A 42,717-nucleotide genomic window follows, 5' to 3' on the forward strand; every position below is an offset into this window, starting at 1 on the left:
GGTCTGTGTCTGGGGGGGGGGTTCGTTGGGGGGCTGGGGGGGGGGGGGGGGGGGCCCCGGGCCCTGGGGAGCCCGGGGCACCACCGGCTCATCGGGTTCAGCCGATCGCGCAGGATGCGCCGTTGAACCAGAAGGCGGACGGGTTGGCGTCGCTGCTGGACCAGGTGGCCCGGAAGCCCCACTGGACGCTGCCGCCCTGCGGGACGGTGGCGTCGTAGGACACGTTCCGGGCGTTGACGCTCGGGCCGCTCTGCGACACCGAGGCGTTCCAGCTGTTGGTGACGGCGTTGTCGCCGGGGAAGGTGAAGCCGAGGGTCCAGCCGTTGACCTGGCCGAGGCTGTTGTTGACGACGGTGACGTTGCCGACCATGACGCCGGACCACTCGCTCTTGTTGTAGACGACCCGGCAGGCCGCGCCGGTCGGGTGCATCTGGACGACCGTGATGCCGTAGACGGGCACGGTCTGGGTGGTCGGGCTGCCGCTCTGGGCGGTGCCGATCGAGTGGGCGTTCTTGAGGTAGGAGTGGACGGTCGGGGTGGCGGAGGAGGGGGTGAACCCGGTGTAGGAGAGGTTCACCGTGGCGTCGTTGTTCGGGTCCTTGTTGATCAGCATGACGTCCACGTCGCCGTTGGCGCGGCGGACGGCGTGCGCGGTGAGCAGCGAGGACGAGCTGGCGGCCTTGACGAGCGTGTCGCCGGGCGCGCCCAGCCTGCTGATCATCTGGATGCCGTAGTAGACGGGGAAGGGCGAGTTGACGGCCGGCTCGCAGGGGGAGCCGCTGGAGACCATGCCGCCGTCGTTGTAGTCGGTGGCGCCCTCGACGGTGGTCACCTTGGTGCAGTCGGTGCCGTTGCGCAGGTCCCACCAGTCGACGTTGAACGCGCCGTTCTCCAGCCAGGTGAGGTAGTCGTCCGGGGCGAACAGTCCGTTGGGGGAGGTGTCCAGGTAGGCCTGGGCGTTCGCCTCGGTCACCGCGATGCCGACGTTCGGGGCGTTGGATCCGGCGTACTGGTTGATCAGCGAGCGTACGGCGCCGGTGATGTTGGCGTCCTGGGCCTGCGGCTTGGTGAGCAGGTCGGCGGGGCTGGTGCTGGTGGGGTAGGCGTGCACGATGGCGAAGTCGATCTTCGAGCCGGCGATCGACAGGACGGTGTGGTTCCAGTCCATGGTGTCGCCCGGGCCGACGATGCCGTCCGGCCAGTAGCCGGGGGTGGTCAGCACGGCGCCGATCTTGATGCTCGGGTCGGCCGCCTTCATCGCCGAGATGTACTGGACCAGGTTGATCGCGTAGGTCGTGGCGCTCTTGCTGCTGTGGGTGTCGTACTCCCAGCCGTTGCCGTTGCTGTACTCCCCGTTGCCGTAGACCTCGTTGCCGACCTCCCAGTACTTGACGCCGTAGCCCTTGGTGACGTTGGCGTACCGGACCCAGTCGGCGGCCTCCTGCGGGGTGCCCGAGCCGTAGTTGGCGGTGATGATCGGTTGCGCTCCGGCGGCGCGCACGGTGCCCATGAAGGCGTCGAAGCCGGTGTTCGGGGCGACGTACGCGCCGCCCTCGGCGGTGCCGGTCTGCCAGTGGTAGACGTCGGAGTGGCTGCCGCCGGGGTAGCGGACGGTGTTGATGCCGGCCGTGCTGAGCAGGCCGGGGGTGGCGGCGGCGTTCATGTTGGCGTCGTAGACCGGGATGTTCACGCCGACGCCGGTGACGGGAACGGTGGCGAGCTGCAGGGCCGCGTCGACCGACACCGACACGGAGTTCGCGGCTGCCGCGGACGGCGCCACGGCGGCGATCGCGCCGGTGACCGCGAGCGACAGGGTCGCCGCGACAGCTATGACGCGTTCACGACAGAGGTGGATGGATGATTTCACTGCGTCCCTCCAGGGGTGGGGGTGCGTGGTGTTCGGGTGGGGGATCGAACTCCCGCGTTCTGGACGGTGGGGCCCGGCGGCTGCTCGGGGTCGGGCCCGGACGCGAAGCGTGTTCCGTTCGGGATGCGGGCCGGCGCGGTGGGCCGCGCGCGGTCGCCGGGCGCATCGTCAACTCCTCTCGGGCGAAAGTTCGGTGAGGCGGAGAAGGACGGCGGACGGGGCCGTCGGCAGGGTCAGGGTGAGTTCGGCGGTGTCCGGGTGCCAGACCGTGGCGGCCCGGCTGGACGGCGGGTAGAGAACCTCGACGCGGACCTCGGCGCCGGCCAGGTGGGGCAGGTCGAGGTCCCGGACGGTCTCCCCGCCGGAGCGGCGCCAGGCGGTGACGTAGGTGGTGGCCGGGGTGTGCAGCGCCAGGGCGGTCCACGGGTCCTCCCAGCCCGGGAGCCCGAGCGGCCAGGCGGGCAGCGCCTCGGGGAGGTCGGCCCGGATGGACTTGTACACGGCCACCGCCTCGTGCACCAAGTCCCGCTGCTCCGGGGACAGTTCGGCAAGCCGACCGGAGAGGTGGATGCGGCCGAGGAGCGCGCAGACCATGGTGAGGGCGACTTCCTCGGGGGAGTCATCGGGCAGCGGGTATGCCCAGACGGCGCCCTGCTCGGGCGTGACGGCGGTGGGGGCCGCCGCCGCGATGGGCGGGTAGCGCAGCAGGTCCTGCTGGTCGCTGGTGGACTGGAGCTGGAGGCGGGAGAGCAGGGCGTGGTCCATCCGCATGCCGCCGGACGCGCAGTTCTCGATCACCAGCTCCGGGTACCGGTCCAGGATGCCGTCCAGCCAGTCGAGTTGGGCCCGGTTGTGGCCGAGCAGCCCCGCCGCGGGGGCCTCTCCCGGCCGGCCGCTGGTACCGGAACCCGGATCGGTGTTGTGGTCGAGCTTGAGGTAGCCGATGCCCCAGTCCCCGACCAGGCGGTCCACCACGGCGTCCAGGTGGGCGCGGGCGGCGTGGTGGCGCAGGTCCAGGTGGTACCGGCCGCCGCCCTCCTCCACCCGCCGGCCGTCGCGGCGGAAGTACGCCTCCTCCGGCAGGGAACCGGCGACCGGGCTGTGCACCCCGACCGCCTCCGGTTCCAGCCACAGGCCGGGAACCATGCCGCACTCCCGGATGCGGTCCAGGACCTCATGGATCCCCTTCGGCCCGGGGAAGCGGGACGCCGACGGCTCCCAGGCTCCGACCGAGCTCCACCAGTCGTCGCCGTCGTCGTACCAGCCGGCGTCGATGACGAAGTACTCTGCACCCGCCTCGGCGGCGGCGTCGACCAGCGGCAGCAGCTTGGCCGTGGTCGGGTCGCCCATCAGGCAGTTCATGTAGTCGTTGAAGATCACCGGCAGCCGGCGGTGGTCGAGGTGCGGCCGGCGGGTGGCGCGGCGGTAGCGGGTGAGGGCGGCGAAGGCGCCGTCTGGCCCGCCGTCCGCACAGAACGCCAGGGCCACCGGCACCGTACGGAACTCGGCGCCCGGCTCCAGCGGGTGGCGCCAGCCGTGGTCGGCGTCGTCGGGGCCGTACAGCGCCGCGTACGCGGTGTCGTCGCGCACGCCGCACTCCCAGCGCCAGCCGCCGCCGTTGTGCTCGATCTGCCAGAGCCAGGTGCGGCCGGTCGCACGGTCCGTCAGAGCGCCCATCGGCAGCTGCCCGCAACTGGACCACACGCCCTGACCGGCCACGACGTGAGTGCTGCGGCCGGCGGTGGTGTGGAAACGGCCTCCGCGATCGGGCGAGGACACCCGCAGCGGTCGGCGCTGCCACCGGCACTCGGCGAACCACTCGTTCTCCGCCCACAGCAGGTCGGCGTCGTCCAGCGCCGCCGGGTCGCCCCCGGTCAGGCAGCCCGCCACGAGCGAGCCGACCGACTCCAGGTGCAGCGTCCGCGGCCCGTCGTTGCGCAGCAGCACCTCGCTGCGCAGCACCGGCAGGCCGTCCGGGGACCGGTAGACCGCCTCGGCCGTCAGGCCGGTCTCCGGCTCGTGGAGCTCGACGGTGAGCACGTGCCAGTCGCCGTCCCGGGCCGCCCGGTGGGAGCGGTGGCGTAGCCGTCCGCCGAGGACGGTGTTGATCAGGTGCCGGCCCGACCAGTGCCGGCCGAGGCCGGCGGTCGTCACCTCGACCAGTGGCAGCGGTGCGCCCGGGCGCGGCGTGCCGTTCCGCTCGCCGGGCGCGCCGATGCGGACCAGGCGGGGCGCGCCCTGCTCGCCCAGGGCGATCTCCATCTCCAGGGCGTCGTGGCCCCAGCGGATCGTCTCGTGCGGGTCGGTCATGGTGCCTTCCTCGGTGGGGAGCCGCGGCGGGAGGTCAGTGTGCGCGCAGGACCGCGCAGCCGCCGGGCGGCAGTTCGCTCAGCGGACCGTCCGTGAGCAGGTCGTGGCCCGGCCGGGGCAGTGCTACGGCCTCGGCGCGGTGGTTGAGCAGCACGTGCCAGCCGCGCCCGTCCGGGGCGTGCCGGGTGACGGCCTCGACCCCGGGCGCCAGGCCCGGCAGCTCGGGAACGGCACCGGCCTGCGCGAGGAGCCGGTCGACCAGGGCGGCGTAGCCGGCGTCGTCGAGGCGGGTGGACAGGTACCAGCCGTGGCCGGAGCCGAAGGCGTGGCGCGTGAGCGCCGGGCTGCCGGCGAGCATGCCGTGGGTGTAGGCGGCGAGCGCCTCGGCGCCCTCGGTGCGCAGGGACTCGCTCCAGGAGGTTGCCGTCGAGCCGTCGGAGAGCGCGATCCGCTCGTCCTGCGGCAACGGGCGGTACTCCTCGACCCGGATGCCGAGCGCCTCGCGCAGCGGTGCGGCCGGGTAACCGCCGAGCCGGGAGTGGAGGCGCTCGTCGACCATGCCGCTGACGTGCTGGACGAGCAGGGTGCCGCCGTCCGCGACGTAGCGGCGCAGGTTCTCGGCGCCCGCGTCGGTGAGCAGGAACAGGGCGGGGGCGATGACCAGCCGGTAGCGGCCCAGGTCGTGCTCGGGGTGGGCGAAGTCGACCGTCCGGCCGGCGTCCCAGAGCGCCCGGTGGGCGCGGCGCAGCGCGCCGAGGTAGTCGAGCTCGGAGGACGGGAGCCCGTCGACCCCCATCGCCCACCAGGCGTCGGAGTCGTGCAGCACGGCGACCTCGGCCCGGACGGTGGAGCCGGCGAGCTCGCCGAGCCGGGCGACGGCCTCGCCGGTGGCCGTGACCTCGCGGAAGGTGCGGCTGTCCGGCCCGGCGTGCGGGACCATCGCCGAGTGCCACTGCTCGGCCCCCGCCCGGGACTGGCGCCACTGGAAGAACAGCGCGCCCTCCGAGCCGCGGGCGATGTGGGCGAGCGAGTGGCGCAGGATGTCGCCCGGCTCCTTGGCGAGCACCCGGTCGTTGGTGTACACGGTGTTGGTGCCCTGTTCCATCAGCAGCCAGGGGGAGCCGCCCGCGAAGGACCGGGCCCTGTCGGCGTCGAAGGCGGCCTGCGCGGCGGCGTCGACGCCCGGTGCGCCGGGGTAGTGGTCGATGGAGACCAGGTCGACCTCGCGGCCGAAGGCCCACAGGTCCAGGTTCTGGTAGCCGGGCAGCATGAGGTTGGTGGTCACCGGGCGGTCGCTGTAAGCGCGGATCGCGTCGCGCTGCTCGCGGTAGGCGGCGAGGGTTTCGTCGGACCAGAAGCGGCTGAAGTCCAGTGCCTGGCCGGGGTTGCGGTGCCACTGGGTGGCCCGGGGCGGGAGGATCTGCTCCCAGGAGGTGTAGTGCTGGCTCCAGAAGGACGTTCCCCAGGCCTCGTTGAGGGCGTCGAGGGAGCCGTGCCGGGTGCGCAGCCAGACCCGGAAGGCGGCGGCGGTGTGGTCGCAGGGGCAGAGGGTGACGTACTCGTTGTGCACGTGCCACAGGGCGAGCGCCGGGTGGTCGCCGTAGCGTTCGGCGAGGGCGGCGGCGATGCGGCGGGCGGCCCGGCGGTAGGCGGGGGCGGTGAGGCAGTAGGTGTCCCGGCTGCCGTGGGTCAGGCGGGCGCCGTCGGGGCGGACCGGCAGGGCGTCGGGGTGGGCCAGGGTGAACCAGGGCGGTGGGGAGGCGGTGGGGGTCGCCAGGTCGACGGCGACGCCGGCCGTGTGCAGGCGGTCGAGGTGGGCGTCGAGCCACTCGAAGTCGTACCGGCCCTCCTCGGGTTCCAGCAGGGCCCAGGAGAAGACGCCGACGGTGGCGAGGTTGACACGCGCCCGGCGCATCAGCTCGCCGTCCTCCTTCCAGACCTCGGCGTCCCACTGCTCGGGGTTGTAGTCCCCGCCGTAGGCGAGGCCGCCGAGGCGGTCCGTGAGCCGGCCGATGTCCATCTGGGAACCGTCCTTCCGGGAGTCGCGGGAGTTCCGGGAGTGGGATCAACTGCGGTGCGGTGCCGGGGCGGTGCTCTCGCGGACGACCAGTTCCGGTGGCATCAGGAGGAGTTGGTCCTGCGGCTCCTCGCCCGCGGCGGTCGCGGCGATCCTCGCCATGACCTGGTCGACGGCGACCTGGCCGAGGTCCTTCTTCGGGCTGGTCACGGAGGTGAGTCGGGGGGAGTGCTGCTCGGCCATCGGGTCGGGACAGATGGCGATGACCGAGGCGTCCTCCGGCACGGTCCGCCCGCTGGCGCGCAGCAGGCTGAGCAGTGGACCGATCGCGGCCTCGTTCTGCACCACGAACCCGGTGGTGTCCGGGCGGTCGGCGAGGATGCGGGCCAGGGTGCCGGCGGTGCTCTCGTAGGTGCCCTCGCAGGGCCGGTGGAGGAAGCGCAGCTCGCGCCGCTCGGCGCGGGCGCGGAAGCCGTTGAGGGTGCGTTCGGCGTACCCGGCGTGGCGCCGGTAGACGCCGCTGCTGTAGCCGATGAAGGCGATGTCGCGGTGGCCGAGGTCGGCCAGGTGGTCGGCGCACAGGGCGCCCGCGGTGGCGAAGTCGTGGTCGACGCAGGAGAGTCCGGCGGGGTCGTCGGGCAGGCCGATGAGCGCGGCCGGGATGTCCTCGGCGCGCAGGACCGGGACGCGGTCGTCGTCCAGCCGGACGTCCATCAGGATCACGCCGTCGGCGAGGCCGGTGGCGGCGACCCGGCGGACCCCTTCGGGCCCTTCGTCGTTGGTGAGCAGCAGGACGTCGTAGCCGTGTTCGCGGGCGGCCACGGTGACGGCGATGGCGATCTCCATCATGGTGGGCACGTGCACCTCGGGGTGGAGCGGTACCACCAGGGCGATGATGTGCGAGCGCTTGCCGGCCAGGGCCCGGGCGCCCGCGTGAGGGTGGTAGCCGAGGTCGGTGATGGCCTGCTCGATGCGGGTCCTGGTCCCGTCGGAGATCGGGCGCTTGCCGCTGAGGGCGTAGCTGACCGTGCTGGACGAGACGCCGGCGTGCCTGGCCACATCGGCGAGTGTCACCATCGCTCTGCTTCCTTACGTGTCGGACGGGATCAGCCCTTGATCGCGCCGGTGAGGACGCCGGTGCGCAGGTGCTTCTGGACGAACGGGTAGACGATCACCAGTGGTACCAGGGTGAGGACCACGACCGCCATCTGCAGCGACAGCGGTGCGGTCTGCACCTGGGTGTTGCCGAAGCCGGAGTTGACGGAACCGGGCAGACCGTTGGCCCGGTTGACGTAGGTGAGCAGCACGTACTGCAGCGGCCACTTCTGGCTGTCCGTCGGCATGTAGAGCATGACGTTGAAGAAGGAGTTCCAGTAGCCCACGGCGTAGAACAGCGCGGTGACGGCGGTGACGGCGCGTGAGGTGGGCAGGACGACGGACCACAGGATCCGCCAGTCCCCGGCGCCGTCCATCCGGGCCGCGTCGATCAGTTCGGACGAGGTCTCCTGGTAGAAGGCGCGCAGCACCAGGATGTTGAAGACGGAGACGGCGCTCGGCAGGATCAGGGCCCACCACTGGTCGTAGCCGCCGAGGCCGGTGACCACCAGGAAGCTCGGGATCAGGCCGCCACTGACGAACATCGTGATGATCAGCAGCAGCAGGACGAAGCGGTGCCCGAGGGAGCGGGGCCGGGAGAGGCCGTAGGCGCAGAGGACGGACACGGCCATGGACACCGCGGTGCCGACCACGGTGATGCCGAGGCTCACCATCAGTGCGGTGACGACCGTCGGGTCGCTGAGCATCTCGCGGTACGTGTCGGTGGTCAGGCCGTCCGGCCAGATCACCAGGCCGCCGGCCCGGTTGATGGCGCCGGGGGTGGAGAAGCTGGTCAGGACGATGATCCAGAGCGGGACCAGGATGACGGCGAGCGTTCCGCCGAGCGTGAGCCCCTTGGCGGCCCGGCCGGCGGCGGTGGGCGGCTCCTCCCACGGCGGGCGGGCGGAGCGGGCCCGGCGCCGGGCGGCCACGGCCGCCCGGCGGCGCTTCTCGCGGCGGGAACCGATGGTGAGTGCGTTTGCGTTCGTCATTTGCGATACAGCCCGTCCTCGCCGAAGGCGTGCGCCAGCCGGTTGGCACCCCAGATGAGCAGCAGGGAGACCACGCTCTTGAAGAGCCCGGCCGCCGCGCCGTAGCTGTAGCCGCCGGTGGAGATGCCGTAGTAGAAGGAGAAGGTGTCCAGGACGTCCGCGGCCTCGTGGCCGACGGCGTCGCGCTGGATCAGGAACTGCTCGAAGCCGACGGACAGCGCGTTGCCGAGCCGCAGGACCAGCATCAGCACGAGCACCCCGCGCAGGCCGGGCAGGGTGATGTGCCACATCCGCCGGAACCGCCCCGCGCCGTCCGCCGCCGCGGCCTCGTACAGTTCGCTGTTGATCGCGCTCAGCGCCGCGAGGAAGACGATGATCCCCCAGCCCGCCTCCTTCCAGACCGCCTGGGAGGTGACCAGCAGCGCGAAGGTGTGCGGGTTGGTCATGATGTCCCAGGTGCCGATGTCGTGCTGGCGCAGGAACTGGTTGAGCACGCCGGCGCCGCCCAGCATCTGCTGGAAGATCGTGATCGCCAGCACCCACGAGAAGAAGTGCGGCAGGTAGACGACGGACTGGAAGAAGTTGCGGATCCGCTCGCTCGTCACCGAGTTGAGCAGCAGGGCCAGGGCGATCGGGACGGGGAAGAACAGGACCAGCTGGACGAAGCTCAGGTACAGCGTGTTCTTCAGCGCGGCCCAGAACGCCGGGTCGCCGAACAGCTGCTGGAACTGGTCGAAGCCCACCCATTCGCTGTGCCAGACCCCGACCAGCGGGTCGTACTCCTGGAAGGCGGTGACGGTGCCGAACAGCGGCACGTAGTTGAACACCAGGAGCAGGACGACCGCGGGCACCGTCATCAGCAGGAGCGACCTGTCGCGCCGCAGCCTGATCCGCCAGTTGAGCCGCGCGTGGCCGGCCGGGCGCTTCGGCGCTGCGGTGCTCACTGGCCGGTGCCGTACTTGTCGAGGACGTTGTCGGTCATCCACTGCTTGAGCCGCCCGCCGGGTCCGGACCGCCAGCTCGCGACGGCGTCCTGCACGTCGGAGACCTTCTTCTTGCCGTGGTAGCAGTCCTTGAGGGTGTCGTTGACGTTCGGCGCGGCCGCGGCGGTGGCGAGCGCCTGGGGCATGCTGAAGTTCATGCCCCAGAAGGGCGGCTTGGTGAGGTACTCGACGTTGGCGGCCGCCCAGCTCGTGTAGTCCTTGGTGACCTGCTCGCCGCCCGGGTTGCTGATCACGGAGGCGGGGGCGGCCAGGAACGGGAAGGTCGTCGCCTGGACGTCCTTCTTGCCCTCGTCGGTGAAGGTCGGCACGCCGTTGACCCGGGTGTGGTGGACGCCCTCGACGCCGTAGGTGACCAGGGTGTACTCGGCCGTGCCGTAGGGGGCGGCGAGATAGTTCGCGACGGCGAGCAGTTCCTCGATCTGCGCGGGCTTCAGGTCGGCGTTGAGGTAGCTGATCATGCTGGCGCCGGCGCCCATGTAGGCCACCGGAGTGCTCCTGCCGTCGGCGGCGATGGCGTTGAACGCGCCGCGCCGGTAGTTCGGGTCCGCGGCGACGCCGGACTGGTGGTCGGACAGGTTCCAGGCGCCCAGTCCGCCGCCCCCGATGAGCGTCTTCCCGCTGTAGAAGCGGGTGGACCCGTTGGCGACGTCACCGGCGAGCGCGTCCGGGTGCATGTAGCCCGAGTTGGCCAGACGGTAGTGCCAGTCGACGGCCTCCAGGAACTCCTGGGTCTCGAACATGTGGACCAGCTTGCCGTTGTCGATCCGCCAGTTCATCGGAACGTTCCAGGCCGTCTGGAGGTAGACCCACACGTCGTCGAAGGCCCACACGCCCCGCTTGGCGTCGGTCAGTTCCTTGCCGAGGTTCATCAGGTCGTCGGCGGACTTCACCTGGTCGGCGGTGATGCCCCGGGCTTCGAGCACGTCCCGGCGGTAGAAGGTGGCTCCGGGCATGCCGAAGCTGCTGGAGAAGCAGGGTATCCCGTAGAGCTTGTCGCCCCAGACCCCGTTCTGCCAGGCGCCGGTGGGGAGGGCGGCCAGGTTGGGGTACTTCTTGACGTTGTCACCGGACAGGTACGGGGTCAGGTCCGCGAGCTGGCTGCCGACCAGTCCGCCGGTGTTGAAGTTGGAGTTCCACCAGGAGGGCAGGTTGATCCAGTCCGGCAGCTTCTCGGCGGCGGTCATCGTCGGGACGATGGTGCTGTAGTTGATCCCGTCCGCGGGCTTCATGGTCAGCTCGACCCCGAGCGCCTTGTTCAGCGCCTGGTAGAAGGAGTTGCCGACCGGAGGGGCGGTGCCCCACAGCGGGGTGATCGCCGTGTAGCTGCCGCCCTTGCCCGGAACGCCGGAGACGCTGGTGGGCGGGGAGGCCGGGTACGAGAGGTAGCCCGGGTCGGTCGCGGCGTCGGACCGTCCCTGCGCGGGGGCTATGTCCGGCTTGACCGCGTTGGCGTTCGGCACGTAGGCCGGCAGAGCCGCCTTCAGGCCTTCCTTGGTGTTCGCCCCGGCCTTCTTGGTCGAGCCGCCGCCGCAGGCGGACAGCAGGGGCGCCATCGCGGCGGCTCCCGCGACCGTGGCGGCGGTACTCAGAAAGCTCCTGCGGTTCATCCCGGATCTCATGGTGGGGTGGCCCCTCTCCGTCGAAGCGCGGTGGAAGCACCGAAGCGTCGAAGCGCTTGGATGTTTCGGCGAGACTAACGACGCGTTACCGGTTGAGCAAGAGTCTGAACAAATCCAAAGTCGTTTGTGTCCTGGGGAGTTGACACATCTGTGGGAGCGTGCCAGCGTCGAAGCGCTTCGACCGACCACGACCGGGCTCAGCCCGTCCGAGGGGTGTTCCACGTGAGTTCCGTGCCCGCGTCCGCAGCCGGCCTGCCCGACTTCCGCAATCCCACGCTGCCCCTGCGCAAGCGTGTCGACGACCTGCTCGACCGGCTCACGCTCGACGAACGGCTCGCGATGCTGCACCAGTACGCGCCAGCCGTCCCGCGCCTGGGCGTCGCCCCGTTCCGTACCGGCAGCGAGGGGCTGCACGGCGTCTCCTGGCTCGGCGTGGCGACGGTCTTCCCGCAGGCCGTCGGCCTCGGCGCCAGCTGGGACGAGGACCTGGTGCGCGAGGTCGCCGAGGCGGTCTCGACCGAGCTGCGGGCCTTCCACTACCACCGCCCGCCGGCGGTCGGCTCCCCCGAGCGCGGGGCCAACTCCCTCCAGGCCTGGGCCCCGGTGCTCAACCTGCTGCGCGACCCGCGCTGGGGGCGCAACGAGGAGGGCTACTCCGAGGACCCGGTGCACACCGCGCGGGTCGGCGAGGCGTTCTGCCGCGGCCTCGCCGGCGACCACCCGACCTACCTGCGGGCCGCCCCGGTGCTCAAGCACTTCCTCGCCTACAACAACGAGGACGACCGCTGCACCACCTCCTCCGGGCTGCGCCCGCGCGTCCTCCAGGAGTACGACCTCGCCGCCTTCCGCCCCGTCGTCGCCTCCGGCGCCGCTACCGGCGCGATGGCCGCCTACAACCTGGTCAACGGCCGCCCCTGCCACGTGAGTCCGCTGATCGAGGCGGAGCTGCGCCGCTGGGCGAAGCCGACCGGCCACGAGCTGTTCGTGGTCAGCGACGCCGAGGCCCCCTCCAACCTGGTCGACCCGGAGCACTACTTCGACGACCACGCCGAGTCCCACGCCGCCGCGCTCAAGGCCGGCATCGACAACTTCACCGACCACGGCGAGGACAGCGGGACTCCCGTCGGCCGACTGCGCGAGGCGCTGGAACGAGGCCTGGTCGACGAGGCCGACGTGGACCGCGCCGTCCGCCGTCAACTCGAAGTGCGCTTCCGCCTCGGCGAGTTCGACCCCGAGCTGGACCCCTACACGGGCATCGGCCCCGAAGTCGTCAACAGCCCTGAGCACCGCGCCCTGGCCCGGAGGGCCGCGGCCGGGTCGACCGTCCTGCTCAAGAACGACGGCCTGCTGCCGCTCGACCCGGCCAGCGCGCGCCGGATCGCCGTGATCGGCCCGCTCTCCGACACCCTCTTCGAGGACTGGTACAGCGGCACCCTGCCGTACCAGGTGGGCATCGCCACCGGACTGGCCGAGGCCCTCGGCGCCCACGGCGGCGAGGTCGTCACGGTGGAGGGCTCCGACCGCATCACCCTGCGCTCGCGCACCACCGGTGAACTGCTGGGCAAGTCCGCCTTCGACGTGACCGACTGGGGCGGCGGCTCCTCCACCCTGCGCTACGCCGACACCGGCCGCTACCTGAGCCTCCACGACGACGACGGCCTGGCCGCGGGCCAGGACGTCATCAAGAGCTGGTTCGTCAAGGAGACCTTCCGGATCGAACCGGACGGCCCCGACACCGTGCTGCTGCGCTCGGTGTTCAGCGGTCGCTACGCCGCCGTGGATCCGACCGACGGCCGGGTGGCCGTCACCGCCGAGAGCGCGGAGGACGCCGAACGCTGGCAGCGCGAGCTGGTCCGCGACGGCGCCGCCGAGGCCCGGGCGGCCGCCGCGACGGCGGACGTCGCCGTCGTCGTCCTCGGCAACCACCCGCTGATCAACGGCCGCGAGACCGAGGACCGCGCCGACATCGACCTGCCCGAGGGGCAGGAGGAACTGCTGCGCGCCGTCGCGGCCGTCCGCCCGGGCACCGCCCTGGTCGTGATGAGCAGCTACCCGTACGCCCTCGACTGGGCCGACGCGCACCTGCCCGCCGTGGTGTGGACCTCCCACGGCGGGCAGGAAACAGGGAACGCGCTCGCCGACGTCCTGCTCGGCGCGGCCGAGCCCGCCGGCCGCCTGGCGCAGACCTGGTACCGGGGCGACGACCCGCTGCCCGCCCCGCTCGACTACGACATCATCAAGGCCGGCTGGACGTACCAGTACCACCGCTCCGCCCCGCTCTACTCCTTCGGTCACGGGCTGTCCTACACCGACTTCACGTACCGCGACCTGCGGCTGTCGCAGCCGTCGATCGCCCGGGACGGCTCGGTCGAGGCCACCGTGACCCTGGAGAACAGCGGAACGCGGCCCGGCAGCGAGGTGGTACAGGTCTACGTCCGCGCCCTGGAGGCCCGCTACGAGGCGCCCCGGCTGCGCCTCGCCGACTTCCGCAAGGTCCGGCTGGAACCGGGCGAGAGCCGCGAGCTGGTCTTCGGGCTGTCGGCCGAGCAACTCGCCCACTGGTCCGTCGCCACCGGCGGCTTCACCGTCGAGCCCGGCGGCTACGAGGTGGTCGTCGCCCGCAGCGCCGACCACCCCGTGCTCACCGCGCCGCTCACCGTGACCGGGGCGCCCGCCGCACCGCGAGCGGGCGTCGAACACCGCATCCCGGCCGTCGACTTCGACGACTACGAGGACGTCACGATCGTCGACGCCACCCGCTCCGACGGCGATGCCGTCACACCCACCGATCCCGCGCAGCCCGCGTCGCTCCTCTTCCGCGAGGTCGACCTCTCCGGCGCCCGCACCATCGAGGTCGAGACCGCCCGGGAGGGCGTCGGCACCGGTGGGGCGCGGCTCGAAGTCCGGTCGGGCGACCGGGTGGTGGCCGAGATCGAGGTGCCCGTGACCGGCGACCGGTACGCCTGGACCAGCACCACCGCCGGACTCGCCGTCCCGCTCCACGGGGTGCACGACCTGAGGCTGACCCTGCACGGCGACTTCCGGCTCGCCGCCTTCCGCCTCGGCACGTCCGACTGACGTCTGCCGCCCCACGGACCGGCGGTCCGCCCACGGGGGGCGGACCGCCGCTCATCCTGCCCGGCTCACGCGGCTCACCCGGCCCACCGGCCGCGGGCCGCTCCCGCGGCCGCGTCCCGTCCGATCCCGCAGCCACCCACCGCCCGGAGGCGGCCCGCATGTCCCTGCTCACGCCCCACCACCTCACCTCGAACTCGCAGCACCCGGAGGAAGCCCCCGTGCCGCTCACCGACTTCGGAGCCGACGAACTCGGCGACTACCAGCCCGAGTCGACCATCCCGCAGGACTTCGACGAGTTCTGGCAGCGCACCCTCGCCGAGGCCCGCTCGCACGGCGGGGCGGTCAAGGCCGAACGCGTCACCGCGCAGCACGGGCTGCGCACCGTCGAGGTCGACCACGTACGGTTCCCCGGCTGGAACGGCGAACCGGTGGCGGCCTGGCTGCTGCGTCCGCGCGGCGCGGCGGGCCCGCTGCCGGTCGTCGTCACCTACATCGGCTACTCCGGCGGCCGGGGACTGCCCACCGAGCACCTGTTCTGGTCCGCCGCGGGCTACGCCCAGCTCGTCGTGGACAGCCGGGGACAGGGCCACGACACCCCGGACCCGGTCACGAGCGCCGGAACCCAGTGGGCCGAGGGCTTCATGACCCGCGGCATCGACTCGCGGGAGAACTACTACTACCGGCGGCTGATGACCGACTGCGTGCGCGCCGTGGACGCCGTCGGGGAACTGCCCGGTCTCGACACCGACCGGATCGTCGTGGCCGGGGGCAGCCAGGGCGGCGGACTGGCCCTCGCCGTCGCCGGGCTCACCGGGGACCGGGTGGCCGCGGTGATGCCCGACGTCCCGTTCCTGTGCCACTACCGCGAGGGCGCGCAGATCTCCCTGGACGGGCCGTACCAGGAACTCGTCAAGTACCTGCGCTGGCACAGCCGGCACCGAGTGCGGCCGACCTTCGCGACCCTCGACTACTTCGACGGCGTCAACTTCGCCCAGCGGGCCACCGCACCGGCCCTGTTCAGCGTCGGGCTGATGGACCCGGTCTGCCCGCCCCGGACGGTCTACGCGGCCTTCAACCACTACGCGGGCGAGGACCGCACCATGACCGTCTGGCCGTTCGCCGACCACGCCGGCGGCTGCGGCTCCAACCCGCCCGTCCAGCTGTCCTGGCTGCGCGAGCGCGGGCTGGCGCCGCAGCCGTGACCGTAGCGCCCGACCACCGAGCCACCCCGTGAGGCATGACGCATGAGCGAACGCAGTGAGCGAACCACCAGCCGGCGCGCGTGGGCGAGTGCCCCTGCCGAGCGAAGCGAGGCGGGAGCATGAGCACCTCGGCCTTCCCGGAACTGCCCCCCGGCTTCCGGTTCGGCGCCGGCACCGCCGCCTACCAGATCGAGGGCGCCCACGACGAGGACGGCCGGGGCCCGTCCATCTGGGACACCTTCAGCCACACCCCGGGCCGCACCCGCGGCGGGGCCACCGGCGACACCGCCTGTGACCACTACCACCGCTACCGCGAGGACCTCGCCCTGCTCCGCGGGCTCGGCGTCGACGGCTACCGCTTCTCGATCTCCTGGCCGCGACTGCTGCCGCGGGGGACCGGCGAGATCAACGCGAAGGGCCTGGACTTCTACGACCGGCTGATCGACGAGCTGCTGGCCGCCGGGATCGCGCCCGCCGCCACGCTCTACCACTGGGACCTGCCGCAGGCCCTGGAGGACCGCGGCGGCTGGCGGGTGCGGGACACGGCCGAGGCCTTCGCCGAGTACGCGAACGTCGCCGCCGACCGGTACGGGGACCGGGTCGAGCGCTGGACCACCCTCAACGAGCCGTTCTGCTCCGCCTTCGTCGGCTACGCCGAGGGCCGGCACGCGCCCGGCGCCCGCGAGGGCCGTGGCGCCCTGGCGGCCGCCCACCACCTGCTGGTCGGCCACGGCCTGGCCGTGCGGGAGCTGCGCGCCGCCGGTGCCCGCCAGGTGGGCATCACCCTCAACCTCGACCGCCTGCACGCTGCCTCCGACCGGCCCGAGGACCTCGCCGCGCTGCGCCGGGCCGAGGTGCTGCACAACGAGGTCTGGACCGAGCCGCTGTTCGCCGGACGCTACCCCGAGCACGAGGCCGAGACCTGGGAGGGCCTGGCCGACGGCCCCTGGCGCCGGCCGGGAGACCTGCGACTGATCGGGCCGCCGCTCGACTTCGTCGGCATCAACTTCTACCGGCCGATCACCGTCGAGGCCGCCCCGCACCGCGCGGAGGACCGCGAACTGCGCACCGCCGTGGACATCGGCGTCGCCGAACCGAATCCGTACGGCACCCGGCTCACCACCATGGGCTGGCCCGTCGTCCCGTCCGCGTTCACCGAACTGCTCCGCGACCTCGACGCCCGCTACCCGCGGCTCCCGCCGGTCTGGATCACCGAGAACGGCTCCGCCGAGGCCGACAGCGTCACCCCGGACGGCCTGGTCCACGACGGGGAACGGATCGACTACCTGGCCGGCCACCTCGCCGCCGTCGCCGACGCCGTCGCGGCCGGTGTCGACGTGCGCGGCTACTACGTCTGGTCCCTGCTGGACAACTTCGAGTGGGCCCGCGGCTACGAACAGCGCTTCGGCCTGGTCCGCGTCGACTTCGACACCCTGACCCGAACCCCCAAGGACAGCTACCACTGGTACCGGGGCCTGATCACCGCGCACCGTGCGCGGACGGAGGAATCTGCCCGATGAAGTTCACCGACGGCTACTGGCTGATGCGCCCGGGTGTCACCGCGCGCTACGCCACCGAGGTCGCCGACGTCCGCACCGGCGAGGACCGGATGACCCTCTACGCGCCCGTCAGACACGTGCGCGGCCGCGGTGACACGCTCAACAGCCCACTGCTGACCGTCGAGTGCTGGTCCCCGGCCGAGGGGGTGATCGGGGTGCGCGCCACCCACCACGCCGGCGCGGTGCGGCGCGGACCGGAGTTCGCACTGCCCGGAGCGGCCCGGGGCAGCGGAAAGGTGCGCCGGGACGGCGAGGTGGTGGAACTGGCCTCCGGCGAGCTGACGCTGCGGGTGGACACGTCCGAGCCCTGGCAACTGGAGTTCACCGCCGGCGGCCGCGTGCTCACCACGGTGGGCGAGCGCGGCACCGGTTTCGTCACCGACGCCGACGGCCGTCACCACATGCTCGGACAGCTCGCCCTCGGCGTCGGCGAACTGGTCTACGGCCTGGGCGAGCGGTTCACCCCGTTCGTCCGCAACGGCCAGGTGGTCGACGTCTGGCAGGCGGACGGCGGCACCAGCAGCGAACAGGCGTACAAGAACGTCCCGTTCCACCTGACCAACCGGGGCTACGGCGTCTTCGTCAACCACCCCGGCAAGGTCAGCTACGAGATCGGCTCCGAAGCCGTCGGCCAGGTGCAGTTCAGCGTCGAGGACCAGTCGCTGGAGTACTTCGTCGTCCACGGCCCCACCCCCAAGCAGGTCCTGGAGCGCTACACGGCGCTCACCGGCCGCCCCGCGCTCCCCCCGGCGTGGGCCCTCGGCCTGTGGCTGACCACGTCCTTCACCACCGACTACGACGAGGCCACCGTCAACCGCTTCGTCGGCGGGATGGCCGAGCGCGGCATCCCGCTCAGCGTCTTCCACCTGGACTGCTTCTGGATGCGCGAGTACCAGTGGTGCGACTTCGTGTGGGACCCGCACACCTTCCCGGACCCGGCCGGCATGCTGGCCCGGCTCAAGGAGCAGGGCCTGCGCATCTCCGCCTGGATCAACCCGTACATCGCGCAGAAGTCGGAGCTGTTCGACGAGGGCGTGCGGGAGGGCCACCTGGTGCGCCGCCCGGACGGCAGCGTCTGGCAGTGGGACCTCTGGCAGCCCGGCATGGCCCTGGTTGACTTCACCGACCCGGCCGCCCGAGCCTGGTACACCGACAAGCTGCGCGCCCTGCTGGACATCGGGGTGGACTGCTTCAAGACCGACTTCGGCGAGCGCATCCCCACCGACGTGGTCTGGCACGACGGCTCCGACCCGGAGCGGATGCACAACTACTACGCCCAGTTGTACAACCGGACGGTGTTCGAACTGCTCCGGGAGGTGAGGGGCGAGGGGGAGGCCCTGCTGTTCGCCCGCTCCGCCACGGCGGGCGGCCAGCAGTACCCGGTGCACTGGGGCGGCGACTGCGAATCGCACTTCAACGCCATGGCGGAGTCGCTGCGCGGCGGGCTGTCCCTCGGCCTGTCCGGCTTCGGCTTCTGGAGCCACGACATCGGCGGCTTCGAGGGCACCCCGACACCCGCGGTCTTCAAGCGCTGGACGCAGTTCGGTCTGCTCTCCTCGCACAGCCGGCTGCACGGCAGCAAGTCCTACCGGGTGCCGTGGGAGTTCGGAGAGGAGGCCGTCGAGGTCACCCGCGAGTTCACCCTCCTCAAGCACCGCCTCGCGCCCTACCTCCAGAGCGCGGCCCAGCAGGCGCACGCCACCGGCCTCCCGGTGATGCGCGCGATGGTGCTGGAGTTCCCGGACGACCCGGCCGCCGCCGCACTCGACCGGCAGTACCTGCTCGGCGACGACCTGCTCGTCGCCCCGGTCTTCACGGAGGACGGCACGGTCGAGTACTACGTGCCGGAGGGCGCCTGGACCAACTTCCTGACCGGCGACCAGGTCACCGGGCCGCGCTGGGTGCGCGAACAGCACGGCTTCCACACCCTGCCGCTGCTCGCCCGCCCCGACTCCGTCATCCCGCTCGGCGCGGACGACCAGCGCCCGGTCTCCGCCTGGGCGGAGGGCGTCGAACTGCGTGTCCACGCCTTCGCCGACGGCGCCGAGCGCACCGTCGTGATCCCGCGCTCCGACGGCCCCGGCGAGACCGCCCGCTTCCACGTGCGCCGCACCGGCGACCGCCTCCGGGTGGCCACCGACAGCCCGCACCCGTGGCAGCTGCGCACCGGCGGTCCGGACGGCGCCCTGCACGTCAGCCCGGCCGGCACCCTGGAGGCCGAGCTGCCCTACCGGGCCTGACGCCGGCCCCCGAAGGCGGGGCCCCGCGCCGCGTGGACGCCCGGGGTCCCGCCCTTCCCCCGGAGCCCGGAGCTGCCCGCGCAGAGCCGCACCGAACGCCACCTCATGCCCGCCGCACTCGACGCACTGCTGCGCGGCTCCGCCGGCGTGGGATGCCGCCTCGACCACGAGCTGACCGACGGCTGGTTCAACAGCGCCCACCGCGTCCTGCTGGACGACGGCCGCCCGTGGTCAGGCTCGCCCTGCTGCCCGGGGCGCCGGTGCTCCGGTTGTACCCACGACCACCAGAAGAACGGGGAACCACCTTGTCCTACAGCATCCGCGCGGGCGGTCTGGAACGGCACACCGCCGCGGAGTTCCTCCGCATCGAGCCCTGGGGGCCGGACGCCGTCCGGGTGCGGGCCTCCCCGGGGACCGTCGACCCCGCCGCCCCCGGCGCGCTGGAGGCCCCCTCGCCCAGCCCGCACGCCGAACCGTCCGTCTCGGACACCGGCTGCGCCCGCCTGGTCAACGGCCGGATCGCCGTCGAGGCCTCGGCGGACGGCCGACTGGGGTTCCGCCACGCCGCCTCGGGGCGCGAACTCCTCGCCGAGCGCAGTCCGCACGCGCACCACGCCGGCTCCCGCGTCCATGCGGCGGGCGGCCGGACCGAACAGTCCTTCGAGGCCTACGACGGTGAACGGCTGCACGGCCTGGGGCAGCACCTGCACGGTCGCCTGGACCAGAAGGGATGCGTGATCGACCTCGTCCAGGCCAACACCGTGGCCGCCGTCCCCTTCCTGCACTCCTCGCGCGGCTACGGACTGCTCTGGAACAACCCCGCCACGGGCCGCGTCGAACTGGGCGCCGACGCCACCCGGTGGACCGCCGACGCCGGCGGGCGCATCGACTACTGGATCACCGCCGGCGACACCCCGGCCCAGGTCCTGGACTCCTACACCCGGGCCACCGGGCGCCCGCCCCTGCTCCCCGAGTGGGCCTCCGGCTTCTGGCAGTCCCGGCTGCGCTACCGCACCCAGGACGAACTCCTTGCGGTGGCACGGGAGTACGGAGAACGCGGACTGCCGCTGTCCGTCATCGTCTGCGACTTCTTCCACTGGCCCAGGATGGGCGACTGGCGCTTCGAGGAGAGCGAGTGGCCCGATCCCGCCGCCATGGCCGAGGAGCTGTCGGACCTCGGGGTGAAGCTCGCCGTCTCGGTGTGGCCCACCGTCGAGCCCGGCAGTGACGCGTACGACGGGATGCGCTCGGCCGGGCACCTGGTACGGGACGCGGACGGCGGCCTGCTGACCTTCCCGTGGCCGTCCCGGTTCGGCGGGGACGCGCTGGTCCGCCCGATGGCGTACTACGACGCCACCCACCCCGGCGCCCGCGCCGCGCTGTGGCAGCGGCTGAACGACAACTACCGCTCGCCGGGCGTGGCGTGCTTCTGGCTGGACGCCTGCGAGCCCGACCTGCCCCCGGGACTCGCCGAGCGCGCCGTGTACGCGGCCGGGCCCGCAGCCGAGGCCGCGAACCTCTACCCGCTGGAGCACGTCCGGGGGGTGGCGGAGGGCCTGCGCGCGGCGGGCGAGGACCGGCCGCTGTCGCTGGTCCGCTCCGTGTGGGCGGGCAGTCAGCGGTACGGGGCCCTGCTGTGGTCCGGCGACATCCCCACCACCTTCGACTCGCTCGGGCGCCAGATCAGGGCCGGGCTGAACGTCGCGATGAGCGGCATCCCCTGGTGGAACACCGACATCGGCGGCTTCTTCGGCGGCGACCCGGACGACCCCGCCTACCGTGAACTGCTGGTCCGGTGGTTCCAGTACGGCACCTTCAGCCCCGTGATGCGGCTGCACGGGGACCGGGAGCCCAACCACCCCGCCTTCTCCACGGACATGACCGGCGGCCCGAACGAGGTCTGGTCGTACGGGGAGGAGGCGTACCGCATCCTGCGCGACCACCTGCTGCTGCGCGAGCGCCTGCGGCCGTACCTGGGGAGGCTGTCCGAGGACGCCCACCGCACCGGCGCCCCGCCGATGCGTCCGCTGTTCTTCGGCTTCCCCGGGGACGAGCGCGCCTGGGAGGTGGACGACCAGTTCCTGCTCGGCCCCGATCTGCTGGTGGCACCGGTGTACGAGGCGGGCGCCCGGGCCCGCCGGGTGTACCTGCCGTCCGGCGCCCGCTGGCTCGACCCGGTCACCGGACGCGTGCTGGAGGGAGGCAGCACCCTCGACGCGGACGCCCCGCTGGAACGCCTCCCGGTCTTCGTGCGGGAAGGGGCCGAGGTCGCGGACCTCTTCGGCTGACTCCCCGCACGACCGGCGCGACCGGCCGGTCGCGCCGGGTGGTTCGTGGGCGCGTCCGTCAGCGGAGCGGCGAGAGGACGAAGGAGAACTCCGCCCCTTCGGCCCGCAGCTGGTACCGGGGCAGCGGGCCCGGCCCGCAGGAGGCGGTGCCGATGCCGTGCAGGGCGTGGTCGAGGTTGACCCACACGGCGTCGCCGGGCGTGAGGTCGGTGAGGTGGGCCGCCGCGTCGAGCCGCTCGGTGGTCCAGCGGCGGGCGGTGAAGGAGAAGGCCGGGTCGCCCTCGATGCGCAGGCCGCCGATCTCCGCCCAGCGGACGTCGGCCCGTGCGCCGTTCTCCTGCGGGCGCACGTAGGGCGTCTGCAGCCCGTCGACCGTGGACTCGTAGCGGCCGAGTCTGGCGGAGGCCTTGGTGTCCGGGTACCCCTCGTGGGGGCCGGCGCCGAACCACCGCACCTCGTCCGCCGCGGCGAGCGCGAGCCGCACGCCGAGGCGGGGCAGCGGCACCGGCCATTCGCCGTCGGGCCGCACCGACACGGTCAGCCGCAGGCGGTCGCCGTCGCTCGTCCAGCGGTAGCCCGTGTCGAGGCCGAACCCCCGGGCGGCCGGGGCCACTCGGGTCCGTACGGTGAGCGCGTCCTCACCGAGTTCCACCGCGTCCAGCCGGTGCCGCATGCGGTGCAGACCGACGTCTCGCCACAGTGCGGCGGTGCGGGTGCCGGTCAGCCAGTCGGTTCCCTCGTCGTTGTCGGTGGGCGCCCGCCACACGTCCAGCCGCAGGCCGCTGACCTCGACGGCGCCGATGGCCTTGAGCGCACCGGTACGGGGGTCGAACCGGCCCGGGCCGAGGGTGATCGCGCCGTCGGCCGCGACGGGGCCGAAGGCGGGGAGGAGGACCGGCCGCGGCCGTTCGGCCACCGGGAACTGGCCCCACGCCACCTCGTGCCCCTCGGGGGCCCACGCGGTGTCGGCCGCCAGCACCGCCCGGACCGTCCACTGGGCCTCACCGGTCCCGTGGCCGGCGGGCGGCGGCGGCAGCTTCAACCCTGCCGATTCGGCGGGCGCGAGCTCCGGCACGAGCAGTGGGCCGGTCTCGACCGTTTCGCCGTCCACCTGGTACGACCACTCGAAGGCCAGTGCGGCGAGGTCGGCGAAGTCGTACCCGTTGGTGACCGTCACGGTGCCGTCGGTGCCGTCGCCGTGGATGCGGACGGGCTCGATGACCTTCTTGTACTCCAGCAGACCGGGGGAGGGCCTCCGGTCGGGGAAGAGCAGGCCGTCGCAGACGAAGTTGCCGTCGTGCAGTTCCTCGCCGTAGTCGCCGCCGTAGGCGTAGCCGAGCCGGGGGTGGGCGATGCCGTGGTCGATCCACTCCCAGACGAACCCGCCCTGCAGCCGGTCGTAGGTCTCGAACAGCCGCTGGTACTCGGCGAGCCCGCCGGGGCCGTTGCCCATGGCGTGGCCGTACTCGCAGAGGATGAAGGGGAGTCGGCGGCGCTTGTGGGTGCCGCCGTCGAGTTCCCGGCCGATCTGCTCGACCTCGGCGTGTCCGGCGTACATCCGTGAGTACACGTCGGTGTCGCGGCTGCTCGGGTCGCCCTCGTAGTGCACGAGGCGGGAGGGGTCGCGGTGGTGGATCCATTCGGCCATCGCGGTCAGGCCCCGTCCGGTGCCGGCCTCGTTGCCCAGCGACCAGATGACGACCGAGGGGTGGTTCTTGTCGCGTTCGACCGTACGGGCGGCCCGGTCGAGCAGGGCGGGTGTCCAGCGGTCGTCGTCGACGGGGTTGCCGCGCCAGTCCTGTTCGGTGAAGCCGTGGGTCTCCAGGTCGCACTCGTCGACGACCCACAGGCCGTACTCGTCGCACAGGTCGAGGAAGGCCGGGTGGGGCGGGTAGTGCGCGGTGCGGACGGCGTTGATGTTGTGCTGTTTCATCAGCAGGACGTCCCGGCGCATGGTCTCCGGGTCCAGGGCACGCCCCGTCTCGGGATGCCACTCGTGGCGGTTGACGCCCTTGAAGAGCACCGCCGTGCCGTTGACCTTGATCAGCCCGTCGGCCAGCTCCACGGTGCGGAAGCCGATCCGCAGGGGCACGCGCTCGCCGGCGGTGACCAGCTCGCCGTCGTACAGCGTCGGTACCTCGGCGGACCACGGCCGCACGGGCACCGTGACGGCGGCTCCCGTCGGGACGTCGATGCCCAGGGCCGGCACGGACACCCGCCCGGCGGTGTCGGACTCGACGCGGAGGGTGCCCTCACCCGTGCGGTGGTCGAAGGAGGCGTGCACGAAGAAGTCGCCCGCGCAGCCTTCCGGGCGGTGCCGCAGGGTGACATCGCGGAAGATGCCGGGGAGCCACCACTGGTCCTGGTCCTCCAGGTAGGAGCCCGCCGACCACTGGTGGACGCGTACCGCGAGCACGTTGCCGCTCGGCTTCAGCAGGTGGCCGACGGCGAACTCGTGCGGCAGGCGGGAGCCCTTGAACTCGCCGAGCCGGGTGCCGTTGAGCCAGACGCGGGCGCAGGACTCCACACCGTCGAAGCGCAGCACCGCGCCGCCGTCGGCCGGCCAGTCCTCGGGCAGGTCGAAGCGGTACAGGTGGTCGCCGGTCGGGTTCTCCGTCGGCACGCGCGGCGGGTCGACCGGGAAGGGGTACAGGTGGTTGGTGTACGCGGGCCGGCCGAAGGCGCCGTCGCCCTGAAGGACCCAGTGCCCGGGGACGGTCACCTGCGCCCAGTCGTCGGCGTCGAATCCGGGCGCGGCGAAGGACTCGTCCTGGGCGTCGGCGGTCGGGGAGACGCGCAGCAGCCAACTTCCGTTCAGTGACAGGCTCCTGGCGCTCGACGAGGCGTACCAGGCGCGGGGCGCCATGGCTCCGCGGCCCGGGGAGTGGTCTTCCAGGTAGTCGTTGGTCATCGCTTTGGCGCTCCCTGCGTGATCCGTGCTGACGGGCGAGGCGGACGGGCGGGTCGACAACGGACTGCTTCACCTCCTGGCGTGCCGGGGACCGAACCGCGGCACAGGGGCGGCCCCTCGGTACCACGTCGGGCGATCACGACGATCACCATAGCTGCCGGCCGCCGCGGAGGCCGGGTCGTGCTGCCTGCACGACCCGGCCGGGCCCGGCACCGATCAGCGGGCGCCGAGGAGGTGTTCGAGGGCGAGCTGGTCCAGCTGCTCGAAGGCCATGCCACGGCCGGCCGCGGAGTCCACGTCGAACTCCTCGAAGGCGGAGCGGTCCGCCAGCAGCCCGGCCAGGCCGTCCTCGGCCGTGGCGAGGGCGAGTTCGGGCAGGCGGGAGGCGGCGAGCGCGGCCCGGACCTCCGGGTCGGCCCGGAAGGCGCGGGAGCGCTCGGCCAGCAGCAGGTAGTTGCGCATGCAGCCGGCCGCCGAGGCCCAGACGCCGTCGAAGTCCTCGGTGCGCGGCGGCTTGAAGTCGAAGTGCCGGGGGCCGTCGTAGCCGGCCGACTCCAGCAGGTCGACCAGCCAGAACGCCTGCCGCAGGTCGCCCGCGCCGAAGCGCAGGTCCTGGTCGTACTTGATGCCGGACTGGCCGTTGAGGTCGATGTGGAACAGCTTGCCGTGCCACAGGGCCTGGGCGATGCCGTGCGGGAAGTTGAGGCCGGCCATCTGCTCGTGGCCGACCTCCGGGTTGAGGCCGACCCGCTCGGGACGCTCCAACTCGTTGATGAACGCCAGGGCGTGGCCGACGGTGGGCAGCAGGATGTCGCCGCGCGGCTCGTTGGGCTTGGGCTCGATCGCGAAGCGCAGGTCGTAGCCCTGCTGCTCGACGTACTCGCCCAGCAGGTCGAAGGCCTCCTTGAGCCGGTCGAGTGCGGTCCGCACGTCCTTGGCCGCGCCGGACTCGGCGCCCTCGCGTCCGCCCCAGGCGACGTAGACCGAGGCGCCGAGTTCGACGGCCAGGTCGATGTTGCGGATGGTCTTGCGCAGCGCGTAGCGCCGTACGTCACGGTCGTTGGCGGTGAAGGCGCCGTCCTTGAAGACCGGGTGGGTGAACAGGTTGGTGGTCGCCATCGGGACCTTCAGCCCGGCCGCGTCCAGCGCGGCGCGGAAGCGCTTGACGCTCTCCTCGCGGGTGGCGTCGCCCGCGCCGAAGGGGATCAGGTCGTCGTCGTGGAAGGTGACGCCGTAGGCGCCGAGTTCGGCCAGGCGCTGCACGGTCTCGACCGGGTCGAGGCCGGGGCGGGTCGCGTCGCCGAAGGGGTCGCGCCCCTGCCAACCGACGGTCCACAGGCCGAAGGTGAACTTGTGCGCGGGAGTGGGGACGAGCGGGTCGCTGGACATGGCGCGGCTCCGGATCAGTGCCAGGGGGTGTTTGTCAGGACTCTCAACAAATTAGTATGCCGGAACGTCGGAAGGAACCCCCGCACCGGAGGAACGCATGGCTGAGCAGCGTGTCGTGATCGGCTTCGACAGCTCGACGCAGTCCACCAAGGCCCTCGCCGTCGACATCGACACGGGCACCGTTCTGGGCCAGGGCCGTGTCCCGCACACCGTCAGCACGGGTGCCGGCCGCGAGAGCGATCCCGAGCAGTGGTGGCGGGCGCTCGGTGAGGCCGCGGCGGCGACGGGCTGGGCGGACCGTGCGGCCGCCGTCTCGGTCGCCGGCCAGCAGCACGGCCTGGTGACCCTCGACGCGAGCGGGGCGCCGGTCCGCCCGGCGCTGCTCTGGAACGACGTCCGGTCCGCGCCCCAGGCCGCCGGGCTGGCGGCCGCGATCGGAGCGGCGGAGCTCGCCCGCCGCACCGGCAGCGTCCCCACCGCCGCCTTCACCGCCCCCAAGTGGGCATGGCTGCGCGCCGCCGAGCCCGCCGCCGCCGAGCGCGTCGCCGCCGTCCGCCTCCCGCACGACTTCCTGACCGAGCGGCTGACCGGTCAGGAAGTCACCGACCGGGGCGACGCCTCGGGAACCGGCTGGTGGGGGCCGGACGGCTACGACCACGACGTCCTCGCCCGCATCGGACTCGACCCGGCCCTGCTGCCCCGGGTCCTCGCGCCGGGCGCGCGGGCCGGCGCCGTCCGCCCGGGCACGCCGCTGCGCGCGGGCGCGCCGGTGGCCACCGGCACCGGCGACAACATGGCCGCGGCCCTCGGGCTCGGTCTGCTCCCCGGGCAGCCGGTCCTCAGCCTCGGCACCTCCGGCACCGTCTACGCCGTGGGCCACGACAGGCCCGCCGACCCGACCGGCACCGTCGCGGGCTTCGCCGACGCGCTCGGCCGCTGGCTGCCGCTCGCCTGCACGCTCAACTGCACCCTCGCCGTCGACCGCTTCGCCGTTCTCCTCGGACGCGGCCGGGACGAGGTCGAGGAGGGCGGCACCGCCGTCGTCCTGCCCTACCTGGACGGCGAGCGCACGCCGGACCTCCCGGGCGCCTCCGGCCTGGTCCACGGGCTGCGCCACGACACCACGCCGGGGCAGCTGCTGCAGGCCGCCTACGACGGCGCCGCCCACGCCCTGCTCGCCGCCCTGGACGGTGTGCTGCGCGCGGGCGGCGCGGATCCGGCGGGCGACGCGCCGCTGCTGCTGATCGGCGGCGGCGCCCGTGGGCGGGCCTGGCAGCGGACCGTGCTGCGGCTCTCCGGCCGGGCCGTCCAGGTGCCCGACGCCCGGGAACTGGTCGCGCTCGGCGCCGCCGCCCAGGCCGCCGCACTGCTCACCGGCGAGCCGGCCGACGCCGTGGCGCGCCGCTGGCGGACGGCCCACGGCCCGGTGCTGGAGCCGGTGGAGAGGGACGAGGACGCGCTCACGCGGATCGGCGATACCCTGCGTCGGGCCGGGGCCTTGCAGGGAGCCCCGGCCGGGGACCGGTAGGAGGAGCGGCACGTGGCGGTGGTCGGCAGGGCGAGCAGGAGCGCGGAGAACGGACCCGCGTCGCTACAGGACATGCGCCGCCAGAACCTCGCGGTGGTCCTCGGCGCGGTGGCCGCGCACAGCCCGCTCTCCCGCGCGGACGTCTCCGGCCGGGTCGGTCTGACCAGGGCGGCGGTCTCCTCGCTGGTCGACGAGCTGATCGGCCGCGGAGCCGTGACGGAGGCGGCGGCCACCGCCAGCGGACGGGTCGGCAGACCCGGACGGGCACTGACCGTGAGCGGCGACGGCCCGGCGGGCCTCGGCCTGGAGATCGGCGTCGGCCACCTCGGCGCGTGCGTCGCGGACCTGCGCGGCGAGCCGCGGCTGTGGCGCCGCGTGGAACGGGCCAACGCGGGCCGGCCCGCCGGGACGGTCCTGGCGGAACTCGCCGCGCTGGCCGCCGAGGCGGAGGACGAGGCCGCGGCCCTCGGGCTGCGCGTCGAGGGCCGCGTCCTGGCCGTGCCCGGCGTGGTGCCGAACGAACCCCGCGGACTGGTCGAGCGCGCGCCCAACCTCGGCTGGCACACCGTCGGGATCGCCGACCACTGGCCGGACCCGGAGACCGTGCCCGAGCCGGAGAACGAGGCCAACCTCGGGGCGCTGGCCGAGTACTGGAGCGCCGGAGCCCCGGCGGAGACCTTCGTGCACGTCTCCGCCGGGGCCGGGATCGGCGCCGCCCTGGTCATCGACGGCAGGCTGTTCCGGGGCGCCCGCGGCTTCGCCGGCGAACTCGGCCACATACCCGTGCACCCGGAGGGCCCCGAGTGCGCCTGCGGCGCCCGGGGCTGCCTGGAGCAGTACGCGGGCGAGGCGGCCGTGCTGCGCGGGGCCGGTCTCGCGCAGCACGGCCCGGGCGACCCGGTCGCCCTGCTGGCCGAGCGGGCAGCCGACGGACACGCGCCCACCCTGGCGGCCCTCGACCGCGGGGGCCGTGCCCTCGGCCTCGCCCTCACGTCCGCCGTCGACCTCATCGACCCGGACGGCCTCGTCCTCGGCGGCGCCTACGCCGAACTCGCCGGATGGCTGCTGCCCTCCGTGTGCGCCGAGTTGGCCGCCCGGGTCACCGTGCGGCCCTGGGCCGCGGAGACGCTGCGCCCGTCGGCACTCGGGCGGCGCGGGCCCCTGCTGGGCGCGGCGCTGACGACGGTCCGCCGCATCATGGCGGACCCGACCCTCCTTCCCGCCGGGTGATCAGGAGGCCGTACCGGACGGCCCGTCCGGGAGGTCGTGCTCGACCACGACCATCGCGTGCCCGTCCGCGGTGGTGACCCGCACGTGGACGTACTCGCCGTCGTGCTCCCAGGGCAGTTCCTGCCCGGCGGGCTGGAGCCGCACCGAGCGCGGCGCGGCGGCGAGCCGGACGGAGACGGGCACGTCGACCAGCGGGAACGGGTCGTGCACCAGGTCCAGCTCCGGGGTCTCCCGGGACGGGACGAAGCTGGTCAGGTGCACCACGGTGCCGGTGCCGGTCCGCACGACGGTGGTCTCCAGGTGGACCGGTCCGCCCGCGCGGACCAGCGGGTCCGGCAGGAGCCGGTCCAGGGCGGCGCCGAGCAGCCGGCGGTACGCCTCCAGGCCGTGGTCGTGGAAGGCCTCCAGCAGCGGGACGGCCACCGCGGCCACCCCGTCGCCGACGGCGACGGCCACCTCCTCGGTCGGGTCGGCCGGGGGAGTGTAGGAGTGGCCGCAGAAGCGGTCCCAGGAGCGCGGGAAGTAGGGTGCGACGACCCGGGCCAGCACCTCCGCGCCGGGCAGCGCGCGGGCGGTCAGCCGGGAGCCGTGGCCGATCACCGGGAAGTCCTCCGGGACCCCGGGCACGCCCTGGCAGGCGAGGAACACCTCACCGGCCGGGGCCGGGGCCAGGCCCTCCACCGGGAGGTCGGGCAGGGCCGGCTCCGTGCCGTTCCTGAGCAGCGCGGGGCCGACCAGCAGCACGGCGCCGCCGGCCCGGCGGTACGCGCCCAGGCGCTCGGCCAGGCCGTCGTCGACGGGGGTGGACTCCGGCACCACGACGGCCCGGTAGCCGCCCAGGTCGGCCGTGGGCGGCACCACGTCGAACTGGACGCGGAGCTGCTGCAGCGCCCGTACGGCGCCGATGTTGCTCGCGCCGGGGTGGTCACCGAGGGCGGGGTCGACGACCAGCGCGACTTCACTGACGACCCGTCCGCCCTCGACGAACGGCTCGCACTCCTCGATGTGCCCGTACACCGAGCCGATCAGCTCGTACACCGCCGGAGCCGGTACGCCCCGCGGGTGCAGCACGTCGCCGACGCCGCTGGTCAGGCCGTGGCTGAGCATCTGGCTGTTCTCGTAGAGCAGCGCCGCCCGGGGCTTGAGGGCGGCGTTGTCGCCCCAGCTCTCGTGGAACCGCCCGGTGTGGCTGAGGGTCGGCATCCCCAGCGGGCGGACGAAGCGGGCCACGTACGGGAGGAAGGCGTAGCCCCAGCCGCCGGTGGGCAGCCCCTCGATCTCGACGTGCCGCATGAACTGCCGCTCCTGCGGCAGCCGGGTCTTCGGGCGGCCGTTGAAGAAGACGCCCTGCACGGCGTCCGGCGGAAGGGCCTTCTCCACCATCGCCGAGTAGCGGGCCATGTAGCGCTGCGCCACCAGGTCGGCGTAGCGCGCCCGGTGGTCGGCGTCCGTCGGGTCCAGGCCCTCCCGGCGCATCCCGTCGACCGCCCACCGGCTCAGGCTCGGCTGGCTCCAGCACATGTCGACGAAGATGCCGTCGACCGGGGCGAAGCGCCGCAGCACCTCGTCCAGCTGGTCGGCGAAGTAGTCCGCGTAGGGGCTCGACATGTCGAGGATGTTCCAGCCCGCCCGGAGGGCCGAAGGGGTCCAGCGGGCGATCTTCAGGTTCTCGTCGTGCGCGACCCATTCGGGGTGCTCGCGGGCGGCGTACTCGTCGACCTGGAGGGAGAGGTAGATCGGCGCGCGGATGCCGACCGAGTGCAGGGCTTCGACCTGCTCGGCGAGCAGGTCCAGGCCGGGGGCGAGGCCGGGGTGGCGCTCGGGCCGGTCGGTCCCGTAGTACAGGTGGCCGTGGTGGCACTTGGCGAAGACGGTGACGCTGTCCACGTGGGCATCGCGGAAGGTCCGGGCGAAGGCCACCGGATCGAAGTCCCGGCCGACGTCGCGGATGTCGGGGCCGGTGTGGAAGTCCAGGTGCACGGTGCGCCGAGGGAAGAGGTCCATGGTGTGAGCGCTCACATCGTCTGGGGTCATGGGATCGATTTATAGGAGGCGTTCGCCGGGGCGTCCAGGGGGCTGGCGGGGTGATTTGCGAATTGCCCTGTCAGTGCGGTGAGTTCGAGGAGGCGGCGGCGCAGTGCCTTCCCGTGCGTGGCCTGCTCTCGTCCAGGACATGGGAGGTCAGGCCGCGGCTCCGCCTGCCGGGTGCGCGACACCCGCGGGTGTCGCACACCCGGCGGGTCAGAGGGCGGCAGTGGTGGAGGCCGGAGCGGTCGGGTCCACGAAGGGGCGGTCGTAGACCTCCAGTGAGCGGATCGAGGCCCAGGCGCCGGAGTCCAGACCGGTGACGGTCACCCGGACGTGGCGGGTCCGGGCGGTGAAGCCCGCCGTCTGCACCTGCGCGGCGGCGGTGTTCCCGGTCAGGTCGGCGAGCGTCGACCAGGAGGCGCCGTCGGCCGAGCCGTCGATCCGGAAGCGGCAGGCCTTCCCGGGCAGCTCCCAGGCGATCCGGGCTCCGGTGACCGGGCGCATCGAACCGAGGTCCAGCCGGAGCCAGTGACCGGTGCCGCCGTCGGCCGCGCACCAGCGGGTCGAGGTGTCCCCGTCCACCGCGTTGGCCGCCAGGTTGCCGTGCCGGGCCTCCACGCTGTCGGCCGTGGCCGGGCAGCCGCGGGCGATGTCCGCCGGGACCACCGTGCGGTCGAGCACGATCGCCACGACCGTGTCGTCGGGGTAGCGGGTGCGGTCGATGCCGGTGATGGTGACGCAGTTCCCGCCGGCCGCGCCGAACGGGAGCGGGTTCCTGGAGACCCCGTCGTAGACCGCGGTGACCTGCGCGTCGCCCAGCGCGGGGGTGGTGAAGCTGCTGCCGCCGCCGTACCCGGCCAGCAGGTGCGCGTAGACCGTCCGGTCGGAGAAGGTGAAGCCGTACTGTCCGTCCACCGGGTTCCACGGGCCGCCGCGGGTGCCGTACAGCGCCTCCCGGTTGGCGCGCATGAAACCGCCGAGCCGGCGCAGCAGCGCCGCCTGGGTGCTCGGGACGGCGCCGGTCGCGTCCGGGCCCACGTTGACGATCACGCACATGTCGCGGACGAAGGAGTTGACCAGCACGGCCATCGCCGAGGGGAAGGACATGGCGTTGTCCCCGCTGTACCCCCAGGCGCCGCCGACGCTGAACGCCTTCTGGACCAGGCGGCCGAACCGGATCGGCCCGGTCGGCACGGCGGGCCCCTCCTCCACGTCGTAGTCGCCCACCCACCCGGAGCGCGGGGTCGTCAGGGCGTCGGGCTGGTGCCGGCGTACCAGGCCGGTCAGCCCGAGCGGCCTGCCGGTGCCGGGTTCGGTGTCGCCGTACGCGGCGTCCACCGGCCAGCTGTTGCCCGGGTCGCGGTACTGACCCGGCTCCCAGAAGAAGGACCCGTCCGCGTCGGTGCCCTGCTGCGCCAGCCAGCCGCCGTCCCACCAGACGTCGTCGACCGCGCCGTAGTCGGTGACCAGTTCCTTCACGGACTGGTACACCTCGTTCTTCATGGTCCTGGCGCTCTCGTGGTAGTCGAAGCCGGCCGGATCGGAGCCCTCGCAGTTCCACGGGTACGGGCTGCCCGGAAGCACGCATTCGGAGGCGAGCGCGGGGCTCGGGGGCTTCGTCCCGGTCACGTCGTAGTAGCCGGGGTAGCGCCAGTCGATCGGCGAGTAGTACAACCCGACCCGCAGGCCGGCCGCGCGCAGGGCGTCCACATAGCCCTTGACGAAGTCCGTGCCCGCCGGGAACGGTGCTGCGGCGGTGGACCAGGCGTCGGGGTGGGCCGTGGGCCACAGGGCGAAGCCGTCGTGGTGACGGGCGGTCAGGACGACGTGCCCGGCCCCGAGGTCGCGTGCGAGCTGCGCCCAGGCAGCGGGGTCGTAGGGCCGGGACCGGGTGGCGAAGGTGTCGGCGTACTGCGACCGGTACGCGGTCGGACCGGTCTTCGAGGCGAACATGTACCACTCGCCCTGGGCCGGGACGGCGTAGACGCCCCAGTGGACGAACATGGCCAGCTTGTCGTCCCGCATCCACTGGACGCGGCTGTCCGGCTGCTGCCAGGTCCCCTGGTCGAGCTTCGGGATGCGCAGCGGGACGAGGGGCAGCGCGGCCTCGGCGGCTGCGGCCGGGGTGCCGCCGGGCCCGGCGGCGGCGACGGTGGAGGCGGCGACGGTGGAGGCCGCCAGGCCGGCGAGCACACTTCTCCGGCTGATGGGTCCTGACATGGATGCTCCGTATGTCCTGGATTGCCCGCTCCGGGCTGGACTCGGCGAGTCAGGTACAGGTATCGCGGCGAGCGGAGCGGCCTGTCAAGGCACCCGACAGTGAAATATCCGATGAATACGGGCAGTCGGCCTGGACCGTCAGGCCGGGGTCGACCTTGGCCGAGGGCGCTCCGTCCGGCCTTCGGTCGTCAACGCCGCAGCCCACAACGGCTCTTCTGCACTTCCCCCCGGCTCCTCGGAGGACCCGGCTCCGTCTGTCGTCGGCCCGACATCGCGCTCCGGTCGCCCGGGGGACTACGCATTCATCGGACCGATTCCGCCGCAACTGCGGGCGGTGCGCGGCAACTTGCCCATACACTGTCAACCGTCGGCCCCCGGCCGCCCGGTCGCCCGACCCGCTCTCCCGCAAAGCCAGCAGCACGTACCCACCCCCCGCCTCCCTGGAGCTGCCATGGCGAAGACAGCGAATGCATCGAAAGCCTCGAAAACGGCGAAACCACCCCTGCGCCGCGCCGGTCTGCCCGCGGTCCTCGTCCTGCTCCTCAGCGCACTGACCAGCCTGGTCCGGCCGTCCACGGCCACCGCCACCACCGCCGCCGCGACCGCCGTCACCGTCGACGGCACCCAGCCGGGCCTCACCTTCGACGGCGTCGGCGCGATCTCCGGCGGCGGCGGCAACACCCGCCTGCTCATCGACTACCCGGAGCCGCAGCGCAGTCAGCTGCTGGACTACCTGTTCAAGCCCGGCTACGGCGCCAGCCTCCAACTGCTGAAGATCGAGATCGGCGGCGACACCAACTCGACCGACGGCGCCGAGGCCAGCCACGAGCACACCCAGGGCGTCGTGGACTGCAACCAGGGGTACGAGTGGTGGCTCGCTTCCCAGGCCAAGGCGCGCAACCCCGCCATCAAGCTCTACGGCCTCTCCTGGGGCGCGCCGAGCTGGGTCGGCGGCGGCAGGAACACCTTCTTCACCGCCAACGCGATCGGCTACCTGATGGACTGGATGGGCTGCGCCGAGCAGCACGGCCTGACCATCGACTACCTGGGCGGCTGGAACGAGCGAGGCTTCGACGCCTCCTGGTACGAGAACCTCAAGTCCACGCTGGTGTCGAAGGGTTACGGCACCACCAAGGTGGTCGCCGCGGACGACGGCTGGTCGGTGGCCGACGCGATGACCACCGACCCGGCGTTCAGGAACGCGGTGGACATCATCGGCGTCCACTACCCCTGCGGCTACCTCGGACCCTTCAGGTCCTGCCCCAGCACCCCGAACGCGCGAAGCCTCGACAAGCCGTTGTGGGCGAGCGAGAACGGCTCCGAGGACGCCAACGACGGAGCACCGGCGGTCGCCCGGGCCATCAACCGGGACTACCTCGACGGCCGGATGACCAGCTTCGTCAACTGGCCGGTCATCGCCGCGCTCTACCCGAACCTGTACTTCTCGACCGACGGGATGTCGATCGCCGCCCAGCCCTGGTCCGGCAACTACCTGATCGGCAGGACCACCTGGGTCACCGCGCACACCAGCCAGTTCACCCGGCCGGGCTGGCGCTACATCGATGCGGCCGGCGGCCACCTCAGCGGAGGGGGCAGCTACGTGACGCTCCGCTCGGCCGACACCGACGACTACAGCACGGTGCTGGAGACCGTGGACGCCACCGCCGCCCAGACCGTGAACCTCCGGATCACCGGCGGCCTGTCCGGCGGGACGGTCCACGTCTGGACCACCGACGTGAACTCCGGCGATCCCGCCGACCACTTCGTGCACCAGGGCGACGTGGTGCCGAGCAACGGCGGTTACGGTCTCACCCTGCAGCCCGGCCACGTCTACACCCTGACCACGACCACGACCGTCCCGGGCACCACCGCCGCCCAGGGCAAGGGCACCGCCACCCCGCCGCCCGCGGCCCCACTCGCCCTTCCGTACCACGACGACTTCAGCGGAGCCACCGACAGCACCTCGCCGAAGTACTTCGCCGACATGAACGGCGCGTTCGCCAAGGTGCCCTGCGCCGGTGGCCGGACCGGTACCTGCCTGCAGCAGACGGCCGTCGGCACCCCGGTACGGTGGACGGCCGAGCCGTACGCCAACCCGTACACCATCATGGGTGACAGCAGCTGGAGCAACTACACCGTTTCCGCCAAGGTGCTCCTGCGGCAGCAGGGCAGCGCGGAACTGCTCGGCCGGGTCGGCCAGCAGGGCCGCAACGACAACGGGCTGAACGCCTACCACCTACGCGTCTCCGACACCGGCGGATGGTCGATCCTCCGCAGCGACCTGAACTGGAACTTCACCACCCTCGCCCAGGGCACCGTCGGCGCGCTCGGCACCGACAGCTGGCACACGGTGGCACTGACCATGCAGGACAGCCGGCTCACCGCCGTGATCGACGGCACCGCCGTGGGGTCGGCCAGCGACGACGCGTTCACCGGGGGACAGGCCGGTCTCGGTGTCGTGGGCTACCAGAACGACCAGTTCGCCGAGTTCTCCCTCACCCCCGGCACCGGTTCGGCGGCTCCGGGCGCCAACCTCGGGTTCGAGTCCGGTGACTGCTCGCACTGGAACTGCTACGGCGGCGCCGTCACGGTGGCCGGGAACGCCCACGGCGGCACGTACAGCGTCCAGCTCCCGCCGAACTCGGGCGCCGACCAGACCGTCTCGGGCCTGACCCCCGACACCACCTACGACCTGACGGGTTGGGCGAAGAGCGGCGCCGCCGGCCAGTGCGTCCAGCTGGGCGTCAAGGACTTCGGCGGCGCCGAGACCCGCACCTGCCTCTCCGGCACCTCCTACACCCGCTGGGTCGTCCGGTTCACGACGGGGCCGAACAGCACCAGCGCGACCGTCTACGAGTGGAACCCGCCGGGCAACACCGCCACCGGCTGGGGCGACGACCTCGCCCTGACCACCGGGCCGGTGACCGGGGCGCTCGTCCTCGCCGGCTCCAACAGCTGCCTCGACGTCCCGGGCGCCACCACGAACCCCGGCACCCAGGTCGAGACCTGGAGCTGCAACACCGGCGCCAACCAGAGCTGGACCCACTTCGCCGACAACAGCGTGCGGGTGTACCCGGGCAGTGGCCTCCGGTGCCTGGACGACCTCGGCTCCAGCACCGCCCCCGGCGCCCCGGTCGGGATCTGGAACTGCAACGGCGGCCCCAACCAGCACTGGCAGTTCAACTCCGACGGCACCGTCACCACCCCGGCCGCGCCGGGCCTGTGCCTGGGCGCACCCGCCGGCCGGACCGCCGACGGCACCCTGCTCGGCCTGCAGACCTGTGCGGCGGGCTCGCCCGCGCAACGGTGGACGCTGGCCTGACGGGCACCGGTACGCAACAGGGGTGCGGCGCCCGCGTTCCGGGCGTCGCACCCCTACGTCAGCCCAGCGCCGAACCCGGTTCGCCGAGGGTGTCGCGGAGCCACTGCTCGACCCCGGCTACGTGCACGGTCGCCCAGGCGTGGGCGAGTTCAGGGTGGCGCCCGGCGATGGCGTCGAAGATCGCTCGGTGCTGCTGGCGGGTGCCGTCCACGGCGCCCGCCTCGGTCCGCCCGCGCCAGATCCGCGCGCGCATGGTCGGCCCGGACAGGCCGTCGATCAGCGAGCAGAGCACGGTGTTGCCCGACCCGGCCGCGATCCTGCGGTGGAACTCCAGGTCGTTGGCGATGAGTTCGTCCAGCGAGGCGTCCTCGGCCAGGCTCCCCAGTACCTCACCCAGGTCGGCGATCTCCTCCTCGGACATCACCCGGGCGGCCATCGCGGCGGCGGCGGGCTCCAGGAGGCGGCGGACCTCCAGGAACTCCAGCACCGTGTTGTCCTGGTGGAAGTCGACCACGAAACCCAGGGCGTCCAGCAGGACTTCGGGCTCCAGACTGGTCACGTACGTGCCGTCGCCCTGGCGCACGTCGAGCACCCGGATCAGCGACAGGGCCTTCACCGCCTCCCGCAGGGAGCTGCGGGACAGCCCGAGCCGGTCCGCGAGATCGGCCTCCTTCGGGAGCTTCGCGCCGGGGCGCAGCTCGCCGCTCACGATCATGGCCTTGATCTTCTCGATCGCCTCGTCGGTGACTGGCACGGCCTCGCCTTTCCTGGTCATCTGATCTTCGCAGCATAAGGCGCGCCCGTTCGGGGGTGGCCCGCAGCCGGCTGTCCCCGAGGACCCGGGGCACCAGTTCGGCGACCTGTCGGCGCAGCTGCCGGGGGCTGTACTCCCCGGCGAGGTCACGGTGGTGCCCCCGGACCAGCAGTCGGCCCACCTTGGTGGAGAGGACGTACTCGTCCCTGGGGCGCTCGCGCAGGGCCTATCCGAGCCTGCGCTCCGGGATGACTGTTGGCAGAAAAGGGGCGACGTCCACATGGCGGTCCGGGCCGACAACAAGGCCTACGGCACCAAGGCCTGCGAGTTCCTCGGCGAGCAACTGGGCGGCAAGGGCAAGCCGCCGAGCTCCAAGGAGCGCTGAGCTCCACCAACGGCCGCGACCGCTCGGAGGCCTTCGCGGCCTGCATGAGGACGGAGTTCCCGACGTCCAGGTGGTCGAGCCGGCCACCGACTGGAAGGGGGACGTCGCCTCCGCGAACGAACCACCCGCCGCAAGACCCCGGGCCGGCGTCACGGCGGGTGGTACGGCTGCCGGGCCGTCACGTGCCCGGACACCGAGCCGTCGAGCCGGAGCCGTCAGGCGGCGGTGCGGCGGTCCCCGGTGGCGGACGGGTCACGCGGGACCGATGGTCTGGGCGCACCAGATCGTCTTGCCGCGGGTGGTGTGCCGGGTACCCCAGCCCTGGGTGAGCTGGGCGACCAGCAACAGGCCCCGGCCGCCCTCGTCGAAGGTGCGTGCCCGGCGCAGGTGAGGGGCGGTGGCGCTGCCGTCGGAGACCTCGCAGATCAGCGAGCTGTCGCGGATCAGCCGTAGTCTGATCGGCGGTTGACCGTACTTGACCGCGTTGGTGACGAGCTCGCTGACCACCAGTTCGGTGACGAAGGCCGTCTCCTCCAGGCCCCAGACGGCCAGTTGGTCGGCGGCCAGCTGCCTGGCCCGCGCCACCTGCGCGGGGTCGGGCTCGATCTCCCAGTCGGCGACGTGGTCGGGGTCGAGCGCGCGGGTGCGGGCGAGCAGGAGCGCCGCGTCGTCGGTGTGGTGGTCCGGCAGCATGGCCTTCATCACCGTGTCGCAGAGCGCGGCCAGGGAGGTGGCCGGTTCGCTCAGCACCCGGAACAGGTCGGCGGTCCCCTCCTCGGCGCCGCGCTCACGGTGCTTCACCAGTCCGTCGGTGTAGAGGGCGAGCAGGCTGCCCTCGGGCACCTCGATCTCGGTCGCCTCGAACGGCAGTCCGCCGACGCCGAGCGGAGGCCCCGGGTGCACCTCGACGGGGGTGGTGCCGGTGCCGTCCGGCGAGATGACCAGCGGCAGCGGATGGCCCGCGCTCGCCAGGGCGCAGCGGCGGGAGACCGGGTCGTACACGGCGTACAGGCAGGTGGCGCCGGTTTCGCCGGTCGGCTCGAAGCCGCCGTCGGGCCGGGGGTCGTCGGGAAGGTGGAGGACCAGGTCGTCCAGGTGGGTGAGCAGTTCGTCCGGGGGCAGGTCCACGTCGGCCAGGGTTCGGACGGCCGTGCGGAGCCGGCCCATGCTGGCGGAGGCGTGCACGCCGTGGCCGACGACGTCACCGACGACCAGGGCGACCCGGGCGCCGGACAGCGGGATCACGTCGAACCAGTCGCCGCCGACGCCGGCACCGGCGCCGGCGGGCAGGTAGCCGGAGGCCACCTCGATCGCCTCCTGGCGCGGCAGCCGTCGCGGCAGCAGACTGCGCTGGAGGGTCAGCGCGGTGGTGTGCTCGCGCGAGTACCGGCGGGCGTTGTCGATGGCGACGGCCGCCTTGGTGGCCAGCTCCTCCGCAAGGATGAGGTCATCGGCGGTGAAGGCCTCGGGGCGGTCGCGGCGGGCGAACGCGACGACGCCGAGCACGGCGTCGCGTGCCAGCAGGGGCACGGTGATCCGGCCGGTCAGGCCCTGCGCGGCGAGGGACTGCTCGATCACCGGGATCCCCGGCGGCCAGTGGGCCGGGTCGGCGGCGAGGCCCGGACCGAAGGCCCAATCGCCGTCCTGGCTGGGTTCGGCGGCGAGCTGGACCATGGACGAGCCGGTGACCATGCAGCGGGCGGCGACGGAACCGGCGGCGTAGCCGACCGGGGTCACCGGTTCCGGAGGCCGGTCCGCCTCCTCCTTGGCGCTGTGCCGGGCGGCGCGGCTGAGCGTGATGGTTCCCCCGGTGGTGAGCGCGGCGGAGGAGGGCGGTTCCTCCCCGGACAGCACCTCGTCGAAGAGGTCGACGGTGACGAGGTCGGCGAACCCCGGCACCGGGGTGCTCGCCAGTTCCCGGGCGGTACTGATCACGTCGAGGGTCCGACCGATGCCGGTGGTGGCTTCGTTGAGCAGGAGCAGGCGCTGGCGGGCCCAGTATTCGGCGCTCATGTCGAAGCCCCAGTTCGCGACCGCGCGCACCGTCCCGTCGGCGTCCCGGACCGGCCACATGCTGGTGGCCCACGCGTTGGCGTAGGCACTGCCGAGCGGCCGGAAGACGGTGATGAGCCGCGCGGGCTCACCGGTCCTGGCCACCTCCGAGAGCCGATCGGTGTACGTGGCGTCGTCCAGTTCGGGGAACAGCTCGCGGTACTTCTCACCGAGCACCTGCTCCTCCGAGTGCGCCATCACCCGGCACGAGGCGGCATTGACCCACAGGAACCGCAGCTCGGGGTCGTACACCCCCAGCGCGAAGGGGCACTGCTCGAAGGCCCGGTCGGCGATCACCGGGCGGCGCCCCCAGCGCTGGAGGGTCACCACCCGGCTCAGCGCCCGGCCGTCGGCTCCGTGGACGGGCTGTTCCGTCATCACCGCCGCCACGGTGGAGCCATCTCGGTGACGCAGGGTGATCAGGCCGGTGGGCTCGGCGCCGGCGGCGCCGGGGAACCCGGGCGGGGGGTCGACCAGCAGGTCGGCGAGCGGTCGGCCGACGGTCTCCTCGGCCGCCCAGCCCAGCAGCCGCAGCCCGCCCTCGCTCCAGCCGGTCACCACGCCGTCCTGGTCGACCACGACAACGGCGGTGGGTGCGTCCTGGACGCCGGTCGTTTCCACGCGCGCCTCCATCCGGGCAGCCGTGCACGCCGGAACGCGATTCCGGCGCCTGGCTTCAGCCTAGGGTCCGTCTCCGAACTCCCGCCTGCGGGCGGGCGACGGGGCCGGCGGACGGAACCCGGATGCGGCCTCCGCCGCGCGCGCTCCCGGCACCGGGACCGGGGCCGGGCCTCGGCGAGGGCACGGGCGGCCACGGAGAGTCACGGCACCACGACGAGCTTTCCGCGCGTGTGCCCGCTGCGGCTGGCGTCGAAGGCCTCGCCCGTCCGCTCCAGCGGGAAGGTCCGGGCGACCTCCACGGTGAGCGCGCCGCGGTCCACGAGCGCCGCCAGTTCGGCCAGACCGGCGCCGTCCGGGCGGACCCAGATCCAGTGGCCGCCGTGCTGGGAAACCCCGGGATCGGCGATCGAGACGTGCCGCCCGCCCTCGGCGAGCACCTCCAGCGTCGTCTCCAGTTGGCCGCCGACGAAGTCCGCCACGGCCGACGCGCCGCCCGGTGCCAGCGCACGCACCCGCTCGCTCAGGCCGTCCCCGTAGGTCACCGGTTCGGCGCCCAGCTCGCGCAGGAACGCGTGGTTGCGCTCGGAGGCGGTGCCGATCACCCTGGCGCCGCGGTCGCGGCCGAGCTGCACCGCGAGGCTGCCCACACCGCCGGCGGCGCCGTGCACCAGGAGCACGTCGGCGGGGCCGACCTCCAGCCGGTCCAGGCTGCGCAACGCGGTGAGGCCGGCCAGCGGCAGTCCGGCCGCCTGCGCCCAGTCGAGCCCGGAAGGCTTGCGCGCCACCGCGGGCGCGGCGACCGCGACGTACTCGGCGAAGGTGCCGGCCTGCACCACGTCCTTGCGGGCGTAGGCCATCACCTCGTCCCCCGGGGCGAACTCGGGCGTGTCCGGCCCGGTGCGGGTGACGACGCCGGCCACGTCCCAGCCGGGGACGACGGGGAAGACCGTGTCCATCATGCCGTCCAGAGCACCCGCCATGACCTTCCAGTCCACCGGGTTGACGGAGGCGGCCCGCACCTGGATCAGCACCTGCCCGGGGCCGACCTTCGGGTCGGGCACCTCGCCGTACTTCAGCCGGGAGTTGTCCTGGGCGTACGAGTCGTAGGTGACGGCGCGCATGAACTGACCTCCAGGGGAGCGGCGTCGCGGCCCCGCGTACCACCACTGCCGGGTGGGCGTGCCCTCGGCCACGCTATGCCGGCGCCGGGCGCTCGGCATCCCGGAACGGCGTACGGGGCCGCGGATCGACCGGACGCCGGCCCGGTGGCTCCTTCTTGTCCGGAAACGCACTGTTAGCGTTCACCGGAACTTTGTGGCCAACCCGGCGAGGCGTCATGAAATGGCAGGTCAAGGGAAGTTTGTGCAGCCATCGACAGTGTTGACGCTCACAACGTTCACTCATACGCTCCGGGCACCGGATCCTCGTGGCCGTACTCCGATCGGAGCACTGATGTCCAAGCCCCGTCCCCGTCGCCCCTTCCTCCGCTCCGCTCTCGTGGGCGCGCTCGGCGCGGCCACCGCGCTGGGCGGCCTGATCGGCGCGCCGGTCGCGCAGGCCGCTGCCGGTGCGCCCGCCGTGCAGGCCGCCACCGGCGGGTCGTTCTCCGCGCTGACGTACAACGTGGCGGGCCTTCCGCAGGTGCTGTCCAGCGCCTCCACCGACCGGCAGAGCAGCACCACCGCCATCGGCGGCCGGCTCGCGCCGTACGACATCGTGAACGTCCAGGAGGACTTCAACTACCACGCCGCTCTGTACGCCGCCGACTCCCACCCGTACCGGACGGCCACCAGCGGCGGGGCGGGCATCGGCAGCGGCCTCAACACCCTGTCCGGTCTCGGCTACGACACGGACGACTTCCAGCGGGTCAAGTGGAACGACTGCCAGCTGGACTCCGGGGACTGCCTCACGCCCAAGGGCTTCACCTTCATGCGGACCCGGCTGGCCGAAGGCGTGTACGTGGACTTCTACAACCTCCACGCGAACGCGGGCACCGAGCCCGGCGACGAGGCCGCCCGCGCCGCCAACCTGGCCCAGCTCACCGGCTTCATCAGGACCCATTCGGCCGGGAACGCCGTCGTCGTGATGGGCGACACCAACACCCGCTACACCCGCGCCGACGACACCATCGCCGCCTTCGCCGCCGACAACCGGCTGACCGACGCCTGGGTGCAACTGGAGCGCGCAGGAGTGGCGCCGACCCGCGGCGCCGACCCGCTGCTGTGCGACCAGAACGCGCCCACCGACACCTGCGAGATCGTCGACAAGGTCCTGTACCGCAGCAGCGCCCTGGTCTCGCTCACCGCGACCTCGTACGCGAACAAGCACGCCGACTTCCTGGACGGCTCCGGCAGGATGCTCTCCGACCACGACCCGGTCGCCGTGGGGTTCACCTGGAGCCGGAACCCCGCCTACCTGGCGAGCGACCAGTTCGGCGGCCCGCACGGGGACTTCTACGACGACATCGACCGCGTCCCGGCCGGTTCGCGGACCACCGCGGTCACCCTGCGGGCCGGCACCCGGGTCGACCAGGTCGGACTGACCCTCGCGGACGGCACCGCCCTCACCCACGGTGGCTCCGGCGGCACCGCCTCCTCGCTCACCCTGGGCAGTGGCGAGTACGTGAGCTCGGCGACCCTCTGCCAGGGCTCGTACAACGGGCACACCCGCATCTTCTACGCCTCGTTCGGGACCAACCTGGGCCGCACCCTGTCCGGCGGCACCACCACCGCCGACTGCGTGACCCGAACCGCGCCGGACGGTTGGCAGTTCGCGGGGTTCCACGGACGCGCCGGCGACGAGGTCGACAAGCTGGGCTTCCTGTTCACCCGCCGCTGAGCCCTCCCGCACCTCCCCGGCCCGCACCTCCCCGGCCCGGGCCGCCCGGGCCGGGGTCCCGTCCCCCCGGCACACCACTCCGCCCGCCAGGCGCACCGCTGCGGGAGGACCAGCGAGGAACGACCAGCCCGACCAAAGGCGGCCGACGCGCCTGCGGAGTTCCGCAGG

At 73.0% G+C, this 42,717-nt stretch carries 23 protein-coding genes and 1 pseudogene; 10 read left to right on the forward strand and 14 right to left on the reverse strand.

Features of this window, described 5'->3' with window-relative positions; all coding sequences use genetic code 11:
• Window positions 1–97: 97 nt before the first annotated feature.
• The 7 genes from ACFV1W_RS30760 to ACFV1W_RS30790 form a co-directional block, all read right to left on the reverse strand.
• The gene (locus ACFV1W_RS30760) at window positions 98–1,867 is read right to left on the reverse strand and encodes a cellulose binding domain-containing protein (RefSeq protein ID WP_380420539.1); all 1,770 of its coding nucleotides are present in this window, start codon (window positions 1,865–1,867) and stop codon (window positions 98–100) included.
• Window positions 1,868–2,035: 168 nt separating this feature from the next.
• The gene (locus tag ACFV1W_RS30765; RefSeq protein WP_380420540.1) at window positions 2,036–4,177 is read right to left on the reverse strand and encodes a glycoside hydrolase family 36 protein; all 2,142 of its coding nucleotides are present in this window, start codon (window positions 4,175–4,177) and stop codon (window positions 2,036–2,038) included.
• 34 nt (window positions 4,178–4,211) lie between these two features.
• Window positions 4,212–6,197, reverse strand: coding sequence for a beta-galactosidase (locus ACFV1W_RS30770; RefSeq protein WP_380420541.1), 1,986 nt, complete (start codon window positions 6,195–6,197; stop codon window positions 4,212–4,214).
• Between the two features lie 45 nt (window positions 6,198–6,242).
• Window positions 6,243–7,271 carry a LacI family DNA-binding transcriptional regulator gene (locus ACFV1W_RS30775; protein WP_380420542.1) on the reverse strand — a complete coding sequence of 343 codons (1,029 nt, stop codon included), beginning with the start codon at window positions 7,269–7,271 and terminating at the stop codon, window positions 6,243–6,245.
• 29 nt (window positions 7,272–7,300) lie between these two features.
• Window positions 7,301–8,281 (reverse strand): carbohydrate ABC transporter permease, encoded by a 981-nt coding sequence (locus tag ACFV1W_RS30780; protein WP_380420543.1) that lies wholly within the window; start codon window positions 8,279–8,281, stop codon window positions 7,301–7,303.
• The gene (locus ACFV1W_RS30785) at window positions 8,278–9,225 is read right to left on the reverse strand and encodes an ABC transporter permease (RefSeq protein ID WP_380420544.1); all 948 of its coding nucleotides are present in this window, start codon (window positions 9,223–9,225) and stop codon (window positions 8,278–8,280) included. Before ACFV1W_RS30785 ends, ACFV1W_RS30780 begins: the two co-directional genes overlap by 4 nt.
• Window positions 9,222–10,892: an ABC transporter substrate-binding protein gene (locus ACFV1W_RS30790; RefSeq protein WP_380420545.1), complete on the reverse strand. Its 1,671-nt coding sequence runs from the start codon at window positions 10,890–10,892 to the stop codon at window positions 9,222–9,224. The genes ACFV1W_RS30785 and ACFV1W_RS30790 overlap by 4 nt, the downstream gene beginning before the upstream one ends.
• Before the next feature lie 234 nt (window positions 10,893–11,126).
• Between ACFV1W_RS30790 and ACFV1W_RS30795 the strand changes: the two genes are divergently transcribed.
• The 5 genes from ACFV1W_RS30795 to ACFV1W_RS30815 all read left to right on the forward strand — a co-directional run bounded on the left by ACFV1W_RS30795 (window position 11,127) and on the right by ACFV1W_RS30815 (window position 21,271).
• Window positions 11,127–13,982, forward strand: coding sequence for a glycoside hydrolase family 3 C-terminal domain-containing protein (locus tag ACFV1W_RS30795; protein WP_380420546.1), 2,856 nt, complete (start codon window positions 11,127–11,129; stop codon window positions 13,980–13,982).
• Window positions 13,983–14,140: 158 nt separating this feature from the next.
• Window positions 14,141–15,184 carry an acetylxylan esterase gene (locus ACFV1W_RS30800; protein WP_380420547.1) on the forward strand — a complete coding sequence of 348 codons (1,044 nt, stop codon included), beginning with the start codon at window positions 14,141–14,143 and terminating at the stop codon, window positions 15,182–15,184.
• Window positions 15,185–15,303: 119 nt separating this feature from the next.
• The gene (locus tag ACFV1W_RS30805) at window positions 15,304–16,704 is read left to right on the forward strand and encodes a GH1 family beta-glucosidase (RefSeq protein ID WP_380420548.1); all 1,401 of its coding nucleotides are present in this window, start codon (window positions 15,304–15,306) and stop codon (window positions 16,702–16,704) included.
• The gene (yicI, locus tag ACFV1W_RS30810) at window positions 16,701–18,983 is read left to right on the forward strand and encodes an alpha-xylosidase (protein ID WP_380420549.1); all 2,283 of its coding nucleotides are present in this window, start codon (window positions 16,701–16,703) and stop codon (window positions 18,981–18,983) included. Before ACFV1W_RS30805 ends, yicI begins: the two co-directional genes overlap by 4 nt.
• Before the next feature lie 305 nt (window positions 18,984–19,288).
• Window positions 19,289–21,271 carry a TIM-barrel domain-containing protein gene (locus ACFV1W_RS30815; protein ID WP_380420550.1) on the forward strand — a complete coding sequence of 661 codons (1,983 nt, stop codon included), beginning with the start codon at window positions 19,289–19,291 and terminating at the stop codon, window positions 21,269–21,271.
• Window positions 21,272–21,329: 58 nt separating this feature from the next.
• Here the strand turns inward: ACFV1W_RS30815 and ACFV1W_RS30820 are convergent, their stop codons facing one another.
• Window positions 21,330–24,182, reverse strand: a complete 2,853-nt coding sequence (locus ACFV1W_RS30820; RefSeq protein WP_380420551.1) for a glycoside hydrolase family 2 TIM barrel-domain containing protein — start codon at window positions 24,180–24,182, stop codon at window positions 21,330–21,332.
• 216 nt (window positions 24,183–24,398) lie between these two features.
• Complete coding sequence (gene xylA / locus ACFV1W_RS30825; protein WP_380420552.1) at window positions 24,399–25,571, reverse strand: xylose isomerase; 1,173 nt, start codon at window positions 25,569–25,571, stop codon at window positions 24,399–24,401.
• A gap of 97 nt (window positions 25,572–25,668) precedes the next feature.
• Here xylA and xylB point away from each other — a divergent pair, with 97 nt between their 5' ends.
• The gene (gene xylB, locus ACFV1W_RS30830; RefSeq protein ID WP_380420553.1) at window positions 25,669–27,099 is read left to right on the forward strand and encodes a xylulokinase; all 1,431 of its coding nucleotides are present in this window, start codon (window positions 25,669–25,671) and stop codon (window positions 27,097–27,099) included.
• Window positions 27,100–27,171: 72 nt separating this feature from the next.
• Complete coding sequence (locus ACFV1W_RS30835; RefSeq protein WP_380420554.1) at window positions 27,172–28,329, forward strand: ROK family protein; 1,158 nt, start codon at window positions 27,172–27,174, stop codon at window positions 28,327–28,329.
• Here ACFV1W_RS30835 and ACFV1W_RS30840 read toward each other — a convergent pair whose 3' ends face one another.
• The gene (locus ACFV1W_RS30840; RefSeq protein WP_380420555.1) at window positions 28,330–30,363 is read right to left on the reverse strand and encodes a beta-galactosidase trimerization domain-containing protein; all 2,034 of its coding nucleotides are present in this window, start codon (window positions 30,361–30,363) and stop codon (window positions 28,330–28,332) included.
• Between the two features lie 207 nt (window positions 30,364–30,570).
• Window positions 30,571–32,577 (reverse strand): alpha-L-fucosidase, encoded by a 2,007-nt coding sequence (locus ACFV1W_RS30845; RefSeq protein WP_380420556.1) that lies wholly within the window; start codon window positions 32,575–32,577, stop codon window positions 30,571–30,573.
• 451 nt (window positions 32,578–33,028) lie between these two features.
• Here ACFV1W_RS30845 and ACFV1W_RS30850 point away from each other — a divergent pair, with 451 nt between their 5' ends.
• Window positions 33,029–35,899 carry a ricin-type beta-trefoil lectin domain protein gene (locus tag ACFV1W_RS30850; protein WP_380420557.1) on the forward strand — a complete coding sequence of 957 codons (2,871 nt, stop codon included), beginning with the start codon at window positions 33,029–33,031 and terminating at the stop codon, window positions 35,897–35,899.
• A gap of 58 nt (window positions 35,900–35,957) precedes the next feature.
• Here ACFV1W_RS30850 and ACFV1W_RS30855 read toward each other — a convergent pair whose 3' ends face one another.
• The gene (locus tag ACFV1W_RS30855) at window positions 35,958–36,653 is read right to left on the reverse strand and encodes a FadR/GntR family transcriptional regulator (protein ID WP_380420558.1); all 696 of its coding nucleotides are present in this window, start codon (window positions 36,651–36,653) and stop codon (window positions 35,958–35,960) included.
• Window positions 36,654–36,918: 265 nt separating this feature from the next.
• Between ACFV1W_RS30855 and ACFV1W_RS30860 the strand changes: the two are divergent.
• A pseudogene (locus ACFV1W_RS30860) lies at window positions 36,919–37,153 on the forward strand (substrate-binding domain-containing protein); the annotation flags it as partial.
• Between the two features lie 137 nt (window positions 37,154–37,290).
• Here ACFV1W_RS30860 and ACFV1W_RS30865 read toward each other — a convergent pair.
• A complete protein-coding gene (locus ACFV1W_RS30865; RefSeq protein ID WP_380420559.1) occupies window positions 37,291–39,723 on the reverse strand; it encodes a SpoIIE family protein phosphatase in 2,433 nt (810 codons plus the stop codon).
• A gap of 188 nt (window positions 39,724–39,911) precedes the next feature.
• A complete protein-coding gene (locus ACFV1W_RS30870) occupies window positions 39,912–40,832 on the reverse strand; it encodes an NADP-dependent oxidoreductase (RefSeq protein WP_380420560.1) in 921 nt (306 codons plus the stop codon).
• Between the two features lie 331 nt (window positions 40,833–41,163).
• Here ACFV1W_RS30870 and ACFV1W_RS30875 point away from each other — a divergent pair, with 331 nt between their 5' ends.
• Window positions 41,164–42,549: a jacalin-like lectin gene (locus tag ACFV1W_RS30875; RefSeq protein WP_380420561.1), complete on the forward strand. Its 1,386-nt coding sequence runs from the start codon at window positions 41,164–41,166 to the stop codon at window positions 42,547–42,549.
• Window positions 42,550–42,717 lie beyond the last annotated feature (168 nt).

This window comes from Kitasatospora sp. NPDC059648, from assembly GCF_042734825.1.
Classification (GTDB): Bacteria; Actinomycetota; Actinomycetes; order Streptomycetales; family Streptomycetaceae; genus Kitasatospora.

What these genes read in the sequence shown, in the direction of transcription:
- ACFV1W_RS30765 (WP_380420540.1), bottom strand. Translation starts at nt 4,177, where the DNA reads ATGACCGACCCGCACGAGACGATCCGCTGGGGCCACGACGCCCTGGAG.
- ACFV1W_RS30770 (WP_380420541.1), bottom strand. Translation starts at nt 6,197, where the DNA reads ATGGACATCGGCCGGCTCACGGACCGCCTCGGCGGCCTCGCCTACGGC.
- ACFV1W_RS30775 (WP_380420542.1), bottom strand. Translation starts at nt 7,271, where the DNA reads ATGGTGACACTCGCCGATGTGGCCAGGCACGCCGGCGTCTCGTCCAGC.
- ACFV1W_RS30780 (WP_380420543.1), bottom strand. Translation starts at nt 8,281, where the DNA reads ATGACGAACGCAAACGCACTCACCATCGGTTCCCGCCGCGAGAAGCGC.
- ACFV1W_RS30790 (WP_380420545.1), bottom strand. Translation starts at nt 10,892, where the DNA reads ATGAACCGCAGGAGCTTTCTGAGTACCGCCGCCACGGTCGCGGGAGCC.
- ACFV1W_RS30800 (WP_380420547.1), top strand. Translation starts at nt 14,141, where the DNA reads ATGTCCCTGCTCACGCCCCACCACCTCACCTCGAACTCGCAGCACCCG.
- ACFV1W_RS30805 (WP_380420548.1), top strand. Translation starts at nt 15,304, where the DNA reads ATGAGCACCTCGGCCTTCCCGGAACTGCCCCCCGGCTTCCGGTTCGGC.
- yicI (WP_380420549.1), top strand. Translation starts at nt 16,701, where the DNA reads ATGAAGTTCACCGACGGCTACTGGCTGATGCGCCCGGGTGTCACCGCG.
- ACFV1W_RS30820 (WP_380420551.1), bottom strand. Translation starts at nt 24,182, where the DNA reads ATGACCAACGACTACCTGGAAGACCACTCCCCGGGCCGCGGAGCCATG.
- xylA (WP_380420552.1), bottom strand. Translation starts at nt 25,571, where the DNA reads ATGTCCAGCGACCCGCTCGTCCCCACTCCCGCGCACAAGTTCACCTTC.
- xylB (WP_380420553.1), top strand. Translation starts at nt 25,669, where the DNA reads ATGGCTGAGCAGCGTGTCGTGATCGGCTTCGACAGCTCGACGCAGTCC.
- ACFV1W_RS30835 (WP_380420554.1), top strand. Translation starts at nt 27,172, where the DNA reads ATGCGCCGCCAGAACCTCGCGGTGGTCCTCGGCGCGGTGGCCGCGCAC.
- ACFV1W_RS30840 (WP_380420555.1), bottom strand. Translation starts at nt 30,363, where the DNA reads ATGACCCCAGACGATGTGAGCGCTCACACCATGGACCTCTTCCCTCGG.
- ACFV1W_RS30845 (WP_380420556.1), bottom strand. Translation starts at nt 32,577, where the DNA reads ATGTCAGGACCCATCAGCCGGAGAAGTGTGCTCGCCGGCCTGGCGGCC.
- ACFV1W_RS30850 (WP_380420557.1), top strand. Translation starts at nt 33,029, where the DNA reads ATGGCGAAGACAGCGAATGCATCGAAAGCCTCGAAAACGGCGAAACCA.
- ACFV1W_RS30865 (WP_380420559.1), bottom strand. Translation starts at nt 39,723, where the DNA reads ATGGAGGCGCGCGTGGAAACGACCGGCGTCCAGGACGCACCCACCGCC.
- ACFV1W_RS30870 (WP_380420560.1), bottom strand. Translation starts at nt 40,832, where the DNA reads ATGCGCGCCGTCACCTACGACTCGTACGCCCAGGACAACTCCCGGCTG.
- ACFV1W_RS30875 (WP_380420561.1), top strand. Translation starts at nt 41,164, where the DNA reads ATGTCCAAGCCCCGTCCCCGTCGCCCCTTCCTCCGCTCCGCTCTCGTG.